Origin of the sequence: Myroides odoratus, assembly GCF_965118575.1 — a bacterium.
Lineage (GTDB): Bacteria > Bacteroidota > Bacteroidia > Flavobacteriales > Flavobacteriaceae > Flavobacterium > Flavobacterium odoratum_B.
This window is the reverse complement of the sequence record NZ_CBCPHW010000014.1, coordinates 1-56,700: the sequence shown is the minus strand read 5'-3', so window position 1 is coordinate 56,700 and position 56,700 is coordinate 1. Positions and strand designations below refer to the sequence as shown.

Here is a 56,700-nt window from a genome sequence, read left to right as displayed (position 1 = left end):
GTGAGTATTATCGCATTTCTGTCAAAAGAGAAGCGGGGAGTACACACCCAGATGGTTTGATTAGCAATCGCCTGCATCAGGTTATTCAACCTGGAGCTATTGTAGATATTTCTTCTCCTTCGGGTGTTTTTGTTCTTCAAGAAAATCTGCATAAAACCAAAGTATTTATTAGTGGTGGCGTAGGACAGACTCCTTTAATGGCTATGATGGAAACCATACTAAAACAGAATGAAACAGCCAGTATTAAGTGGATTCACGGTTGTAGAGATTCAGAGGTTCACGCGTTTAAACAACGAGTAGGAGAATTGACACAAACACATGCGAATTTAAAACAACATATCTTTTACGATGTTGTGGATAAAGGGGAAGATGCTTATAAAGGTTGGGTTGAATTGGCTCAAATTGAAGAGGACATACTCTCTCAACAAGCCGAATATTATATTTGTGGGCCAAGTGGATTTATTGAAAAGCACTATCAATATTTAATCAATCAAAAGATAGATAAGACGGCTATTTTCTTTGAAGAATTTGGCCCTGCTTCTTTGGCTATATAAAATAAAAATGAACTTTTCTTAATTTAAAAAGGGAACTACTTGAAGAAGTAGTTCCCTTTTTTGCAATGTATTTATTTCGATTGGTAAGTGATTTACAGCGTGGTTTGATCCCTCTTACCTGGTTTTCATCCACTTTGAATAAGTAACCAAGTGTTTAATCCAAGGAGAAGGGTGAGGTTAACCTTTGAATTTGTTCGAGATTTTACACCTAATAATTGGTTCATTCCCTAAGAGCGAAAAATATTAATAAGGAATAAAGTTTTTGCTTACTCTTGTGATTATTTTTTTAGTAGGCTTAGCTAGTAATACGAGTAAAATAATACCTATCAAGCCCCAAATCACCCAACTGTAATAATCCATGGAAGCGCGAGAACTCACTTGCTGCATAAGGTGATTATGATATAGCTTAGTAGCTAAATTAGCTCCTAGTGAAACATCTTTTCCATCGAGGAGTAATTGTTGTTGAAAATGCTGATTTGCTTGTTCATTGAATGGGTTCGTACTCGTGATATATTCCGCTGTTCTATTGTAATGCACACTTTTATTAAATAACTGAAAATAGTTTGTCAAGCCAATTGTTACGGAGAAACTCAAAAATCGAAAGCTAATTCCCAGAAATGATACTGCATTGGAGATAGAAGGAGGAATAGATGCAGCGGTGTAAATGATTAAAGGTACATGCAAGGTAGCAACGGATAAGCCTTGAATAAAAAAAGGAAGGATGAATCGATTTTGTTCTCCCTGATTTGAAAACAAAAAATAAACCTGAATATGATAGAGTAATAACAAACTAAATCCTCCCAAAACAATATATTTAATTGCCGTTCCTTGTAATAGCAAACGAGAAGTGATGAGGAGTCCTAGAAAAGTACCGGAGAGATTACTGATATAAATAGGGGTTAGAGAAATAGACTCAACGCCTAAAGCCGTTTGTAAATACGTATAAGCAAAGCCCGTTGTACCTTTAAAAAAATAGTAAACCATTAACAGAAGAATGCCCAAGCAAAAGTCTCTATATCGAAATACGGCAAGCGTAATAAAGGGGCGTTTAAGTTTTAATTGTCTAAAGATAAAGGCTAGCAGGGAAAGAAAAGTAAGGCAGGTGAGCCATCGAATCATAGGATGTTCTAAATAGTTTAATTTTTGTCCATAAATAAAGATATAACCAATCGAACAGATAATCACGGTAAAATAAATATAGCTCACCCAATCTACTTGATACAAGGGGAGTTTTGGTTTTAAATGAATATTATTAGTGGTAATCAACAGCAATATCGTACCAGGTATTTGAATGAGTATTAAGAGATACCATAGGAATTCAAAAGAGTAAGATTGCAAGATATAACTGCATAGAATAGCACAAAGAGGAACACAAACTAAGAGAGTACCATAAAAAAGGGTATAACCAATGACTCTGGCTCTGGCTGAGTTTAATCTGGGGAATAACAAGTTTAAGCAAATACTGCAAAAGAGGGCACAAACGGCTCCTTGAATAAAGCGACAGACGAAAAAAATGGTGAGGTCTCTTGTGAGTGCACAGATAAGGTAACTTATCGTATTTACGGTTACACCAAGGAGTAGGTATTTCCGTAAACTAAAGTATTTAACAAGTCGATCATCCAAAGGCAAAAAACAAACCAGAGCACCATACATGAGCAATACAGAGTATTGAACATCCCCAGCTTCTATACCATAATGCCCCATTGTTTCTGCCGTATTGCTATAATAAAAAGCAAAAACGGCTAAGGCAGGAAATAGAAGTGCGAATATTGTTACTCGGATTACATAATCAGGTACCCAAGTTTTGAAAGTAGGTAGTGGTGTGGGTCTCATCGTTTATCTAGGTAAACATTAGCATTCATTCCAGCCGATAGGTTGGCAATTTTAGAAAGATCATCCGTTAGTTTTATTCTAACAGGAATCCGTTGGATAATTCGAACAAAATTACCTGTAGCATTGTCAGGAGGTAAAAGCGAATAACGAGAACCTGTAGCTGGAGAGATGGATTCAATCTCACCTTTAAATTCAATATCAGGAAAAGCATCTAGGGTTATTTTAGCTACTTGACCTATGCGAAACTTGCCTATTTGAGTTTCTTTAAAATTGGCAATAATCCATTTTCCACTTTCTTCATTGACAATGTAACAAATCGTTTGCCCTGTTTGAATTAGTTGCCCTGCTTGAATCGTCATCTTGCCAATTTTACCGGTATAAGGCGCCCGAATAACTGTATAGCCTACATTGAGCTGATCTTTGGATAAGGTGGCTTCTCTTTTTTTAATCTCGGAAAGCGCAGCTAATTTCTGTGCTTTGATATCTTCCATTTTGGATAGCGCTACCTGATAGCTGTTTTGAGTGACTTGGTACTCTGAAAACGCAATATCTAGAGCTGTTTTTACGTTGTCGAATTGCTGTTGGGTTGTGGAGGCTTCGGTTAATAGATTTTGAAAGCGTTTAAACTCAAGTTGTTGCCTTGTTAATTTAGCTTGAGCCACCTTAATCTGTTCTTTGGCAACTTGGGCCTGATTGTTTAGCGTATTGATATTGGCCTCGAGAATCGGCAATTGTGCCTGGGCATTTTCAAGCGAAGCTTCTGTTTCAGCTAAAACAGCATTATAATCGCTGCGATCTAGAATTAACAGGGTATCTCCCGCTTGTACTAACTGATTTTCCTCGAAGTAAATGCGCTGAATATACCCCCCAACTTTACTGTTAATGGGATTGACATATTGTTCGACTTGAGCATCATTGGTCGATTCGTATTGGATGTATTCTATACCAGCAATTAGGCCATAGATAGTCAAACAGCCTAAGATAACTAACGCTAAAATTTGCGTGCTTTTTAGAATGAGATGATCGGTTTTGGTCGTAGATTTATTCATGATTGATTCTTATAAATTTCCAATTACTTTTTGAATTTGATAATATTCGATTTTTGCATTTATTTGAGCACTTGTTAGATCGAATTGAGCTTGTAATACTTGTGTTTCTGCATCGAGTAAATCAAGTAACAAGGCTTGTTGATTGAAATAACTATGGCGAATAATTCGCAGGGTTTCGGTGGTTTGAAGAATGTTTTTCTCCGCCAAAGCAATGCGATCTAAACTTTCTTGGTATTGGACATAATACGCTTGGAGCTCCTGTTTGATCTGATCCTTTTTATGTTCCTTTTCTACTTGTTGTTGGATAATATGGATTTGTTGACTTTTCTTTTGATGGTGGGTATGATAGAAAGAAGAAAGGGAAAGGTTTACTTTTAAACCTATCTGACCTACGCTATATAAAGTAGAAGCATAGGGATACGATTTATTCTGAGGAAAATTAAAACCATAGTCAGCAAACAAAGATACTTTGGGAAGTAAGGCTGAAGTAATTTGCTTCAGGGCTAATTCTTCTCTGAGAATCTTTTGATCTGCTAGCTGTAGACCATACGCATCCTCTAAGGCCTGATTTAAGTTTTCTTCATAGTTAGCTACCCCTGGAATCAAATCTAAATCAGAATAGAGGGGGATAAGGGAATCGGTGTCTTTTCTTCCCATGATGATATTTAACTGTTGTGTGATAAGCGTCAGCCTGTTTTCAATTTCTTTTAAAAGCATCTGATGGTTGGAACGCGTAACTTCAGATCGCAAAACGTCACTTTTGAGAATTGTTCCGTTTTGGTATAAACTCATAATATCCTTCAATTGCTTTTCATCTTGTGTGATTTCTTTTTCAACCAATTCCCTATATTGGATATTTAAAATTAAGCCATAGAATAATTGGGTACTCTCCATCTTAGCCTCTGCAATGGATTGTTGCACGAGTGTATTCAAGGAAGTGAGTTCAACTTTTTGAATTTGGATGGCTCTTTTAGTTTGATACCCCTTGTAAAGGAGAAGGTCTGCACTTAAAGCTGTACTGTATTGGGTAGATTGGATGGGAACCTCGGTGGGTTGGTGTAAGATACCTGCTTCATAAAGGGAAAGGTCGGAGCGTTTACCATAGCTACCTTCTACTTGTACATAAGGCAATTTACTATTTTGTGTATTTTTAATATCTTCTTGTTTTTCAAGGGTTTGTAATCGAAGGATCTCAACTTTTTTGTGATTTTTTTCGGTGTATTGCCATACTTTATTTAAGTCAAAAGTAGCTGTTGCTAACTCGGGCTCCTGACCAAATCCGGCTTGATAATACAGGAAGAAAAGACCTATGAAAATAAGGTTTCGGTTGTGTTTCATTTTGTATAAAGATTGTTCTATGCAAAACTAAATTAGAATCATTCTAAGAATTTTATATAACGAGCCAATATTTTACTTATTTTAGCCATTATGGAATTATTACGGCAAGCAGAAAGAGATATTGATGAATCTCCAAAGAGTATTTATATCATGCGAGAGCAATTGGAACATCGTTTTCCGCCCCATAAACACAACAAAAGTCAGATTCTTCTTGTATCGGGAGGAATTGCTTATTTGAAAACAAAAGAGAGGGAGTATTATATTCCTGCGCAACATTACGTTTGGATTCCAAAAGGGATGATCCACAATGTCAAGTCCAATACAACGGAAGTGGTTCTTTTAAATATTTATTTTCACGAGGAGGAATTAGATACCAAATATCACTTTATGAAAGAATTGGGTATCTATCCCGTCAACGATTTAATGTATGAAATGCTCGTTTATGCCAGACAGTGGAAAGGGGTTATACCGCCGAATACCTGGGCGTATGAATTTTTGACAACGATGAAGCACTTTATAAGACAAGACCCAGGTAAACCTTTTTCTATTCAGTTGCCCACTACGGAAGATCGCGCTATGGTAGCGATTGCAGATTTTATGCATAAAAATGTAGGAGAAGAATTAACCTTAACCTTTATTGCTGAGACCTTTGGTTATAGTGTGCGATCGTTAACTCGACTTTTTAAAACCCATTTGGGCATTTCCTTTTTGCAGTATTTAAAGATGCTTCGCATGATTAAAGCCATGGAATTATTAATGGAAAACAATAAAAATGTAAGTGAAGTTGCTTTTGAGGTGGGCTATTCAAGCCTAGCCGCATTTAGCAATACCTTTCAACAACTAGTAAACTTACGACCAAGTGAGTTTCAACTTGCTTTGCGCAATAAAAAATAGGGAATCTTTACGCTAATTCAATCCAAGTGCTTAGGGTTGAAGCAAAGGCTTGTAGTTCTTTTTTATCTCGATTTGGCGTTAGTGTACTTTTACCGAGATAGTGATCTTTCGCTTCAAGTACTAAACCATAAAAAGAGGGAGGTAAATAAGGAATTGCATAATCTACCGCTCGGTCCTTAGACGTAATTTTTCCTGTTTGTATCGAATACAACATTCTACACAAAGTTAATATTACGTTGGTCTGGTCTTCTTCAATCTCTTGAATCAGTTGAGGTAAACTAGCTTTAATCGCCTGACGAAAGGCTTCATCGGAAATAGTAGGTAATACTTCACGAGCTGTTTTTCCGTATAATACAAGGCTATTTTGTTTGACCTTTCGGAGGAGAATTGTCAAATCTTGATCGGGTGTTTTTTCGGGAAAATACCCTTTTAAAAACGCATCTCTTAACCATTCTCCATATTGAAATTCTCTTTGCAAAGGAAAGGTAAGCGCTGTAAATTCTTCTTGATGCATAATGGTTACTTCTAAATAACGTAAACCTACCGTATTACCAATAGCACCTGATAGTTGAAGTAAAGCTTGTATGAGAAGACTTTTTTGTTCTTCACTCAAACTTGTATGAACTACAACAAAGAAATCTAAATCACTTTGAGGTTGTAAACCGCCGTCTATGGATGAACCGTACAAATAGATTCCTTCAATTACATCCGTTAAAAGTGTAGTCAACACTTGGGTTACTTGTTGTATTTGCAAAGGAAAATCCTTGAGATTCATCGTTTATAGCGTTTTTAAAAGACGAAGATAAGATAAAACTAAGTCAATAGAGAAATTACTTAGACTGCTATGGATTCTTAATTTGAGTTAGACTAACACCTCAGTTTCCCTTTAGTTTTTTGTTTATCTAAATAATGGATGGGAAGGGACATCTTGCCTTAGCGAATTTTGTGCGTGAGAAGGTATTACCCTAAATAAAAATATGATTCCCTACGACAAGTAGCCTACGGCCCTTACTTCGGGAATTAGAATCGGTACACCAGCCATTGCGACGAGAGGGGAAGAGGAGGAGGAAATAGAAGTAATTGTAGAATTTATAGATGAGGTATTGCGAAACAAAGAGAATATGCTTAAACAACGTCAAATCAAAGGGGAGGTTCAAAAAATGATGCTAAATTATCCCATGTTTGCATACTAATTTAGCTCAAAGGAAAGGAGAAGGTTTAATTTAATCTGGACTATTGGATAGTTTAAAACTGGTATATTGCTATAACCCAAATTACGGCTACTTTTGTTGCTACAAATAGTAATCGATAAAGAAAACAGAACATGGATAATATTCAAATGGTGGATCTAAAGAGGCAGTACCAGAGCATCCAAACTGAAATAGATAGGGCTATTAAAGAAGTGATAGAAAGTACTGCATTCATCAATGGTCCAGCCGTAAAAGAGTTTGCAACCAATTTAACTTCTTACACGAAAGTGAAGCATGTTATTCCTTGTGCCAATGGAACGGATGCTTTGCAAATTGCCTTAATGGCTTTAGACCTAAAACCAGGGGATGAGGTAATTACGCCCTCATTTACGTTTATTGCAACGGTTGAGGTAGTTGCGTTATTGGGACTTACTCCCGTATTTGTCGATGTGGATCCTGATACATTTACATTGGATATCGAAAGTCTGAAACAAGCGATTACCCCAAAAACAAAGGTAATTATCCCCGTACATTTATATGGACAATGTTCCGATATGGAACCTCTTATGGAAATCGCTAAAGCTTATGATATTGCTGTGATTGAGGATAATGCACAAAGCATTGGAGGCCATTATATGAATCAAGGCAGAAGCAATAAAACGGGAACAATGGGCACAATAAGCTGTGTTTCTTTTTTCCCTTCTAAAAACTTAGGGGCTTATGGGGATGGAGGTGTTATTATGACCCAATCCGATGAATTGGCAGCTAAAATGATGAAAATCTGCAACCACGGTTCTGAAAAGCGGTATTACCATGAAATTATAGGAGTAAATAGTAGATTAGATAGCATACAAGCGGCTATCCTAAATGTAAAACTCAAGTATTTAGATGCCTATTGCGATAAACGTAGAGCAGTAGCGGCTTTTTATAATCGCGCTTTTGACAAGCATATCAACCTGATCATCCCTTTTGAACCGGCTTATAGCCACCATGTGTATCATCAATATACCCTAATTTTGGAGGGGATTGACCGCGATGCAGTACACCAAGAATTGACAAAACGGGGAGTGCCTAGTATGATTTATTATCCTGTACCTTGTCACAAACAAGAAATGTTTAAAAATTTACAAACGAAAGAATACCATTTACCCCACACCGATTACTTGGTTTCTAGAGTTCTATCTCTGCCGATTCATACCGAATTGTCTGAAGAGGAACTTCTATTTATTTCGACTCAGTTTCTCGAAGTAATAGACGTAGTAAAGAACAAAAAAGAGATTCCCGAAATCTAATCGAGGGATATAGCCAATCTAATTAGCCTTTTCATGATGCAAATAAAGAATAAAAAAACAATTGTCATTCACAGCAAAGTAGCGTATGGGTATGTAGGAAGTAATACAACCTCACTCGTATTACAGATAGCGGGACAAGATGTAATTTCGGTTCCTACAGTCATTTTATCCAATCGATATGGTTTGCCAACGGTAGGTGGAGGACTTATGCCCCTTGATTTGTTTCAGGATGTTTTAGATGGAATTTTAAAATTAAATATACGCGATGAGGTTTCCTCAATTGTTACGGGGTATATTGGGTCTGCGGAATTAGTAGCATGTACTGCGCAATTTATTCAAGAGATCAAAAAGAACAATCCCGACATACTATACGTATGTGATCCGGTTATGGGAGATCAACCGCAAGGCTTATATGTAAATGCGGAAGTCCCTCAGGCGATTATGGAATATTTACTGCCTTTGGCGGATGTAGTCACACCCAATCAATTCGAAATAGAGTGGATAATCAATCGCAAAGCTACAGCATATGATGAATTGGTAAGTGGTATACAAGAACATCCCATTCTCAAGTTTAAAGAGGTAATTGTAACAGGGTATCGATTTGGAGATACTTCCCATTCCCATTTGCATGTGATTGTGAAGCAAAATAATAGGTTTGAGCAAGTAACCATTGACTATGTTGCGGTTAATCCACCTGGTACAGGTGAACTTTTCGCCGCGCTAGTTTTAATGTTGAAATTAAATGTTTACCATTCTTATGCAACATGTGCAAAAGAAGCGGGTGAACAAATGACCAAAATACTACAGGGCATATTGGATGAAAAGAGAAGTGAATTTGAATTGAGGGATATTTTAAAGGCTTGTCAAAAGTATCGTTGGATTGAATAAGCAGAGGAGTATCGTTTGATTAAATTCTTATTTATTGATAATCAAGGTATTAATTTGTATCTTTGTTACTGTAACAAGGTTCTGTGGCTGAGTGGTTAGGCCTGATTACGCAATAATCAGTAGATTGGTTCGAGTCCAGTCAGAACCTCTATTTTTATTTTCAGTAGGTTGATTTGTAATTGTTTAGCCTTATTTTTTAAAATTTTGCACAACATTTGCACAGCAAAAACCTTTGTTACTTTGGTGTAAAAATATCTAAAAAAACATGTCATTAATTAATCATTTTGAAAATGTTGGAATTTCAACAGTAGGAGCTGATTTGATGCGAGAAGCAGTTCAACGAATAAGGCAAACGTTGTTGAAGCTTTACAAGGGAGGTGGGAAGTAGAAGACTTGCTCTAGTCTGCTGTACAAGTAAATTCAAAATCAGGTAAATAGACAGCTTCAATTTGATAGTGGTGAGGAAGTTAAACAATGCAAATATGCTATTGCAGGCGAAGATTCTCATATAATGGGAGCCAAAGAACAAAGAGACAATCAAACTATTGCTGCTTTTGGTAGTTCATATTGCGCAAGAGAACAAAAGGTATGGAAGGGTATTCATGTAGGGATGGTTGCTTCTGGTTCATTCGAAGAACCTCAATTTTAGTCATTCCCTATGCGCGCTATTTTTTTTAATTTTTCACTAAAGATTAGCGATAAGTAGAAATAAAAAAACCTTCTAAGCAATTAGAAGGTTTTTTTTTGTGGGGAGAGCAGGATTCGAACCTGCGAAGGTTACCCAACGGATTTACAGTCCGTCCTCGTTGGCCGCTTGAGTATCTCCCCTCCTTATAATCGTTAAACTAAAATAGCACACATTACTGTGTTTTGTGGGGAGAGCAGGATTCGAACCTGCGAAGGTTACCCAACGGATTTACAGTCCGTCCTCGTTGGCCGCTTGAGTATCTCCCCTTCCGGTATTTTTTGTATTTTAGTTTAGCAATTGTGTATAAGAACATAGATGTGGGGAGAGCAGGATTCGAACCTGCGAAGGTTACCCAACGGATTTACAGTCCGTCCTCGTTGGCCGCTTGAGTATCTCCCCTTTTAGCGTTAGCCTCAGTTCTATAATTAGAACGGTGCAAATATAGTGCTGTTTTGTTAATCTGCAAGTGTTTTATCGCTTTTTTTTGGCTCCATTCGTTTCTGAAAACATTAACTCTTTGGTTCTAAAAAACTAAGCGATTATTTTTTTTGATTATTTTTTTTTAAAAGAGACCGAATGTTTCAAAATGCGAACCTAAAATTCCTTTAAATGAAGTTTTTATTTAGTTCAAAGCTCTAAATTGAATCGGTGTTAATTGGGTACAACGCTTAAAATAACGGCAAAATAAAGATGTATCAGCAAAGTGAAGTTCAAGGCTAATTTCATTAATAGACAGCGTGGATGACTTTAATAGGGATTTAGCGTGTAAGATTACAACATGTTCAATCCAATGGGTCAGTGAATGTCCTGTTTCTTTTTTAACTAAGGTGGTTAAATATTGGGGTGATAGATGCAGTTTTTCAGCATAAAAAGTGACCTGTCTTTCTTTTTTATAATGTTGCGATAGATGCAGATAAAAATCATCAATCAATTGGGCTTTGCGTGTTTTGAGGATACCCCGTTGTTCAGCTATACTTTGATAGGATGCTGAAATAGCAGTTATCAAGGCAAAGATCAGATATTGAATAATAGCTTTTTTACTCTTCTCTTTTTTTCCAAAGTAGTTGTTTTCAATTAAATCCAAGAAAGGAGATAGGGCTTGCCCTTGTTGTTCTTTCGTAATAATAGGGTACCAACGTATTTCATTATTCATAATAAATTCGCGCAAAATTGGATACGCACTAATAAAATCTAAAGAGATCAAAATAGAAGTCACTTCGAAATCGGGTGAAACTGCGAGAGGATCTAAAATCAATTGCGGTAAAACAACAACCCAATCTCCCGGTTTGAGGGTATACTCCTGAAAGTTAATATTAATTTGAACACTTCCTTTGGAGCAATACGACAGCAATAAACCGTCAAACTGATGTTTATACTGGGTATAATTAGGATGTAGACGATGAATGTCTTTTAATACAGCGATACCTTCTATTCTAGTATCCTCTTCAATTTTGTGAAAATCATAAACCGTCTGAAGGGTAAGAAAGTGTTGCATTTTTTTGAGTTAAATGTAATAGAAATTACAGAATGAATAAGGGGATACTGTGTAAAGGTTTAAGTTACCTGTGATTTTTTAATCCTTTTCTTTTCAAAATATTACAATTTGAATATAAATGAAACCAAATTGTATCCGGTTATATCGTTGTTTTATCTACTTTTGTTTTTAGAAGAAATACATGTTTTGTGCAAAAGAAGCGTTATGATTTTACCATTTGAACCTTATAATTCCCAATGGAAAGAGATGTTTGGCGAGATCAAATGTCAATTAGAGGAAAGTTTACAAAGTATACAACCGAGGGTTGAACATATTGGCAGTACAGCTGTAGAAGGCTTATCAGCCAAACCTATCATCGATATTATGATTGGCGTTAAAGATGACCTTGAATTAAATCAAGTTCCCCTTTTACTAGCTGGAAAGCAGTATGTATATTACCCCAAATACAATGTAGAAATGCCTTATCGACGCTTTTTTGTACTTTTAAAAGACAGTCCTAAGGAGTTTGGACTGCCTGAAACGATTGATATAGGGGAGGAAATTCCAGAGAAAATGCACAATCACGATTTGCGTATCGCGCATATTCACGTGATTCCAGTTACTTCTGAGAACTGGACCCGTCATATTGCCTTTAGAGATTATTTGAGAACTTTTTCAGCGGTAAAAGACGAATATCAAGCGCTAAAAGAAAAATTAGTACAACAACAGTGGGAGGATGGAAATGATTACAATGCGGGGAAAGATGAGTTTTTAAAGAGAGAAGAAAAACAAGCAATCGCTTGGTATAGTAAACAAAAAGAAAACGAGATTTAGATATGAAATTAATAGATTTATCCCAAGTAGATACCCATGATATCGTTCAAGTATTGAATGAGTCTTTTTCGGATTATATCATACCCTTACAATTAACGATAGAACAATTAGAGTTAAAAATTGCAGCTGAAAATATCCAATTAAACCTTTCTATTGGTGTTTTGGACGAAGGTAAATTGGTGGGTTTTATGTTACATGCCCTCAATCCAGTAGAAGGTAAATTGACTGCTTACAATGCAGCTACAGGCGTAATTCCTTCCCATCGTGGACAAGGGTTGGTTGGGAAGATGTATGGCGTATTACTAGAGCGCTTACGCCCTTTACAAGTAGAACAACTGGTATTAGAAGTAATAGAAGGCAATCATTCGGCGATTCGAGCCTATGAAAAAATGGGGTATCACAAGGCGAGAAAATTAGTTTGTTTTGAAGGAGAGATCACGGAAATAAATCCAATTTCACACGCCGAAATAAGAGAGTTGAATACCTTTAATTGGCTTGATTTTCAGCTGTTTTGGGATATTCAGCCTTCTTGGCAAAATGCAATTCCCGCTTTGGAAAAAAGTAGTCCGCGCTGCCGTATTTTAGAAGCTTATATCGATGAAGTTCTTGTGGGATATCTCGTGTTTAATCCAACTTCAAAACGCATTTTGCAATTGGCAGTAAAGCCTGAAAACAGAAGGCAAGGAATTGGAACAAAGCTGCTTCAAAGCATGATTGCGTATACAGCATCTACGAGTGTATTTGCCTTTAATATTGATGACACATCACTAGAAACAGCTGCTTTTTTCCATTCGTTCAACTTCAAGAGCGATTTGGCTCAATTTGAAATGAAAAGAGCTTTATGATTTAAGGGAAGTGCTGGTTGATTTTACTAGGATTGTTGATATTCTCTACTCAGAATAGAAAAAATTTCAGCATCAATAAATTTTTCCTTTTCATAAAAATATTCGCGCAATATTCCTTCCGATTGCAACCCAACTTTTTCAAGTAATTTTCGGGAGGAATTATTGGTAGGATGAATCATCGCCTCAATTCGATGTAAATTAAATGCTTCAAATCCAAAAGGAATCAATGCCTTAATTGCTTCGGTCATTAAACCTTTCTGCCAAAAATCAGGATGTAATTCATACCCAATTTCGGCTCTGGAATTTTCGATTGAAAAATTGTGAAAACCACAGGTTCCAATCAACCGTTCAGGTTGTTGTTGTAAGGCGATACCCCAGCGAATGGCGTCTTGATTTTGGTAGCGATTTTGCCAATCTAAAAGCAATTCATGGGCTTCCTCTAGGGATTCAAAAGTAGATAAATCATAGAATTCTGTTACTTCATCCTTAGAAAAATAAGCAAAAAGGGCAGGAGCATCTGTAAAATGCAGTGCACGAAGTACTAAACGAGGGGTCTGGAGGGTTGGAAATTCTTTAAAAAACATCGATAAAATATAGCAGGTTAAAAAAGTAAAAGTAACAAATAAAACACAAGAAGAGAGTAGCGTATACTTACTTTTATGCGATAAAAAAGCTATTCCCTCATTTAAGCGAATCAATGAGGGAAAAAACAAAGTAATCCACAAAACCTGTATTTGCGTTTTTTGTTTCTTAAAAGGGGGAAATTGGATTAAATTTCTCTATTTCGTTTTTATCTCGCCAGATCGATATAAGTATAAAGCTTGAGCTAAAATAACTTGAATAGCAGCTAAAGGTAAATCCTGAGAAGCGTCAATATGCACTACTTTCATACGCTTTCTTGTACCTTTTTCTAGTAGGGGATGGTTAATTTGATGACCTTCTACTAGTAATAAATAGGGAGACTGCGTAGCTTTGTTAATTGCTAAAAAACAAAACATGCGATTTTTATAAGAAAAACAAGGCGTTCCCCATTTAAGTGAACTCGTGATTAGAGGATCTTGTTGAAGGATAAAATCACGTAACGCCAGTAAACAACTTTGATTGGGTTCGGGTTGTCTAGCATAAAAAGAGTATACTGTATTTAGCATCACTTTATTGCTAGGTATAAGTCGACTTCTGCATGCGTTGGATCTTGAGCCTTAGGGCCATAAACTTCAAAATCTGAAGTATAAGCTCGATCAAGAGTAGGTGAATTCCAAATTTTAATCCATTCATTTATAATAATTCCCTCCATAAGATTGCCTTTTGCAACTACCTTCGAGTAGGAACCTGCAGAAATGGTATGCGCAACCATTCCTTCTGGAACATCATCTAAAGTAGGGACCTGACAACCTATAATTGTAGTATAGGGAGCTGTATAATCACTTTCATACGCTGTATAAATGACATAAACGGTGTCATTTACTTTATGAGGAATTTGCTCTTTGATTTGTTCCGCGTAAAAAGCATCCCATAATTGAGGGATATCTTTGGCAGATTGATTGTTTTGATTGGTTGTTCGAAGGGCAATACCAATAATATATAGGGCATCTATATGGATGTGTTGCATGCGAGTAGGTTTTTATTTTTAACAAAGGTAAGTAAGCGATATGACAACTGTATGTCAAGATGAAATTAGAAGTAGAGCGCATATCGATTTCGGATAGATGCGAATTTGTGAATTTTGTTGGGATTTTTTTACAGAAAAGGGAGTCTGCTTTTGTTTTTGTCTTTATTTATGAGAATATTGTATATTCAGAAGAACTAAGAGTAATCTTTACTGAAAAAAAATGATTAATTTTGACAGATATTTAAGTGCTTCTAATTCTAACGTATATGAATTTATATAATCCCGTGTTTCTTGTAGTAGATGATCATCCAATGATTTTGACTAGTTATATTCGCTTACTACGGGAAAACTTTTTAGAAAGTACTTTCTATGCTAGTGAAAGTATTCCTAAAGCGATGGAATATATTCATACGTTGCCAAGTATTGATATGCTAATCATTGATTATAACTTGGCAAAGAATTTCGATATTCAATTGCGTATATCCGATGGACAAAAACTAGCTTTATATGCGAAAGAGCGATTCCCAAAAGCTAAAGTAATCATGATTACAGGGCATGAAGAGGCTTTGTTAATTTATAGCATCCATAAAAAATTGCATCCCGATGGTTTATTGATGAAAGCGGATGTTACGGATGAATTACTGATTGATACCATACGCCAATGTATGATTGGACAAATTTTTTACAGTGAAGGGGTTAAAAATGTCTTAAGCCTATTGGCTAAACGTCAATTGATGCAACAAGAACAGTATATAGAAATATTAATGTTATTAGATAAGGGATATAAAGTACAGGAAATTTGTGAGATTGTATTTAAAAGCCAAAGTACCATTCAGCGAATGCTAACAACAATGAAAAAAGAGTTTGAAGTTAATGATCTCTCTGAGCTATTGAAACAGGTGAAGATATAAGGATTCATCTAATTTTAAGAAATTTGGGGGGCCTAGAGCGATAAAATGACTATTGAACTTTCATTTTTGTTAAAAGAAGGGGGTGATATTTTGAATAGTAAGGACTTATAGCTACTTTAGTTCACGATAAGATCATATAAAAGGTTTGCATAGCGCTTTTTTATACTTGTAAGACAAAAGGATTGCAATAATAAGCACGCGAATTGGTTAAAAAATGAAATATCTATTGATTAATTTAGGTAAATAGGGATTGGTTGTGGGGACACCAATCCCTATTTTACTTTTGCGAGAATAACTTCTAAAATGGTCCCTTTCTTTAGAATGGAATTAATGGTTAAAATACCATTCATCTGATTGACGCGAAATTGTATATTTTTCAGTCCAATGCCTTTTTTGATCTCACTAACTTTAAACCCAATTCCATTGTCTTGAATTTTGATATGATAATTGGAAGTAGATTCTACAATCGAAATAATCGCTCTTGTCGCTTGAGCGTGTTTTATAATGTTCTGGATAGATTCCTGAATAATTCGATAGAGATTCATTTTTGTTTCATAATCGAAGCTACCCCAATCAAAATTTCGAGCAATTAGCAAGGTAAAGGTATTTTCTTCTGTAGAGTTCTTGTCAATCAGATTCTCTAAAATAGGAGTAAAACTCCCTACAGCAAGGGTTTGGTCTTGAAGATTATGAGAAATTCTTCTTATTTGTTGTTGGGCTTCTTCAATTTCGGAGGCAATTAATTGACGGTTTCCATCGGTATGTTCGTTGGAAAGCATGAGGCGGATATTAAAAAGCGTATTGATAATGCCATCGTGTAATTCAGTACTAATACGTGTTCTTTCATCCAATAATGTATTTTTAGCAATCTCTTCTTGTTGTAAAATAAGCTTATAGATTAATTCGCGATCATTTTGCTGTGTTTGTTTAAATAGCAAGCGTTTTTGGATCATTTTTTGCTTAAATACAATATAAATTAAGATAGAGAGGAGAACCCCTAGAATTGAAAGTATACTAAAAAGCGTTAAGCGTTGTGCTAATAATTCATTCTTAGCTTCTAATTGAGCAGTTTCATATTCTATTCGAGCAAATTTGGTTCTGTTTTCTATTTGTAATGCTTTTAAACTATCGTTAATTTCATAGTACCGTTGCGCGTATTCTTTTGCATTTTGTTTGTCATATAAACTGAGGTAGCGCAGATTGGTTAAAGCGGTATTTCGCGCTTTTACCTGCTCCGAAGTATGAAACCCTTCCTTCCAATAGGTCACGGCTCTTAGGGTGTCTTTTTTGGACAAATGAAGTTCACCTAAGCGACTGTAACTTGAAATTAGCCCCTGAGGAACTTGTAAGCTATCTCGAATAACTAGGGCTTCATATGCTAAACTCTCTGCTTTTTGCAATTGATTGGTTTTAATATAGGTAAGTGCTAAGTTATTGAGAAGCATGGCGTGACTAAGACTTTTTTGTAAATCATCAGTTAGTAAAGACAGCCCATCTAAAAGTGTTTTCTCCGCTTGGGAGTAGTTTTGTAACCCATTGTATAAATAACCCATGTTGTTGTAAATCGTAGCTTTTGTATAGGCAATATCTTCTTTGGAGTCTAAAGTATTTATTAATTTTAAGGCCTGTTTATAATAAAGAATAGCTTCTTCACTTTGAGAGTTTTGATCTAAGATATTGGCAATGGTAACATAGGCCTCTAATAATAGCTTGTTGTCTTTATAAAGCGTCAATTTCTTTAGGGATGCAAAGGCTTCTATTTCAGCTTGATTAAAAAGCCCTTCTTCAAATAAAATAAGTGCCATTGATTTTTGCGTGATTCCTACCTGCAGCGTATCGTGCTGTGCCTCGTAAAACTTAGCCGCATAAGAATAACAAATATAGGCACTGTCTAGTTTAACTATATCTTCATAATAATCACCAAGGTAATAGTAGGCCTTAGCGATATCTAGCGTATCTTTTGCCTTTTTAGATAGAAGTAATAAATCTTGACTGGATTGAAAATAAATATCAGTTGCATTTATATTGTAAGCAACTCCAGCAACTTTAAAAAGAAGTTTTCGATGAGGTTTTGTATTAACTTGATCCTTTAGGGTTAACAAGAGAGAATCTAATTTGTGAACTTTAACTGCTTGAGCAATAGAATTTGTTTCTAATTCAGTCACATAACGATATAAGTCGCTGTCTTTCTTATTGTTTGTATTTTTAGTACAGCATGTAAAACACAAACCGATAAGAAGGATCAAATAATAGTTTACACGCATAAAACTTTCTTAAGTGAAACAAAGAAAGTTAAAAAAGAATTAATCCCCAATTTTATCAGTAAAAATTGAGGATTAATAGAACCTAATTAAACGAATTACTTTTTCTTGTCTTTCAGGGCACCTAAATCGCCATTTTCTAAAGTTCGAGCTGTGCTGTTAAGAACTTGTATACTAGTTTGAATGGTGTCGCGCTGTATATTGCTTTCTGTTTTGATTGATGTTGAATTTTCTTTTGCTGTAAAGGTTGTGTTTTTGGATGCGCTTCCTGTGGATTCTTCTGGTATATTATCCGTTGAACAAGATGCTAAAAAGAAAAGAGAAACAATAGATACGAGGGTAAGGGTTTTTTTGGACATAGTGCTAGTTTTTATTGTTGTTTTTTTGCTTAAAATTAAAAAATAGATAAATTGATTGTATATTTAGTATTTTGTAAAAATTAAAGCCTTTTTTTAAGATAAAATTCGTAGAATGTCTAACAAAAATAATTGTTTTTTTAGCCGTTTTAGTATAGAAAACATGTATTATATGTTAATAAAAAATAAAGTATTTTGAACTTTACTGTTTTAATTATCGATGATCATCAGATGATTGTTGATTGGTATAAACAAATTTTACACAAGCAATTTAAAGAAGCTAAGGTGCTAAGTGCTACTTCTGTCCAGGAGGGAGTAAAACAGATTGATACTTGTACACGGTTGGATTTACTGTTAGTGGATTATAATTTAGGAAAGGGAAATGACAAGGATGCAATTGTGAATGGTGTTGAATTTGTCCGTTTTTCTAAAAGTAAATTTCCTGATCTAAATGTTGTTTTAATAACGGGCCACGAAGGTGTTCTTGTATTATATGACATACATAAAAAAATAGTACCACAAGCCTTATTGCTCAAGATAGATGTAACAGAAAGTTTATTACAGAAAGCCATTCAAAAGGTTTTAGGAGGGGAGCGATTTTATAGTTTTCATGCCAGTGAAGGTTTAAAAGAGATTTATAAGAAAGAAGCTTTATTACAAGAACAAAATATTCAAATTTTACTTTTGTTAGATAAAGGATTTAAAATTAAAGAAATTAGTGAAACTCTGTTTTTAAGTGAGAGTGCTGTTAATAAGCGTATTGCGGGTTTGAAGCAAACCTTTGATGTTTTGGATAACGGCGGATTGATTAAAAAAATAAAGGAAGAGGGCTTTATTTAATAACAATCTTTTGCAATAAATTTTTAACATAGGATAAAAAAAAATATATTTTATAATTCGACTTTCGCGAAAAAAAAGAAATGAATTGGATTTTTTTGATTATTGGTGGTTTTTTTGAAGTGGGATTTACCTATTGCCTAGGCAAAGCAAACGAAAGTAAAGGTACAGAAGCTATTTGGTGGTATAGCGGCTTTTTATTTGCTTTGGTTATGAGTATGGCTTTATTGATGAAAGCTACCCAAACCTTGCCTTTAGGAACAGCATATGCCGTCTGGACAGGTATTGGTGCTGTGGGAACTGTATTAGTAGGGATTTTGGTGTTTAAAGACCCAGCTACTTTTTGGCGTTTGTTTTTCATTCTAACGTTAATAGGTTCTATTATTGGTTTAAAAGTAGTTTCAGCAGCTTAAAAACAAGGTGTTTTTGCATTTTTTAGCAATTAATTCTAAATTTGTATTTATATTTGAAGAATTAATGATTTAAAATTGCAAAAATGAAGAAAATGAACGTTTTAATAGCAGCCTTATTGGTTATGACCCTAACTGCTTGTAATGAAAAAAAGAGCACAGAGCAAGCGCCAACCACTGAAACAATAGAAACTCCAGTTGTGGAAAAAGTAGTAGCAGCTCAGGAAAATTTATTTGGAAGCTGGGAACTAATCGCAATTCATACGGAAGAAACCGCAGATAAAAAAGTAGAAGAATTGTTTCCAGGAAAAAAACCAACTTTGAATTTTGAAGGAAATTTAAAGGTTCATGGTACTGATGGTTGTAATAACCTTACAGGGGAATACGAAATCAAAGCAAACAATGAGATTGTTATTGGTGATAAATTAGCTGCAACAAGAATGTTTTGTGAGGGTGTTTCAGATTTCGCTTTTACGAAAGGGTTAATTGAAGTAACCAATTACGAAATTACGGAAAGTGCTTTAATCTTTAAAAAAGGAGATAAAATCCTGATGGAGTTTAAACAAATAAAACCAGAAACAACAGAAGTAAAATAATACTCAACTGAGAGCATAAAAAAAGCGACGTTCAAAACGTCGCTTTTTTTATTGCTATGATCTATTTGGTATAACCAAAAAGTTGTTTTTCTTTAATCATTGTTGCAATACCAGCGGGTAGTTTTTCCTCCCAACCTGGTTCATTGCTTTGTAAAGAACGAAGTACATCTCTAGAAAATACGTCTAAATTACTCGGTTCATAATCGGTAATATCAATGATTTGATTGTTTTTCTTGAAGAATTTGTATAGTTCTTTAATTGGCAAATCGACTTTTAGATTTGTAGAATCAATAATACGGCCTTCCACATCGTGCATCGGATATAAATAAATTCTCATTTGATTGCGGAATAATTTACCTAGTGCTTCTAATAAACCTCCCGTTAAATTGGCATAATACTTTTCTTCAAAAATATTTAGTAAGCTACTCACTCCCATTGAAAGAGCGATTTTTTCGGAGGTGTATCTTGAGAAATAAGCCGTCAATTTATAATATTCTTGAAAATTGGAAATCATTACTGTTTGTCCCAATGAACAAAGTAAATCGGCGCGATGTAAAAAATCATTTTCATCCAAGTCACCTTCCATTAATAAGTTAGAAAGTGTAATCTCAAAAATAACAATTGTATCCTGTTTGAGTAAGCTATTTTCATGCACAAAAGACCCCAACGCTTTTTTGTACATATCCATATTTACTAAAGTAACGGGTCTAAAACTACCGCGCAAAGCAAGAATGTTTTTTCGATATAATTCATTAGCTGCAAGTCTGCTTTGACCATCAGGACCAAACATAACCGCTTCAGTCATCCCATTTTTAACGAGTAATAAACTCATTAATCGCTTGTCGATATGTTCAAATAAATGCCCCGTTAAGCTGATACTATCGATTTCAATTTGATCTCGATCTAAATGGTCATATAAACAACTAATTAGTTTTTTAGGATCATGGTGTTGGTAATAGGCTCCATAAATTAAATTTACCCCTAAAATTCCAAGGGTTTCTTGTTGTAATTTGGAGTCGGTTTCTTTAAACTGAAAATGCAAAACTATTTTGCTGTAGGCTTCTTTTGGAGCGGTTTGAAAGATAATTCCAACCCAACCATGTCCCTTGTTCTTTTTTGAATAATCTATGGTTGCAACCGTATTGGCATAGCTGAAAAAGGTTTTTGTTGGATTTTCAGAACGCGGAATACGATCTTCAATCTTTTTCGTCTCATAATCCAACATTTTGCACAACCTGCTTTCTGTTACGTAACGCCCATCATCTTCTACGCTGTAAATAGCATCACTAAAGGACTTGTCATAGGCAGACATCGCTTTTGCAACTGTTCGAGAAGAACCTCCAGCTCTAAAAAAGTGACGAACCGTTTCCTGGCCTGCACCAATTTCAGCAAATGTTCCGTAAATGTTGTGATTCAGGTTTATACGGAGCGCCTTATCCGAAATAGCAGGTTGATGTTCAATAATTCTATCTCCTTCTAAGATTAGATCTTCTGCAAAATGTTCCATTGAGTAGCTTTTGTAACAAAGTAACAAATTCTATACAACAAAAAAAAAGATAAAGTGTACTTTTGTATAAAATGGATAGATTTTGGAAATACGATTTTTAGGAACAGGAACTTCTCAAGGTGTCCCTGTCATTGCCATAGATCACCCTGTAGGACAAAGTACAGATAAACGAGATCATAGATTGCGCACTTCTGCTTTGATTACGTGGGATGATTTAACCCTTGTGATTGATTGTGGTCCTGATTTTAGACAACAGATGTTACAGGCTAAATGCGCGTATATAGATGCGATTTTATTTACTCATGAACATGCAGACCACATTGCGGGATTAGATGAAATTCGACCTTTAACTTTTCTCTATGGTCCGATGCCAATTTATGCATCTGATCGGGTTATGGACGCACTTGAAAAACGTTATGCGTATATTTTTACTACCGAAAATCGCTATCCAGGTGCGCCAAGTGTTCAACAACATATTGTTGAACCAAACCAGGCTTTTTACATTAAGAATAAACCCATTATTCCCCTGTCTATTATGCATGGGGATCTTCCAATTTACGGTTTTAAATTAGGGGATTTAGTGTATATTACGGATGCTAAATACGTAGAAGATAGCGAAATAGAAAAAATAAAAGGTTGTCGTGTTTTAGTGGTTAACGCTCTGAGAATCAAAGAGCATCCTACACATTTTAACTTGGAAGAAGCCTTGGCTTTTATTGAAAAAGTAAATCCAGATCAGGCGTATTTAATTCATATTTCTCAAGATTTAGGATTTTGCGAAGAAGTACAAAAGATATTGCCAAAAAATGTATCTTTGGCTTACGATGAACAACAAATAAAACTACCATAAGCATGAGACATAAAGTCTTCTTTTACCTTTTCGTATTTTCAATATTAATTATAGCACTGTTATACAATACAAATCGCAATATGATGCGATCTGAAGAGAAGAAAATCGAAATTGCAAACAAACGCATTGCGATTGTTCGAGATTCTTTAAAACTAGCTTCAAAGGATTTAAATGAAGCAAAGTATTTTTCCTTAGGATACAATGAAGATGCCCAAGAGTATTTTAATTTTCAAACCTTAGATCAAGATGTGGATAAAATTCGTGAGGAAATCTTAGCCTTGAATCACTTAGATACGGGGAATCCTTTGGTGCCCTACGGAGCGATGAATGGACAGAAGTGTATTATTAATAAAGTGAGTTTTATTAATCACAGATGGATCATCGCCGATTTTTATTCAGGAGCTGTACATGGTGAAGTATTAATTAAATACTTTTACGATCCTGAAAAACCGACTAATTTCTCAACAATAGAAACTGTTTTGTATTCAACTCATTAAAAAAAAGTATGCGAAAAATTGGACTAGTAATAGGTTTGTTCTTAGCTGTTAGTTTAGTTTCTTGTGATTTTATTCTTAAGGATAAAAACAGTCAATCTGCGCAAGAAAAAATAGTTGAGACGGATGGAGGAACTACGATTGTAGGTAAAGAAGATGGCTTTGGATGTGCGTATACAGCAGGGTATCGATATAGTTATTTATTGGCGGATTGTATTCGCGTTTTTGAAAAGGGTTTTCGATTAAATCCTATCGAAGAGGAAGGCGTTTTGGAAAATGAATTGGAAGATAATGAAGTAAGTTGTTTTGTGCTTTTTTCCAAAGATCGCAAAGAAGCTGAAATTTTCTTGCCTCAACAAGAAAAAAGTATCGTGTTAGAAGGTGATAGAACTTCAAAAATATATTTAAAAGACGGTTGGCAACTTCAGGTAGAAAACGGAATGGTGTTAAAATTTAAAGATGAAATTAAGTTTACAGCCGCTAAAACCATGGATGTTCAACTTATTCAATCCGATCAGGTGATTGAAGGAGAGGAAGAGCTTTAAGAAGTAAATTTTTTATACCAGATAAACCTAGGTTTAGGGCATCCAATCTTTAACAGTATCCGCTAAAGCTTGGATGTCATTTAAAAATAAAGACGTGTGATAACCATCTGCTATGGCATGGTTAACATAAACAGATAGAGGAATGAGTACTCTTTCTTGTTCTTGGTAGAATTTACCAAAACGGATAATGGGTTTGAGAAAGTCTGAGTCATGGGAAGTATCCTGACTGATACTTTCAAAACTAATCCAGGGAACACAAGAAATAGGTACAAAGTTTGCAGGGAGTCCAGATTTTATCTTGATTCCCTTTTTGTTTTTATAGTGTTCAATATCTTGTACAATATACTGATGAAAAAGTTGGAAATCATTCGTATACGCACTCCATAAATCAGAGAAGGTTTTGTCATCTTCATGAAATAGGGTAAATTGAGGTGCAAGAAAATTCCAGGTACCCAATTGCCCTTCATGAATGCAAGTGCGCAGAGCCTCGTTCTGGTTTAAGGCACGCATAATCACATAGAGAAAAGTAGGAAAGAACTTATATCCTTTGACTTTATACAAAGCCTTAATCGCTGTAATGTCAATTTTTATGCTAACCGTATATTTTGTTTTTAAAACTGTACGATAATAGTCATAATAAGGCGCTCGAATCCAAGTATCTAAGTTAATAGGTGTAAATGTAGGCAACTGATCCATGGTTTACTTGGTGTAAAAAGGTTGGTCTTGGTTGTAAAAATAATCGCTAAAATTGCCATTAACTTCTAAACGCATAATATCGATATATTCTTCTTTTTTTAAGTGGGGCTTGCATAAATTTGAAATAACATCTGCAATTTCTTTAAACTCAGCCGCATCTTTAACTTTGCATTCTACTGCAAAAATATAATGTGGTTGTTGGTCTATTTTTTCATTAAAAGTCCAACCTAAATAGACGGATGTAATGGTGGGAATAGAGGCAAAAGTGGTTTTTAAATCCAATAATAGTTCAGTAGGTTCTACTTGAGGTTTGCCAATTAATACTTGCATTTGGGTATGAGCTACTTGGTCTTTAATTCCATTAAAAATGGAACCGTTTAGCATATCAGCAATTTCATTCGGTACCAATTCTTTGTAAACTTTAGAAAATGGATTAACAAGAATCGAATGGCCCATAGCAAGCTCTAAAAAGGCTCTGCCATTTACTTTCATATAACTCATTTCATCCTGAATAGCACCTTGATCATAAATGTGTTTGGGATCAGTAAACACAGGGATTTGTTGATTCTCAAAAGTTATGATAGGAGCATTGGCATTAAAACTAGTAGCTTCGTTGTTTTCATTATAGCCTTTTTTTACCAATACAAAAATGTCTTTTTTTAGGAATTTCTCATAAAAAACAGCTCTATATGCTTCGATAGTACCTGCCTTTTCAATGATTTCTGCTAAGGGTAAGTTTTTATTTAGGGTTGTTTGAGTAGATTGAGTCATACGTTTTCTTTGTCTTTTTCCTTCAAACTTACAATTTATTATACTTTTTTTGTTTAAAATAATCTTAAAGATTTAATCGGTTTTAGAGGAATATGCGATTTAGTGGGAAAGCGATGAAATAGAATGTATTTTATTCTTGCATTTGTTTTTGGGAATTTCGGGCTTTCTTTTATCTTTGGAGCACTATGAAACCAACAGTAAAAATTATAGAATGCCCTCGCGATGCTATGCAAGGCATTAAGATGTTTATACCAACAGAAAAAAAAGTCCAATATCTACAAGCATTATTGCGTGTGGGATTTGATACGCTTGATTTTGGAAGTTTTGTATCTGCAAAGTCTATTCCTCAAATGCAAGATACGGCAGATGTTTTAGCGCAATTAGATCTGAGTAAAACACAAAGCAAGCTCTTAGCTATTATTGCTAATACAAGAGGAGCAGAAGAAGCCTCACAACATAAGGAGATAAAGTATTTGGGATTTCCTTTTTCTATTTCTGAAAATTTTCAAATGCGAAATACACATAAAACAATTGCAGAGTCACTCGTTACTTTACAAGAGATTTTGGCTATTGCTCATCAAACAGATAAAGAAGTAGTTGCTTATTTATCTATGGGCTTTGGTAATCCGTATGGAGATCCGTGGAATGTGGATATTGTAGGCGAATGGACGGAGCGATTGGCTACTATGGGGGTGAAAATTCTTTCTTTATCAGATACAGTAGGAAGCTCAACACCTGAAGTTATTGATTATCTATATAGCAATCTGATTCCCGCTTATCCAACTATTGAATTTGGCGCACATCTGCATACAACGCCTGATTTGTGGTTTGAAAAGATTGATGCGGCCTATAAAGCAGGGTGTTTGCGCTATGATGGAGCTATAAAAGGATATGGAGGATGCCCCATGGCTAAAGATGATTTAACCGGAAATATGCCAACAGAAAAAATGTTGAGTTATTTTACTGCAAATAAGGTGGATACGAATTTAAGTGCCATGTCTTTTGAGAGCGCGTACAATGAAGCCTTAAAAATTTTTAATTTTTATCACTAGGATTTTTTTTGCTGAATAAAAAAAACTAAATTTGCGTGCAATTCAACTACAATTGCACATGAAAGCACACACAACAAAAATCATCGGTCAAGGACTTACTTACGATGATGTTCTTTTAGTTCCAAATTATTCGGAAGTTTTACCTAGAGAGGTAAGTTTAAAAACAAGATTTTCTAGAAATATTACACTTAATGTTCCTGTAGTATCTGCAGCAATGGATACGGTAACAGAAAGTGAAATGGCTATTGCTATTGCTCGTGAAGGAGGAATTGGAGTAATCCATAAAAATATGACTATTGAAGAGCAAGCCAAAGAAGTTCGCAAAGTAAAAAGAGCAGAGTCAGGGATGATTATTGATCCTGTAACTTTACCTTTAACAGCAACGGTTGGAGATGCTAAAAAAGCAATGGCAGAATTTAGCATTGGCGGTATTCCAATTGTCGATGAGCAAGGAGTCCTAAAAGGAATTATTACCAATAGAGATATGCGTTTTGAAAAAGAAGATGCACGACCTATTACGGAAGTAATGACCAAAGAAAACCTGGTAACTGCGGCAGAAGGTACTACGTTAGAACAAGCAGAAGGTATTCTACAAGAAAACAAAATTGAAAAATTACCAGTAGTTAATGCAGCCTATAAGCTAGTAGGTTTAATCACATTTAGAGATATTACTAAATTAACGCTAAAACCCAATGCAAACAAAGATCAATTCGGTCGTTTGCGTGTGGCAGCTGCTTTAGGTGTTACTCATGATACAGTAGAAAGAGCGACAGCCTTAGTAAAAGCAGGTGTAGACGCCTTAATTATTGATACGGCTCATGGACATTCACAAGGGGTAGTTGTTGCCTTAAAAGCGGTTAAAAAAGCTTTTCCTGAAATTGATGTTGTCGTTGGAAATATTGCAACACCAGAAGCTGCTTTATATTTAGTAGAAGCAGGTGCGGATGCAGTAAAAGTTGGAATTGGACCTGGATCTATTTGTACAACACGCGTTGTTGCAGGGGTAGGTTTTCCTCAGTTCTCTGCCATTATGGAAGTAGCCGTTGCTTTAAAAGGGACGGGTGTTCCTGTAATTGGAGATGGAGGATTGCGTTATACTGGAGATATTCCTAAAGCAATCGGCGCAGGTGCAGACTGTGTGATGTTAGGGTCTATGTTGGCAGGTACTAAAGAATCGCCAGGAGAAACTATTATTTTTGAAGGAAGAAAATTCAAATCATACCGTGGTATGGGCTCTGTTGCAGCCATGAAACAAGGTTCTAAAGACCGCTATTTCCAAGATGTAGAAGATGATGTGAAAAAATTAGTTCCAGAAGGAATTGAAGGACGTGTTCCTTACAAAGGAGATTTAAGTGAAAGTATGCTCCAGTTTATTGGAGGATTACGTGCAGGAATGGGGTACTGTGGTGCAAAAGATATTCCTACTTTACAAGAAGTAGCTCGCTTTGTACAGTTGACTGCTTCAGGTATTGGAGAAAGTCATCCACATAATATTACCATTACTAAATCAGCTCCAAATTATTCAAGATAAGATAAAGTAAAAAAAATAAGAAGCTATAGCTCTTATAGTTATAGCTTTTTTTGTGTGCAATATAAAACGCCTTCCTGTTACAGGAAGGCGTTTTATATTTGTATGCGGTGCATAGATTGGAATCAAATCTAAAGCTTAATCCTCGTAAAGAGGGGTCGCTTGTGCCAATTCCTCATCTTCACGCATCACTCCTCACTCTTTTCTGCCTGTTGCTTCTCCGCTTCTTCAAATATTTTTAAGATTAAATCCTGTTGCTGTTGCATGCTTTCTTGCATGGATCGCATCATTTCCATGAGATCATCCTTTTTATAATCTGTTCTAGAATTCTTTTTATCTTGAAGGAAATTAGAAATAGACGGTATCGATTCCGAATTTGAAAAAAAGACTTGTTGTGGTGTATTAGCTATTTCTAAATATTTGTATCCTTCTGTGTTTTCGTGTATTTTTATAGAAAACGGACGAATGCCTTGTGAATTGTATTCACTTTTTTGCTGGGAAGATCCTTGTTCATCCTTAAATTGGGTAGTAATGCCAATGATTTCGTTTTGAGCGTTGCGTTTAATATCTGAAAAACGCAACGTAGCAATCTTTTCTGCATTGATTTCCTTTTGGATAAGCTCTAGGTCACTTGCGGTGGTTTCTTTTGTTATTTCGTAAGCTAAAGTTTTATTTTTTATTGTAACTTGTTCTTTCTCTTGAGCAAGTGTCGCTACTGGATTCAAGTACAACCCAAAGCTTAGTAAAGCAAAGGAGAAACGAGTTTGCCAGCTAGGACGGATGGACGTTAAAAAATTCATACGTTTCGTTTTAAGGTTATTTATTTTTGGTTTGTGCTAGCTAAATTAAAATTTTAATGCTTAAGGTTGTTTTAAAAAAATAAAGTTTACTTGTTAAAAATATCCATATAATGGCAGAACTAAATCACAGCTCGACGCTAATACCTACTGATACAGCACATAGTATTCTTGCAGATTGTTACTGGGAACCAAATCAAGAACCCAGACCTCTGGTTATTTTTTGTCATGGCTACAAAGGCTTTAAAGATTGGGGAACCTGGGATTTGGCCATGAAAGCTCTAGCAAAAGCTGGCTTTGTGGTGGTGAAATTTAATTTTTCATTGAATGGTACCTCTATTGATCACCCAACAGAATTTGTAGATTTAGATGCTTTTGCTCGAAATACCTATTCCCAAGAACAAAGGGATTTAGCTACTGTGATTGATTATTACGCTACCCAAACTTCTGTGGAAGGGCAGAAGATTTTTTTACTAGGACATAGCAGAGGTGGAGGAGCTGTCGTTTTACAAGCGTATTATAATGACAAGGTTGCTGGCGCTATTTCATGGGCTGGAGTTGCTGATTTTAAAAAGCGATTTCCACAGCGAAACCATTTTGAACAATGGAAAAAGCAAGGAGTATTTTATGTTATAAATGCACGAACAAAGCAGGAATTACCGCATAATTTTACATTTTGGGAAGACTTCGAGCAACACGAACAAGCCTTAACAATTCAGTATGCTGCTCAGCATTTAAAGAAACCAGTTTTAATAGTAAATGGAACAGCCGATCAGGCAGTATCTATAAAAGAAGCAGAACTATTACATCGTTGGATTAAGGGATCGCAATTGTATCTTGTAGAAGATGCGGATCATGTATTTGGTTCTAAACATCCGTATGAGAAGCAAGAATTACCCGATGATTTTCAAAAAGTAGTCGATCAAACTATTCTATTTTTGAAGCAAAATACAGCGGGTTAGGAGGAGGAGGAGGAAAATAAAAACATACCTCAAAATTAGGGAAATGAAGGTCTGATAAAAGAGAGTAGGTATCAAAGCGTATCTGTATTAATTCAATGAAATTTCATTGATATCTATGAGTTTATTTTGTACGGCATATACTATTAAGCCCACTACATTTTTAGCGCCTGTTTTTAAAAATAGACTATTTTTATGTCCTTCCACTGTTTTAAGAGAAATAAATAAACGTTCCGCGATTTCTTTTCCTGTTTTTTGTTGGCCAATGAGTTGAAGTACTTCTATCTCTCTTTCACTTAAAGCCATTTTTAAATTGGAGGTAAGGAGCTGATTTTTGATTGCCATCTGTTCCCTTAATTGTTCAAACTGTTCGGGCAATAAATAAAACCCCTTGGTATATACTTCATGTATAATTTCTACTAATACCTTAGATTTTATGTTTTTGGGTAAAAATGCTGCAAATCCAGATTTTACTATGAAACTAATCAAACTGTCATTGTAATGGGAGGATAGTAAAACAACAGGAGTACTTATTCCCATAGCACGTAAACGGGCTAAGAGTTCAAGTCCATCGGTATCTCCAATGCGGAAATCAATAATAAAAAGATCTGGAAGCTGTGTGATTTGGGCCATTTGCTCTAAAAAAAGCGCACCTGAATTATAGGTGCTAATCACCTTAATAGTTTGATTCTGTTGTAAAAAATTGGCTAGTAAATCAGTAATTAGGACCTCATCATCTACGAGGATAACTTGTATTTTCATGAAAGTTAATTTTGGGGTAATACAAATAAAAAAACGATTCCCATAGAAGAGGACTGTTTGTATTTGAATGTTGCTTTTAATAGGTCAGCTCTCAACTGAATATTTTGTAAACCAATTCCTTTGTAATCGGGTTTAGATGAAAAACCAATCCCATTGTCTTGCATGGAAAAGGCTAGCCCTTGTTTGGATAAGCGCAAATGAAAATCAATTTGACTCGCCTGAGCATGTTTGTGTATGTTGTTCATAAGCTCTTGGATAATGCGGAGCAGATGCATTTTTTGCTCTTCGGATAGTTCGATAACAACTTGTTTAGCAATGTATACCTGAATGGTGTAAAAAACATGCCACTGTTGAAATAAATCTTTTATTAAATGATCAATTGCTGCATAGGCTAGTAAAGGAGGATTCAGCCCATGCGAAATACGTCGGGTTAAAAGAATAGTTTCTTGAATGCTATCCACTAAATGGGTCTCATTTTTTTCTGCTTGCGACTGGAGAAATAAAATATTTAGAGCATTAATAACGGAATCATGCAAATCACTCCCAATTCTTTGTCTTTCTTTTTCTTGAATATTAACCGAGGATAATTGTAGCTTTTGATGATGTTGTTGGTTTAACACCTTAATTTTTTGCTGGTTGTCAATGTGTTTATTGTGATTCGCTTTTAAGAGTATAATAAAGGCAATACTTATGATTAAAACTAGAATTAAACCAATAACAAACCAGATTAAGATTGTATTTTCATTTTGCCAGGTATGTTGCATAATACTTTCGTATTTATAAGGTAAAAAAGTAAGGTTAGGATGATATTTAAAAACCAGAAAATAAACTTGTTCTCTGAACTTCCGTTGATTAATAAATTAACGGGAAGGTAATATAAACAAGAGAAGGCAGAATAAATGAGTAAGGTTGCATTTAGTAAAAAGAAGGACGAATGGTAATCTTTCCATTTGTTTCTCAGTAGGAAATAACAATAATATAGGGTCAGCAGAAACAAAGACAAAGTGGATATAAAACGAGTATACGATTGAAAGTACTCAGGAATATTAAAATTCACTGTAATTAATTCATAGATAAGACACAGAAAAGTGGGGATGATAAGAAAAAATATTTTTTTTTGTTGGATTCTTATATAATAAATAAAAATAAACCACCCGAGTTCTAAAACGCCAAAAATAGGAATTAAAATCAAGTTATTCCCTTTTAATTCTCCTAGAAGTTCTCCTCCAATATAAAAGAGTAAACAAGTTGTTAGGTAGCCAATCAAGGCAATTTTATAAGAGCTAAAAGGCATTTTTAGGGTGCTGTAAATAAGTAGCAAAACTAATGCTAGGGGAATTAAATACGTCACATACGTCACGAATTCAAAAATAGTCATGTTAATTTGTTTTGGTTATATACCCCATAATTTTACTTGTTCCAGTAAAGCAAAATCACTAGATTTAGTAGCTATTCCAAAGGGAGGAATTGGTTTACAAGTGTCTAAGTAGCTGTTTGCTTTATCCATTCGAGTCAATACCAAATCCGGTTGATCTTTGTTTATGGCAAAATTGACTTTTAAAGGGGTATTGTTTTTGAAATTTTCATTAGGCATCCAAAAAACTTGAAAAAGCTCTGGAGCATCCAACACCTGATTTCTTAATTTGTCATTGTCCCAGTTGTGAATACGCTGTTCTGCTTCTTTTTTGTCTATGGCTCCTTTATCTGGATACGAATCTTGCGTCGCTAAGCAACTATAAAGTTCATTAGGGATTGTTTTTTGATCCTGAAAGGATTTTTTGTGATCCACAGAACTTGGGATAAAATGTAAATAAATCCCCTGTTTATAGCAACCGAGATACGCATGAATATTGTCAGTAGCTAGTATACCTTTTAAAAAGTAAAAGGTGTTCAAACCCAAAGAAGTTAGTTGTTTTAACTCACTTCTATCTTTAGAGAAACTAGCCCAAGTTGTAATACTTTGATATACCCAATGTGTGTCGTTAGTCTTATTTAAATGATCTACAAAAGAAGTTTGTGCTTTCATATTGTTCAAATAAAAATTAAGATGAATATTTTTTTTCTTTAGATACAAATAAAGGTAAAATTCAGTAGTTAATCTAGTAAAAAACAAAAAATATTAAGAAAATAAAAATGGATTTAATGTTTATTGTTTGTTAATATTTTGTATTTTTTATGTTTTATTTGTGTTATTTTGTGTTTTTGTATGTTTATGGTGGTTTTGTGTTAATGGAATGGATTGTTAGGTGTTAATAAAAAAAAATCTTTATTCTATCGATGTTTTCAAAGTCGGGCAGGATTATTTTCCAAAATGAGATAGAATCCTCTTCTTTTGTAATTTTTTTACTCGCAAAAGAAGAAGATTGACTTTTTAATAGATTTTTAAGAAAAACCCTTGTTTGGTAAATCGGGTGTTTACCCTCTTTTTTATTACGTAAGAGTGCGCTAGTTTTGACCTTATAAAACACAAATAAACTTTGTGTAAAAGAAAAGAAACTCCAACTGTTTAGTTAGGGTTAGGTAGGAAATGAAAAATTAAAAAATCTGTTTCGTAAATCAGCTTCATATTAAGGGCTAAGTGTTATGAAAATTGGTGTGTTATGCATGCTAAATCTGTTTTACAACTAAACGTTTTAAATTTTTATTTCAAATACCAATGGTCCCCACAATAAGTTTTTAATATCTTAAGAAGAGAGAGGGTGCCCCAAAAGGTCACCCTTTGCTTGTTAGTTGGCGGTTGATGGTTCACGGTTAACCAGTGTACAAGATGAGGTTCAAAAGTTGAGGCTAGGTAATTTTTTTACAAGGTTACTTTTCCAATTTGCAATCTCCCTGAAAAAAAACATCAATTACTGTCCTGAACGAAAGCAAGGAAAAGAGGGCATTTTGTGCCTCTTTGATTGAATCGCTGCAACTCCGTAATTTTAGTTAGATTTTTCTCACTTCGCATTTTAGCTTAACTTTAGGGGTGAAAATAAATAAATTTTTATGCAAGTAGCAATAATTGGAGCTGGAATAGCTGGATTAACAGCGGCAATAGCGCTAAAAAAGGCCAATATTCCATTTGTGATTTATGAGGCAACTTCAAAGTTAAAACCAGTAGGAGCAGGAATTGCAATTGCGAATAATGCCATGCAAGTATATCGTTACTTGGGGGTTTCGGATGAACTTAAAGATAAGGGAGTAAGGATTTCTACAGTTAGACTTACAGATATCGCTTTGAATGTTTTAAACGAAACGAATCTTTCCTATTTTGAACAAAAGTATCAATTGGCTAATATTGCAATTCACCGCAGTGAATTACACCGTGTTTTAGTAGATAAAGTTGGCGAAGAGACAATTGAACTAAATAAGCGCTTACAAAGTATTAGCAAGAGTGAAGACAGCAGATACAAACTGTGCTTTACAGACGGCTCAACAGCATATCATACGCATGTATTAGGAACGGATGGATTGCGCTCTCAAGTTAGGCAACAACTGTTTGGTACCTATCCTTTGCGTGATGCAAAACAAGTTTGTTGGCGGGGCATATTGTCTTTCGAATTGCCTACAGCTTATAAAAATGTTGCCGTTGAGGGTTGGGGCGCAGGGAAACGTTTAGGATTCGTTCAATTAAAAGGACATCAAGTATATTGGTATTTTTTAGTGGATGAAGACCTCTACAATGGGATGTCAAACTTAGAAGCTCATTTAGCAGAATGCCCTTCATGGGTGCAAGAAATGATTCGGCAGACACCTGTAGAACGGATTCATTTGGATAAAATATACGATTTAGAACCCTTTAATGAGTGGTATAAAGACAACGTTTGTCTAATCGGTGATGCAGCACATGCAACAACACCTAATCTAGGACAGGGGGCATGTCAGGCTATTGAAGATGTGTATGTTATTAGTAAATTGTTAGAACGCTATTCCTTAGATGATGCATTGCGAAAATTTCCAGCCATTCGTCGTTCAAAAGCACATCGTATTGTACGAGATAGTTGGCGATTAGGCAAAATTGCTCAACTTCGAAATCCGGGATGGATTAAACTTCGCAATACTTCTTTCCGCCTTTTACCTACTTTTATAAAGCAACAGCAAATGAAGAAGATCTTTGAGCTACAAAAAGTTTAATTTGGTTTTTGTATATCTATACAAAACTTGTAGCGGTTAAGTTGTTGTTATACAGTTTTGATAGGGTGCCTTAAAGTACATATTCATACCTACCTAAATGAAACAGAACGCATCTATTTTTTAGATGCGTTCTGTTTCATTATATAGTATAAGTAGGGATTACCCTCTAATTTTATTGATCCAGTCTTTGGCTTTTTCAAATTGTTCTACAAAAAAAGATTCTCCTTCCTCTTTTTTTTCTGTTGCAGGAAGAATATGTTCATAATACGTTCCTTGTAAGAATTTGCGCAGTAAACCTTCTCCAACGATGGCTTTATCATCATTTAAGGCATGTGCTGCTTTGAGCAGATGTCTGATGTCATATTGTGAAGGGAAGATGTCAGGAACCTGTTTGTTTAAATTTAAAAGTTGATATACAGCTAGTCTTCCTGTTCGAACTGAACTTTCCATCGTGAAAACCACATCGTTATTGGTTTCTACAAACTGACCAATTAAACCTAAATTAAGGCAACCCTCTGGAACAATTTGTGGTCGATCCCCTTGTGCACGTGGCATAAACATAGAGGTAATATACGGCATATAGGCGGTTCTAACAATTGTGTTGGCAATGACTTGCTCCATTTGATTCTCAATTCCCAAGTGGAAACACAACTCTTCTAAAATTTCATTTCCCGTACAAGCAGGCATTGTTTTTTTGATGTAATTGCCTTCTTTATCCATGAATAAGGAATACACCCAAAGTACTAATACATCATCAGGTTGTGTAGGGTAGTGCGGTTGGCGATTACACGTAAAACTCATTAACCAATTCGAATCCGTTATGGTGATAATTCCACCCGTAACTGTTTTACCAGAATACGGATCATTCACCGAATATTCTTTTAATTTGTCAATTAACGGAGAGGGCTTACAAGTTAACGTAGCTGATTCCCATGCAGATTGATCTATGTTAGAACAGAATTTCTCAGGATGTCCAAAAATAGGAGATTTAGCTGCTAGGTTTTTCCATAACATCCATCCTGGACTTTTTCCACTAGTTGTTGCATCAATTTTTAAAATAGGTACGGTTGTATTGGTTCCATATGAAGTATCTTCTGTCATGGAGCCTGTAGTAATAAGTACAAAATCCTGCTCGTTGATTGGAATAATCGTTTCTACTCCTTGTTGGTCAGTAAGTAGCGATTGAACCGTTTTACCCGCGGTATTACTGTGGATATTTAAATCCTTAACCAAGGTATTTAATTGGATTTGTACGCCTAATTCTACAAGATGCTTGCGAAGCGGGATGACAAAAGTGTCATATTGATTATAACGCGGGAATACAAGAGCAGATAAATCTTTTAATCCGTCGATATCATGTAAGAAACGGTGCATATAGAGTTTAAATTCCAATAAACTATGCCAGTTTTCAAAAGCAAACATGGTTCTCCAAAAGGTCCAGAAATTACTTTCAAGAAAAGTAGAACTAAAGTATTGCTCAATAGTAAGATTGTCCAATTCCTCTTTCTTTTTTAGTAAGAGTTTGATAATTGCCATTTGATCTTTTTTGGAAAGACCAAATTTACTGAAATCTTGAATTTCCCCTCGGTTGTGAATCAAACGCGATTTTGAATAATTCGGGTCATTGTCGTTGATTAAACGATATTCATCCAATACACTATACGGTTTAGGAAGTTCAAAAGCAGGAATATCCTGAAAGATATCCCAGAGGTTTTCATAGGTCATATCCATTTCTCTACCTCCTCGCACGATATAGCCTTCTTTGGCATTACCTGCCCCATCCAAAGAGCCACCCTCAACGTGTAATTGTTCTAAAAAGGTGATATTAGCTGCAGGAATACGTCCATCGCGAATAAAATAATAAGCGGCTGACATTCCCGCAATTCCACTCCCTACAATATACACTTTGCTTTGAGAAAAATCTTTGGAAGGAAGTCCAATATTTCGTTGATAATTACCTGGTTCATCAGCAAAAGGCATCGAGCGTTGAGCAGTATTAATAGGTGGCTCTGTATTGCCATTTGGCGCATGGTTGACCTGCCCAAACTTAGGTGAATTTTCTAGGATTTTGTCAAACTTCGAAGTGTCTACTTTCATAATTCTATTTTTTTTGTGGTTAACAGTTGAATCGGCTATTTTTTAGTCTTTTAAAGTTAGGAAAACGATTTTGTTTTTGAACCCTAAAAAGAATAAAAATATAGTTTTATGAATAATGTTATTTTTACCTTTATAGTATTTGTTTAATGTAATATTAGGTTAAATTTATTCGTTTTTTATTTTATAACTACTAATAGTTTTGACTATTAGTAATGTTGATAAGTTGTTTTTTGCCTAGGAAGGACAAAGAAATCAAGAGAAAATGAATCGTCTACTAGGGAATAAGTAGAATGAAATAGCCAGAATAGAACAGAAGATGAATTGTTGGTAATAGGGGTAAGAATACCTTTGTTTTTTGATTTTTTCTATGTGTTTTAAAGGAACCTTCTATCTCTTTTAATAAAGAGGCTGAGTACACAAAGAGAAAATCCCCTGAAAGAGGGGATGGAGGCAAAAGGAGATGCGTTTTACTTGAGTAGATAACCGAATTGTTTAGCTTGCGCAATCCACTTCGCACGTTGGTGTTCAGTAGAATTTCTTATAATACCTATGTAGGTGACTTTTACGGGCTTTACTCCACAAAACTCTAAAGTTGACTTTTTTAATTGATTGACACTTGGTCTTCCATAAATCAGTCGATAATACCAACCCGGTTGATCCAGTGTAGTTATAATATGCGCCGTTTTCCCTTTTAATAGTTTATCCCATAAGAGACTATTATCCCTATACTGATACGCAATACCAGGCAGAAACGTGCGGTCAATAAAACCTTTAAGTAGTACAGGTAGTCCGCCCCACCATACGGGGTGAATCCACACCAAATGGTCCGCCCATTTTATATCCTCTATCGCTTGAAGTAAATCCGGTTCTAACTCCATGCGCTTTTGGTAACCATATTGCAGATTGGGGTTAAAAGATAAGTCCGCTATCGTAATGATTCGTATAGTGGCACCTTTTTCATTTGCGCCTGCGGCATAAGCCTGTACTAAACTAGCGTTCAAAGATTCTTTATTGGGGTGTCCGTTTAGGATTGTTATCTTTTTCATTATACTTTTTTTATAGTTATGGAATCGTATTGTTGCAGTTGGCTAAAAAGTTCTTGTTTCTGGTGCAATTGATGGGCAAAATAGAGACCTGGAAGAGTGTTTTTATTTAATAAAGCCTCTGTATGTAGTACAGTGGATATAGCGGTTAGTTCAGCTTGTCCTTTTTCACTTTTAAGGATAATTTTATTTGTTTTGTTAGCCGTTTTTATTAGAATCTCAAAGACAGAAAGGTCTCCATCACCACTGCCACCAAATACTTTTCTTCTGGTATTTAGCGTCATTTTTTTAAATATTCCCAATTGTTGCATCCACCCTAATAAGCGTGTTACAAGCTTAGAATTATAGGTCATCTTCACACTTACAGTTGGCACTCCATCAATTTGATTGAGAATGTATAAGTCTGGGGTATCAAAATTATAGAGCTGTCTATTTCCCAGACCAAAGGAAAAATTGTATTTCTCACTATCTAAAAAATGTTTAATTGCTAGGGGTTGGTGGTTCTCATATCTCACAAATGGGGTAGCTACATGCTCTGCCATAAAATGAGCGGAACTTTTTCCCGCTTTATCCTTAATAGAATAATATACCCAAAGCTGAACATTTTCTATCCTCTCTGTTGAATCTACGGTTGATTTGACTAAACCAGGTACAATTCCTCCCATCCACCCAGAGCTGAATACGATGCGACTTTGAAAAGTGGCAAACTCACTAGTTATTTTTAAAGCTGCAGTTAAAGCAGGTGTTGGCTTGGTAATATCGAGATAATCTATGCCATGTTGGATGGCGAAACGGAGAACATGATCATCCGGATCGTTAACCGATAAAATGATAAGCTGAATGGAATAAGCTAAAAGGGCTTCTAGTGAAGTAGGTGAATTTACATCTACCTTGATTTCTTTTGTAAGATTTTTAGGGGAACGAGTTCCCAATAGAATGTCATATGTTGGATTTCTTTCTTTTAAAAGGCGGTCTATTGTACTTCCAACTAACCCTGTTCCTCCGATAATTAAAATTTTGTGCTGCATAGTCTACTTGATTTACAGGCAAAACTAAGGCTGCACATTAACTTAAATACTAGACAAATGTCTAAAAAATAATTTCTTTTCGGATTCGACTTAAATGACGCTGGGTAATTCCTAAATAAGACGCTACATATTGCAAAGGGATATATTGGATGAAATTGGGGTAATTTACAAGTAAATTTCTATAGCGTTCTTGGGCAGTTTCTCGCTGAAACTGTATCACGCGCTGTTCTAATTCTAAATATTGTTGCTCGGCTATAATTTTTAAAAAAGTATTCCATTTGGGAAAGACATCCGCTAATTGATCTAACTCTTTTTTTTGAATCGACCATATCGTTGTTTCTAGTAAGGCTTGTATACTTTCTATGCTTGAACCTCCTGTAATAAATGCAGAATAGGCGCCTATTAAATTATCTGGAAAACGGAAGCAATAGGTAATTTCATTTCCTGTTTCAGTAGTATAAAAAGAGCGGAATACGCCAGATTCAATAAAGGCTATTGCCTCACACTTTTCGCCTTCTTGTATTAAAAAATGATTCTTATTTAAAGTATGTTTAGAAAATAAACCCAAAATAGAGTCTATCTCTTGGGGGGTAAATAAATCGAAGCGTTCAAAAAATTGGCGTAGCATAAGAAGGTTATTTTACATGTAAAAATAAGCAACTTTAGGGTAATAAGGAAGTTATTCTCGCTTGTATATTTTCCTTTTTCGTCACAAGCAACTGAAAAATAGATTCTCCTAAATCTGCAATAGTGATAAATAAAAAATCTAAAAGTTAACTTGAAGTACGTTTGGATAGAATTGCGTTGTTTTAAAGTTTTGTGAAATTATATTGCGCACAATATAATTAACCTTACCTTTGAAGTATAATTAATTGAAAAATAAAATGAACGATCCATTAGATCTTAAAAATCAGGTGTGTTTTCCGATTTATGCCTTAGCAAAAGTGGTTGTAAATCAGTATCGTCCGCTACTGGAAGCCCTTGATATTACTTATCCACAATATTTGGTTTTACTGGTTTTATGGAGTGAGAAAGAGCAAACAGTCGGGCAAATAGGCGAACAATTATCTTTGGATAGTGGAACGTTAACCCCTTTGTTAAAGCGCATGGAGCAAAAGGGTATTGTGGTGCGAAAAAGGAGTGTTGAAGATGAACGTGTAGTCAAATTATCCTTGACGGAAAAAGGTCTTTTATTAAAGGAACAAGCCAAAGAGATTCCTTGTAAGTTAATGAATTCGATGCAGGTTTCTGAAGAAGATGTATTAGAATTAAAAAGAGTAATAACCAAGATTTTAAAAAAATAAAACATGAAAGAGTTGTATTCAATTGGAGCCACGGCTACTGGAGGTAGAAATGGACATGTAAAAAGTGAAAATGGTATTCTGGATTTAGAAGTCCGCATGCCTAAAGGATTAGGAGGAAGCAATGATGCCTATGCTAATCCAGAAATGTTGTTTGCTGCAGGGTATTCTGCTTGTTTTGACAGTGCATTAAATTTGGTCAGTAAACAGAAAAAAATAAAAACAGGCGAAACAACCGTAACTGCAACTGTTACCATTGGGCAATTAGACAACGGAGGTTTTGGCTTAGCAGCTAAATTACATGCGCATATTCCAGAAGTGACGGAACAAGTTGCAAAAGAATTAATAGAAGCAGCTCATCAAGTATGCCCCTATTCGAATGCTACGCGTGGAAACATAGTAGTAACACTAAGTGTGTCTGTTGATTAATATAGGTTAGCGGTTCTTGCGAAAGATATTTTTTGTACAAGAAGTCTTAGCACTTTTAGCTATTGTATTAATACTAATTTCAAAATAAAAACAAAATGTCATTAATAGAAGATTTAAATTGGAGACATGCGGTGAAAGCCTATGATCCAACAAAAAAAGTAAGTGAAGAAAACATTGATAAAATTTTAGAAGCAGCGCGTTTAGCGCCAACTTCTTCGGGACTACAACCTTTTAAGGTAATTGTAGTGCGCAATCAAGCATTAAAAGAAAAATTAGCGGTGGGAGCTTTGAATCCAGAATGTATGAAAGACTGTTCTCATGTTTTAGTTTTTGCAGGATGGGATCGATATACGGAAGAACGCATTGATACCATTTACGATTTCACAACGGATGTAAGAGGTTTGCCTAGAGGAAGATTTGACAGTTATACAACGATGTTAAAAAGTAATTACTTGGCACAAAATCAGGAGGAGAATTTTGCACACATCGCACGTCAAACCTATATTGCTTTAGGCTTAGCTTTGGCACAGGCAGCTGAATTAAGAGTAGATTCTACGCCAGCAGAAGGGTTTAGTAACGCCGTTGTTGATTCCGTTTTAGATTTGCAACAGTATGGCTTAAAAAGTGTTTCAATTATGTATGTAGGGCACGCAAACCCTGAAAACGATTGGATTGCTCCCATGAAAAAAGTAAGAATAAGTAAAGAGGATTTTATTATAGAATTGTAAGGTTAATTTTAGTTTTAAAAAACAACAAGTAGACCCTGATGTATTGATCTCTTGGTTCTACTTGTTGTTTTGTTATATAGTCTGATATATAGATAATGAGAAAAGAACAAGCAAGATAGAAGGTTTTAGATGGTAAGGGTAGATAGCATACAATCAGCAAAAAATAAAACCAAATTAAACGATAAAAGAAATATAACTTCGATGAATAAATTTAAAAACTTACATCTAACTAGTTCAGTAGTAATGTTGAGTATAATAGCCTTGGTTTACGGTTTTTTTCCACATAAGATAATCCCTGTTTTAGGAGAATTTAATCCAGTATCGAATGACCTGAAAAATGTGTTTAAGGCTATTATGGGGTTGTATCTTTCAATTGCCATTTTTTGGACTTTTGGTATCATAAAGCCTCAATTATGGTATGGCGCCACACTTGTTAATATCTTATTTATGTTTGGGTTGGCCAGTGGAAGAATACTGAGTTTCCTCATAGATGGTTTACCGGATATCAGCATGTTAAGTGGAGTTGCTCTAGAATTTATAATTGGCGTTTGGGGAGTACTAAGTCTGAAGAGATTTTCGAAACCAGCTTAAAACCAATAAGTAACAGGGGTAAAATTAAAAATTGCAGATACAAAGTAAACCTAAATTAAACGACCAGATTTGATAAATCCGGTCGCTTGTGTATTTGCAATTTTTAACTAACTATATATTGTTGGATTTACTATAGTAGGCATGGGGTTTCCTTCCACAAAAGCAACAATATTTTCGGCTGCTAGTCTAGCCATCCCCTTGCGAGCTTGGATGGTTGCCGAGCCAATATGGGGCAAGATATTTACATGGTCCAAGCGCAGTAAAGGGGAATCTATCGGCAAAGGTTCAATTTCTGTAACATCAAGCCCAGCACCAAATAGGGTTTTAGTAACAAGGGCCTCATATAAATCTTGTTCATTAACAAAACCACCTCTCGCAGTATTAACGAGTATTGCAGTAGATTTCATTTTTTTAAAGGCCTCTTGATTAAATAGGTGATTTTCTTTTGCGGTGTAATTAGCATGTATACTGATTACATCAGCACTGGTTAAAAGCGCATCAAATGGAACATAAGTAGCATTTAATTCTTGTTCTATCTTTTCATTTCGTCTTCTATTGTGATAAATAATAGGCATATCAAAGGCATATTTGCATTTCTTTGCCATTTCATAACCAATTCTTCCTAAACCAAAAACACCTAGTGTTTTTCCCGTAAGCTCTTGTCCCAAATTATCTAAGGGACTAAAAGCAGTAGTCCAGGTGCCTTTTTTTACTTTTTCTAAATTGAAAGACGCTTTACGGGCAGTCATTTGCATTAATAAAAAGGCTGTATCTGCCGTAGCTTGACTCAGTACGTCTGGCGTATTTGAAATGGCAACTTTTCGCTTGGTAGCTTCCGCTATATCAACGTGGTCATAACCTACAGAATATAAGGCTATAGCTTGTATATTGGGACATTCATCAAAGAATTTTCGATTGAAATTTTCTTTTCCAACATTGAGAATTACCTCGCTTTTTTTACAATAAGAGAGCCATTCCGTGTGGCTTAATAACTCTTTTTTAGGAAGGATTAACTCAATGTCTTTATGGTTTAAAAGTTGCATTCCTTCCTCTGGAATACGTTTATTTAAAAATACTTTCATTGTAGTTTTTTTTAGTTTTCTATTGCTTTGCGTTAATAAGCCGTTTTATAAAAATACAAATTTTTAATTTAAAGCGGTTTTTGTAGCTCCATCATTGCTTGGGAATATTCAATGCTATACACTTAGGCTTAAAAAAACACTTTTTCACCGTAAAACAGCATGTGAGCGTTTTATATGTCTCAGCCTATGAACCCTATTTCTAAATTTTGTATCAAATTACAATAGAAGTAAAGGGAGAAATTCAAGTTTTACTTAATTATAGAGAATTAAATTCTTTAAATAATTTTCCTGTTGATTATTTTAATTAACCTCTTAAAATGAAGAAAATTACTTTTTTATTTTTAATCTGCATGCTTACTTCTAGTTCGGTTCATGCACAAAAAAACAAAGTTCCTTTTACGGTTGCAAAAAATTACTTTGTTGTTAATAATTACCCTGAAAAGGAACTCCATATGCTAAAGATTGTCGATGAGCAACAATTCGATCACATCTTTGGAAAAGCTCCTTTGGCTGGTAAAAACGGACAAGCAACACCCCTAGATTTTTCTAAAAGTTTTGTCATTGCCTTAATTGATGAGGTAAGTAATACAACAGAAGAACTTTCGGTTAAGTCCTTACCAAAAGAAGGAACAAATTTACTGCTTCAATATGAAATCAAACAGCGAAAAGAAGTAAGTTGTGCCTCTTTTCGTTTCTATGCCCTGATAGTTGTAGACAATAGATATGAAGGTACAATATCTGGTAGAAAATTCAATTTTTTTTTGACTTTATAGTGTTATTTACAAAAGGAGCTATATAAAAATAGACATAAAAAACCCTTCTAATTCATTGAATATAGGAAGCGATTTATCTCCTGTATTTAAGTTTTAGGTAATGAATTAACAAATTGAATACTAAGTTTTTAGGTGTTATTCTTGTTGTTGAATGATTTCTTAAATAAAAGATTCATTTAATTTAAGTTAAATACAGTATAATTGAGTTATTTGTAGCATATAAATATTGTTTTTAAATTTTTTTAAATTTATCTTTGTTAAATACTTATAAAACATGTGTATTTTTGAAGCTAAATTCAATATGCGATAAACGATCAAAAACTTTCTTTTTAAATATTGAGTTTTTAGTATAGCGTACAGCATTTGGCAAGCGGATAGAAAAACTATATGAAAAAAAAATTATACTATGAAAAATGCAGTTAAAACAATTATTCTAATTGGCGCACTAGTAACAACCGCTGTCCAAGTCAAGGCACAGGTTACTGTTGGAAGTGAGATTGCTCCCGTACAAGGTGCCTTATTGGATTTAAAAAGTTACGATGATGGCACTGCTACCAATGGAGGTAGAAACGCTACCAAAGGCTTATTATTACCAAGGGTAGAACTCAGTAATTTAAATAAGTTGATTATATCAGGAGAAGAAATAGTAGATTCTCAGTATGGAGGTAATCAATATAAAGCACACATCGGTTTAGTTGTTTTTAATATTTCAACTACGGCTCCCTTTGTTCCAGGATTATATGTATGGGATGGTAGTAAATGGATCAATACAGCAGAAGATTAATTGTATCCTTGCAAATTACTTGTTGTATTCTCTGTTTATACTAGACTTTATCTAATTTAAATCAGAATTTGAAACACGTATAAGAGTAAAAGGAAGTAACCAAATCGTTTAGAAAAGATAAAAAGGATTTATTCAGCAATGAATGATCCTTTTTTTATATCAAACTGAACTTCTTAATAAATATATAGTAGAAAATGTTTAAAAGGGAGAAAGGGGAATGTTATACTTTTACCTTTATATAAAAGAGGTAGGTCGTTGAAAGGGAACGCATTTGAGTAGTATATGGTTGTTCAATCGAACGTCCCAGAATAGAGTTAACTATCAGTCGTTACTATACAAAGTTTTTCTATTCAAATAAAAATTGCCTTACTTTTTTAGGGAATGCATCTTAAGAAGGGACCGTATTTCCCTTCTATAAGAGCTATAACTAAAAAAGTAAGGCAACTTTAAGTAGTATTTATTTCGTATTACGTGTGTATACGAATTACATATCTATTGTTAAATTGATCTTTAAAAAAGACTTGACAGTCTGCATTAATGTCAAACATAGGGAAACTTGTTCCAGGTTTTAGACCAATGTTTTGTATAACTGCTGGATTATTTGGCCAATGTCCGGTATAGGTTGCTCTTATGGGTTCGCCACCTACGGTTCCTTGTATGGCAAATACGATAGATCTCAATTGAAATTTTCGTACAAATATTCCATAATTGTTTCTGTCATAATAAGTTGAACCAAAAGCATATTGCATCCAATACATAACATTTTGTGGAGTTGGAATTGCCTTTTTTTCTTGACTTACTGTTATAACCCGATTTGTAGAGCTTACAGTATTTTTATTAGGTACATATCCATTTAGTGTAACGGTTACAGACCCAAATCGGACATCTCCTGTATTGGAAGTGGCACTAACAGAAGGATAGGAAGAAGTCGGGTTAATGACATTTAACCAAGAAGCATTCGCCGTTGCATTAGATGTTCTTCTTGTATTTCCAAGATTTAAACCTAACGAAGCATAGTTACCATTTGCATTAAGTAGTATACTATTTAACGAAGTGAAAACTAAGCCCAATTGATGAATTTTTACCTCTTTGGTCATTACGCCATTGGATACTCGTATAATTTCTTGGTTGCTAGCTGTTCTATTTATTGTTGGATTTACATCAATTATATTATTTGTTGCATTGGCCAAAGATGGATAGGTAATAGAAATTGGACGGGTAGAGTTTGAAGTAACGATAAAGTTCATTCTCGGACTGTTATTAATATAACCATCTGCATCCGCAACTAAATCATTCGGTACAGTAATATCCATTTTTACACCTATAATAGTAACATCCTTTACTTGGGAACCACTCGCATTTGTAAAACGCAGGACCGTTGAAAGATTTTGGGTAGTCGTAGAATTAATCGTTGTATTAAAGCTAATCGTTGTATTACCTGTTCCACTAAGTGAGGAGATAGAACTTGTATCTATTGCCCCAGAATTGCTGATTACATTAGCCGTCCAATCTCCACTAGCTTTCAAGAGAAAACTATATTGTAAACCATCCATGACATAACTACTTTGTAGGTTTTCTACCTCAAAAGGAATATGGATTGAAGGTTCTTGAGTCACAATTATATCTTGGGCAATTACTTTAGTTGCTGCACTTTGTTTGTTAGCTACATGTCCCAATAGAGATACATTGAGCTTTGTCGTTCTTGACTGATTTGTCGTATTTTCTGTTACACCTAGTTTAGGATCTCTATTTACCGTCTGATCCAAAATAAGCCAAGTAACAACTGGAAATACATCCGTTTGTATTTGTCGTCTAGAAGTGGTGTTATAACGTACACCTAAAGAGGTGATAGGAGATGCATCTGCCGTATAATTTATAGGCCCTCTTTGAGTAATTTCTAAATTTAATTGCTCTTGCTTGATTTTTAAATCGAGGATAAGTGCACCATTCGTAAGAGTTACGTCATTTTGTCTTGAATTTATCCCTTCTTCATTGCAAATATCAATATCAAAGGTACTGCCATTGGTAAACTTTACCCAAGGTTCAAATGCTCCACTAACAAGGGTAAAGGGCAAGGTTGAATTTGTGAAATCTAGGAGATTTAGCTGAGAGCGTGAGCCAAAGTAACCATCTACGTCAAAATCTAAAGTTTGAGCAATTCCTCTGTTAGCTCTAGTATTATTTGCCGGAGATTGAGTATTTAAATCATTGATTTGACGTGTAGGAACTGGGAGGTTCCAATAGATTTTTTCTCCTACAATGTCAACTCTTTCTTCTTTGCCATCTACATCACTTACAAACACAAGAACACCTGTAAGCGTAGGTGTAGGTTGGGTTATAACATTGGTTGTAATCACTTCAAGCTTAAAGGTTATTTCGATAATGTCTGCACCTCCTCTTCCTTGTGAAGGAGTAATTGAACCAGGGACAAAAATTTCGGTGTCTCCTTCTACTCGTAGCGTCCATTTTCCATCCGATTTGATTCGAATGGTATGCGTTTCGCCTTGTAATAGATAACGACCTTGCACAGAACTAGTGTCTATAAAAAAACCAGAATAGCAATTACCATATAAGCGACGCCATAAATCTCCTTCCCATATATAAATCCCTGGACATAAGTTTTTACTGGTATCAAGATACGTATTGTATAACATAAGTCCTTTGTGTTCTGCTTTAACTCCTGCAGTAACATTATTGGTGGCAACGGGAGCCAATTGTCTCTCATCTTCTAGGGCAACTCTAGGCATTAGAAGTCCTTTCGTTGAATTTATGCCAGGGTTATTGTTTTCTTTTAAATCTAAAAGAGCTCCTGCATTTGGAGGTATTGGACCACCAATGGTTACTTGAGCTTGGGCTAGTGAGAAAACAAAAAAACTAAATAAAAGAATTATTTTCTTAATTAAATTCATAATTTTATATTATAAATGATGTTTTTAAAATATTATATATACTTAATGTTAATTAATTAAATCTATTATTAACTAACTTTAATATATTTATTAGAGTTAAAAAACAAAAGTAAATATTAAATTATACAAAAAAAATATAATTGCTTAATATACTTGAAAATTCTGAAGTTTTTTTATTAAAATTGGTTAAAAAATAGTTTATTTATTTAAATGGTTGATTTTTATTGTGAAATATGTAGGGTTTAAAGTATGATTTAATTGACAAAACGTGAATTTAGTTTACTAAAAGTTGTTTTTAGGGACAAAATTGCATAGTTGTTGAAAAAAATCACAACACTAATTTTAAACGTTCATTTCTAATTTTTTATTTTTAATAAATAGTTGATAAAAAAAGGGAATTATAGTTGGTGTAATGCGTTTACACGTTTTGAATCTTTGATGTATATTTACTAAAAAAATAGATTCAAAGGGAATTAGCGCTCGTTCTGTTCTATAGAAACTGGTGCATCAGCAAAAAAAGACTATACTATGAATGAGCTAAGATTAAATGATGAGAATACCCTTCCTACTGTTGGATTTGGTACCTATAAGGCTGAAGAACAACAAGGGATAGACGCAGTTAAATTAGCTTTGCAAATGGGGTATCGTTTGCTAGATACGGCTGCAAAGTATCAAAATGAAGAAGCCGTAGGAAAGGGAATTAAAGCCAGTGGTATTGCAAGAGAGGAAATTGTTGTAACGACAAAAGTTTGGCGCGGAAATCTAGGGTATGAGCAAACCAAAAATGCCTTTGAAGAATCCTTGCGGAAGTTAGATTTAACCTATCTTGATTTGTATTTAATTCACTGGCCAGCGAATGAAAAGAATTTTGGAAAAGATTGGAAAAAAGTGAATGCCGAAACATGGCGTGCCATGGAAGAATTACAAGCTCAAGGAAAGGTTAAATCGATTGGGGTTAGCAATTTTTGGCAAGAACATTTAGAAGCTTTATTTGAAACGGCTAAAGTGATACCTGCGGTTAACCAGATTGAATTTCATCCAGGCTATTGGCAAAAAGAACTAACAGCTTATTGCAAGGCAAAAGGAATAAGAGTCCAAGGATGGTCACCTTTAGCAAGAGGAACAATTTTTGAGCAAGAACAATTAAAATCAATTGCGGAGAAACATCAAAAAACAGTTGCACAAGTGTGTTTAAGATGGTGTTTGCAACAGGATGTTATTCCAATTCCCAAATCTACTACTGCCAAGCGAATTATAGCGAATAGAGCTATTTTTGATTTTGAATTAAGTGCTGCGGAAATGGAGCAAATTAACACAATTCCAAAAATGGGATTTAGTGGAGAACTTCCCAATGAGTGGCCAGATCGCGTTTGGTAAAAAAAAGGTAATCCATAGCGAATAAATTAAATAACAAAAAGAGGGAGATTTTTATGAATCTCCCTCTTTTTGTTTACAAGACATTTTATTTCTATTGAGAATCAAGAAGAAATAGAGGGGAAATTATTAGTTACGGCTAATAAGGAAATTATTTTGATAGTAAGGTTAGCAGAGAGTAAAGAAATAGCACGCCAAAAAATAGTCTTCTATTTCACCAAAGAGTTTTAAAAAGGAGTTCTAAAATGTTTTTGACTTAAGTGTATATTTCATAAAAGTAAAGAAGCTTATCAAAAAAGAACCCCAAAGCGTTAAATAGTCCGATGTTGTATAATAATAAAGTAGGTTTGTATAAAAAGGGAAGAGGCAAGTATAATTATTTCTTTATTTGTGCGTTAATTCAGTGTACTTAAAATAGAGGAGTACTTTTTTTTTAAATTTAATAGCAACGAATTAAAATGACTAAAATTGCAGTTTTACTGTTTATGTGTGTAGGTTTTTCGCTACACAGTTTCGCTCAAGATGCGAAGGAGCTCGCTTTAAAAAAGGATAGTATAAGTATTCCTAAACAAGTAGCCGCCTATGCGACAGATAAATTTGCGATTATTAGACCGTTAAACGTAGAGTTTTCCAATGCATCCCCTTATAATTTTAGTCCTAAAGGCAACCATGCGTTTAACAAAGGAGGGCGTGTTGAAGATTTTAAGCAAATTAAAGTAAGCATGACGAGTAATTTTATCAAGCGAAAAACCTGGTTTGTAGGTGTTACGTTTGGGTATAAGTATACAAGTATAGATTCGAATTTGTTTGAGGGGATAACCCAAAAAAAACAGACCCTAAAACAAGATTTTCACCATCATTTTACCTCTCTAAATTTTGTTTATTTTTCTAGTCTTTTTGGCAAGAGAACAATTTATACCTCCAGTTTGATTGTCGATGGAAGTGAACAACATTTTGAAAGAGTAAAAGGTCTCGTATCGGGAATTGTCATTTTAAGAAGCGATGCGAAAGTAAAAATGACAGCTGGGATAGTTGGAAATATTGATCCAACATCGAAAATACCCGTACTTCCTCTTTTTACCTATGAATACCAAATGGATAATGGATTTATTTTTGATGTTACACTTCCAAAAAGTGTGTATTTGCGAAAATTTATCTTTACGACGAGTAGACTATCGCTAGGATCAGAAATGGAACAAACTTCTTTTTATGTCTATGAGGTAGAGGGAACAAAACAGCGGTATGAATATAGACAATTGGATGTCAATGCAGGTTTGATTTATGAACATGCTATTGGAGATTTTATTGTTACTGCAAAAACAGGAATTAAACTAACGCCATCGGCTCGCATGTTTGAAAAAGAAAAAAAGTTTGACGATGCTGTGTTAGAAATAAAACCAGACCCAACCTTTTATTTTAATTTGGGAGTATCCTTTAATCCTTTTACTTTGCTTAAAAAGAAACCGTAGTCATACTGCTGTCCTTGAAAGGAATAAGCTTGGAAAGGATTATTTTATAGAACAAAATCAAAATATAATACGTGGATAATAAAGATTTTAGTAGCGGATCTATTATCAAGTTCCTTACAGAGAGTCGGTACCGATATGCCAGACATGGTACTTTTTTATTAGGCTTTTCTCTGTTGTTGGGTATTGGTGATTTTTTCGGTGATTTTCCCATGCGCATAGCCTTTTGTGCTATGGGAATCGTATACTTGGTGTTTATTATACTGTTTTATTTAAACATGTATGTGTTAATCCCTTTTTTATTGTTTAAAGGCAGGTATATCGTGTATTTGATTGTCTTAATTCTTTCCGTGTTAATCGGATTGCGAGTCTTAGGATGGTTTTATGGGAACTACTTTGACGTGTATCGGTTTGTCATGGAGGAGCGGAAACAAACTTTAGGAAATTCGAAAGCTATTATTTTACTTTGCGTATCGTTAATCTCTTTGTCAACAACGCTAAAAATAGTGCAACACTGGATGAAAGACCGCGAGCGAATCGTCGAGCTCAAAGAATTAACTTATGTTATGGAACTCAATGAATTGAGAAACCAGGTGAGTCCTCATTTTTTATTTAATATGCTCAATAATGTAAAAGCGCTTATTCGCACAGAACCGGAAATGGCGACTACCGTTATCATGAAGCTGTCAGAGTTTTTGCGCTATCAGCTTTACGAGAGCAATCAAGATAAGGTTGTATTAGCTTCAGAGGTAAACTTTATTTCTAATTTTTTGAACCTTGAAAAAATTAGAAAAGATAATTTGACTATTTCTTTTGATTGTCTGCTTGATTCAAACCAACTGAGACAGATTCTTGTGCCTTCAAGTTTATTTACCGTATTTGTAGAAAATGCCATAAAATATAGTTTAGATCCCGATGAAAAAGAAACATGGATCAATATTTCGATACACGTTGAAGCTAAAAAACTCCATTTTACCTGTATAAATTCTAGGAATGAGAATTTTGCCCTATTTCAGAACAAAAGTGGCGGTTTGGGGTTAGCGAATAGCAAAAGACGCTTAGACCTTATATATAGCAATCAATACAGCTTAACGATTACAGAAAAAACAAATTCGTTTGGTGTTAACTTAATAATTCCGCTATGAACTGTATAATCGTGGATGATGAACCACTGGCAAGAAACGAAATGCACGTCTTACTCGAAGAATTAACCGATTTTAATGTAATTGGCAAATTTTCTAATGCTTTAAAAGCCAGGGATTTTTTGAAAAGTAATCAAGTAGATCTTATTTTTTTGGATATTGAAATGCCCTTCTTAAATGGGCTAGATTTTGCGGAATCAATTTCTGCTAAAACTCTACTTATTTTTACAACGGCTTATCCACAATATGCCTCTAAAAGCTATGAATTCAATGCCCTTGACTATCTTTTAAAACCCATTGATAAAATGCGGTTGCTAAAGGCTACTAAAAAAGCTACGGTATACAAAAAAATGCTTGACGCCCACGATGTCCAAACTAGTTTAGAAGAATTTAAAGAGGAATTTTTATGGATTAATTCGGATCGAAGACATTACAAAGTAAATTACAATGAAATTTTATTCGTGGAAGGACTGAAAGATTATGTGATTATACATACGCAAAATCAGAAGTTTGTCACGGCGATGAATCTGAAAACCATTCATCAAAAGTTGGTGTCTCCTGTTTTTTTAAGAGTGAGTAAATCCTATATCGTCAATCGTACTTGGATTGAATCATTTACAACCCAAACCATTTATATCAAAGACTTTGAGATACCTTTAGGAGAAGTTTATCGGAAAGATTTCTTAAATTCATATGATAAAAAAGAGGAAGACCTATAATCGAAAAGGAAAAAATATTTGACAAAAAAAGGTGTTTCAAAATAAACTAAATCTAATTTATCTATACATTTGTGCCCAATAAAATTGATTTATTCTAAATAAAAATATCGTATTTTTTATGTTAGTAACAAAGAAGGGAACAAAGGTACTTGCAAAACTGTTGGGATTTGCATTGATGTTAGTTACAACAATGCTTTTTTCTCAAAATAAAGTCATTAAAGTTACCAATCTAACTGTAAAAGGAATAGAAGGAGCGGTAGTATTTGTGAATGGAGCAGAAAGGGGGACGACAGATGTAAATGGAGAATTGACGGTTGATTGGACGACATTTAATGATGCAACAGTACTTGTAACGGCAAATGGGTATCAAGAGCAAGGGATAACGGTTCTTAAATCAGAACTGCGCGAAACTTTGCTGATAAAAATGCAAGCGGAAGAACAAGCCTTAGATGAGATCGTGATAACTGCAGGTAGACGAGCTGAAAATATAGCTACAATTCCTTCATCCGTTACTATAATTAATCAAAAGGAAATGGAGAAGCAGATGAGTGTAACAACAGATATAGCTGCGATTTTGAGTAATTTAGTACCTGGTTTGGGAAGTGCTACAAATAAGGGAACTTCTTCTGGACAAACTTTAAGAGGAAGACCTTTACTCGTCCTTATTGATGGGATACCCCAATCTACTCCCCTAATGAATGGAGCAAGAGATATCCGATCAATTGCCCCTTTTGCAATTGAAAGAGTAGAGGTAATTAAAGGTGCAACGGCTATTTATGGCAATGGCTCTACAGGAGGTATAATCAATTATATAACCAAGAAGAATAAAGGAGAAAAAAGAGTTGGCGGAACGACTGTTCTGGGGACTTCATTTAATCCTGCAAATAGTAGCGGTACGCTAGGGTATAAAGTTTCACAATCTTTGGGAGGCAAGTATGAGAAGTGGAATTATTTAGTAGGTGCTTCTATAGATTATACAGGTGTTCAACGAGATGGAGAAGGCTTAATCGTTGGGCAAATAGATGGTTTGTCTAATACCTATCAAAAGAATTTATTTGCCCAAATTACCTATGATATCAATGACAATTCTGCTATTCGCGCTTTTTATAATGGGTATTCGAGTACACAACATGCAAGATATAGTAGTAAAACGGGAAAATATGCAAGTCAACCTACAGTAGGTGTTGCGGGAGCAGATCCTGGAGAACATGCAGGAACTCCTTATAACCACAATATCATGTTGGGATATACGCATAAAAATTTATTTCTTGATACGCAGTTGGATGTGTCTTTATATATGAATTCATTTCGTTCAATGAATCGCTATGTAGAGAGCGGAACCGCTTGGTATGGTCCTGGACAAACTCGAATTAATTCTGAGAAAAAAGGAATCCGTCTTAATTTAAATACACCCTTTATCGTATTTAATAGACCCAGTGAAATAACGTATGGAATGGATTTGTTACGAGATAAAACAGACCAAGATTTAACAGATGGAAGGGTTTATATTCCTACCATGGATATGGTAAATATTGCACCTTATGCACAGGTAAAAGTAGACGTATTAGATCACTTAATTTTCAAGACAGGAATCAGATATGAAAATGCAAATGTAGAAGTGAAAGACTTTTATACCCTTGCCTCTGGACCTAATGATGAAGGAAGTATTTTTGTACAAGGTGGTAAAATACCCTATAAAACAACCTTATTTAATGTAGGACTCCGTTATAACAAATATCAAATGTTTAATCCATTTGTGAGTTTTTCGCAAGGATTTGCGATCAATGAATTAGGACGCATCTTGCGAAGAGCTACAGAAAGCACTTTAGATCAGTTGGAAACAGAACCTATTATTACTAATAATTATGAAATAGGATTTTCGAGTAGATTTTCAATTTTCAATTTTACAGGTGCCTATTATATAAGTACATCTAAATTAGGTGCTAATTTAGTTGATGTAGGGGGCTATTTAGTTGCTCAAAGAGAACCTGAACGCGTACAAGGTTTTGAAATCACAGGAGAAGCTTTGCTAGCTCCGCAGTGGACCATAGGTGGGTCTTATTCCTATGTAGAAGGAAAAGCTAAATTTGATGATGGAAGTAAAGTATACTTAAATGGGGGGCGTATTTCTCCTCCTAAAGCCATGGCTTTTGTTTATTTTACACCAACAGATACATGGAGTATGCAGTTGTATTGGTTATACACTGGAAGTAGAGATCGCTTTGAACCCAATGCACAAGGTAAATATAAAAATAGTGAAGGTGTAGTTAAAAACATTAATTTGTTTAACCTCGCTTCTACTTATGCAATTAGCAAATCTTGGAGCGCCACAATCGGTATTGAGAATTTATTCAATAAAACCTACTATCCAGTTGTAAGTCAGTATCGTGCTTTAGATGCTGATTACGTTAGAGGCAATGGTATGCAAGCTAATTTGAGTGTTCAATACAATTTTTGATGCATGAAGAAATTTCTTTTGTGGTTGCATAAATGGCTGGGATTGATTACCGGTAGTATCGTTGTTCTTGTTAGCCTAACTGGTTGTATATATGTTTTCCATGATGATTTAAAAAAAATAGTTTATCCTCATCATTTTTACATCTTAGATTACAAGGAGGAATCGGATTTACAAGCTTTGCCATATACAACGGTGGAACGTTTAGCCCAAGAGGCTGTAGGGGTAGAATACCCTATTAATCGAGTTGATATTTATCCAGCTAAAAATAGAACATGGGTATTTCGATCCTTAAAAACGGATAAAGAAGCCTTTGGGATAGCGAATGAAATCACGTATTTTAAAAGAGTATTTATCAATCCTTATACCGGAGAAGTTCAAAAGGTAGAAGATACCAAATACGAGTTTTTCTATCAAGTATTGCAACTGCATCGCAATCTCTGGCTAGGGAGTAAATATGGGGGGTTGTTTGTAGGAGGAAGCACCGTTTTATTTCTTTTTATTAACTTAACAGGAATCGTATTGTGGTGGCCAAAAAAATGGAAAGGAAAGGCATTTAAAAGAAGTCTTACTTTTGATTTTTCAGTCAATTGGAAGCGCTTGAATTACGATTTTCATAACTTATTGGGATTGTACAGTTTTCTACTAGTTATACTAATCGGAATGACTGGAATTCTTTTTGCTTTTCCGAAATTTAATACAACCGTAGAAAACACCTTGAATAAAGTAGATAAAGCTAAGTTTCAGCGTATGGAGCCAACTTCCTATGATGAGGTTCATCAGGTGTATGCCAATACTTTAGATAACGCAGTATTATATGTACTTCAAACTTTTCCAGAAGCAGACATGGTATCTCTTCGTCTAGGCGATGCAAAGGGTACAGAACACAATCTTCAAGTGCGATTGGAACAAGATAAAACCAGTAAATTTGAATGGATTTATTTTGATAAACTTACAGGGCAGATCCGTGCTTTAAAAAATCATACCTATTAGACTATTGCACTGGGAACTAAAGTAAATTCCCTGAAGTATGATTTACATGTGGGTACAATTGGAGGGTATACTACCAAAATTATGGCCTTCATTGGATCGCTTATTTGTGCTTCCTTACCAATTACAGGATTTATTATTTGGTACAATAAAACCAAAAAGAAGAAAAAGAAAAAAATAAAAGACGCGAGAAGAAGTAAAAGGTAAATTGGATTTATCCAAGGGATATAGAATTCACTTGTTTTTAAATTAAATGTAGCATTGGACAAAAGGTCCTTTTAAATAAATATACGATACAAAGATTAAAATGGGTTTTTAACAAATCTATTACATAAAGAGGATTCCCTATTGGGCATCCTCTTTTCTTTTTCTATTGTTTTGTTATTTCGATTCTAGTACAAGAAGCTATTCAAAGAGAGGATGAATCTCCTTTTTGGAGAGCTTCTTATTTTTTGTAGTTGTACGTTTTTCAAAAATAAATACAAAATTCAGGAGAGTTAGATGGATTTTGAAAAAAAGACCTGATTTATTTCCTTCTAGAACATTTTTACTTATTTTTTTAACTAAAAAATAAGATAATAAGCAATAAAATGGGGTTATATTCTTTTTTTTGATACTAACTAAATAGGTTAACGAGTAGGTAAAAGAGCAAGTAAAAGCGTAGTTTATTTCATATAATTAACAGAAAATCATTGTATGCGATTTTCTGGCAAGGTAATTGTTATGTCAAACGTAGAATTGAAAATATACAAATAAATGATAGTAAAAAGTAAAGAGAGTAAATGTCTTTTCTTTTAGGAATGAAGGGTTAGGAACAAATAAATCAAAAAAAGAAAGAAAGAAAGCTAAATAGAATTCAATAGTAAAGAAGAGTTTTTGTTGAATGACTGGGAAGGAAAAGACTTTTTAACTCACATATTTTATGATTTTCTTATTTTTTACTTGAAAAATTAAAAAATTGAGATAAATAAAATGAAATTTTATTAACGTATCAACGTCCCTTCTTTTTGCGATTATTTACTTTGAACAAAGCTAAAATATTTTAGTGTTCTAATAAATAGATTTTTCACTTTTTTTAAGTGAAATTTTGAGAATATTGTAGTCAATGTTTGATTTGTATTAAAAACATTGTTTTATTGTAATTTGTAAATTTAATAGTATTTTTTATGTTATTGATTTGAATTATTCGCTAATCTTTTATTAGGTTATTGTATAATATGTAATTGAACTAATTTTACACTCAAATTAAGACTGTATAATTTTTAAAAATAAATAGTTTATGATTAAAAAAGTAATTCCAATGGCCGCACTTTTATTAAGTGGGTCAGTAATGGCACAGATTGGTATAGGAACCGAAAAACCAGCAACTTCTGCACAATTAGATATTGTATCTACCAATAAAGGTGTCCTTTTGCCTAGAATAGAATTGGTTGCAATTAATGATCGTTCTAAGATTACGGGAGAAATGGTTGAAAGTTTATTAGTATACCATACTGGAAATATCAATTTAGAAGCGGGATTCTATTATTGGAAAGCCAATGCATGGAATCGATTAATTTCAGGTGATACGTATATAGACAGAAAAAATAATGTATTTACAATAGGAGCTAATCCAACTAAAAATAACGAGGAATCTTTAATTATTACAGATACTCAAAACTACAGTGTATATTTAGCAGTTGCAGACATAGCAAATAACGAAACGTTTGTAACGAATTTAGTAGAGAATAAAGAGTTTACTAATCAGTTAGGAGATGACGTTTACTTTATTGAGCAAATCACGAACAATACTAAGTTTATTGAAGAAATTATCAACAAGCTAACAGGAACGTATGGAAATGTTGGTTATGATT

54 protein-coding genes, 4 tRNA genes and 2 pseudogenes (1 of these 60 only partly in view) are annotated in these 56,700 nt (G+C 34.6%); 33 read left to right on the top strand and 27 right to left on the bottom strand.

Annotation, left to right across the window (positions count from 1 at the left end; translation table 11 throughout):
* Window positions 1–554 carry the end of an NO-inducible flavohemoprotein gene (hmpA, locus tag ACMHJ2_RS12395; protein WP_413513170.1) on the top strand. The gene continues 643 nt to the left of window position 1, outside the view, so 554 of the gene's 1,197 nt are visible here — the last part of the coding sequence; its start codon lies beyond the left edge, outside the window; its stop codon occupies window positions 552–554.
* A 243-nt stretch (window positions 555–797) separates the two neighbouring features.
* On the opposite strand, the gene ACMHJ2_RS12390 is transcribed toward hmpA, so the two are convergent.
* Genes ACMHJ2_RS12390 through ACMHJ2_RS12380 form a run of 3 tightly spaced genes read right to left on the bottom strand, consistent with a single transcriptional unit; the run spans window position 798 to window position 4,774 of the window.
* Window positions 798–2,387: an MFS transporter gene (locus tag ACMHJ2_RS12390; RefSeq protein ID WP_413513169.1), complete on the bottom strand. Its 1,590-nt coding sequence runs from the start codon at window positions 2,385–2,387 to the stop codon at window positions 798–800.
* Complete coding sequence (locus tag ACMHJ2_RS12385) at window positions 2,384–3,436, bottom strand: HlyD family secretion protein (RefSeq protein ID WP_413513168.1); 1,053 nt, start codon at window positions 3,434–3,436, stop codon at window positions 2,384–2,386. Before ACMHJ2_RS12385 ends, ACMHJ2_RS12390 begins: the two co-directional genes overlap by 4 nt.
* 9 nt (window positions 3,437–3,445) lie before the next feature.
* Window positions 3,446–4,774: a TolC family protein gene (locus ACMHJ2_RS12380; RefSeq protein ID WP_413513167.1), complete on the bottom strand. Its 1,329-nt coding sequence runs from the start codon at window positions 4,772–4,774 to the stop codon at window positions 3,446–3,448.
* A 90-nt stretch (window positions 4,775–4,864) separates the two neighbouring features.
* Here ACMHJ2_RS12380 and ACMHJ2_RS12375 point away from each other — a divergent pair, with 90 nt between their 5' ends.
* Window positions 4,865–5,668 (top strand): AraC family transcriptional regulator, encoded by an 804-nt coding sequence (locus tag ACMHJ2_RS12375; RefSeq protein ID WP_413513166.1) that lies wholly within the window; start codon window positions 4,865–4,867, stop codon window positions 5,666–5,668.
* Window positions 5,669–5,675: 7 nt separating this feature from the next.
* Here ACMHJ2_RS12375 and ACMHJ2_RS12370 read toward each other — a convergent pair whose 3' ends face one another.
* Window positions 5,676–6,443, bottom strand: a complete 768-nt coding sequence (locus ACMHJ2_RS12370) for an aminoglycoside adenylyltransferase family protein (RefSeq protein WP_413513165.1) — start codon at window positions 6,441–6,443, stop codon at window positions 5,676–5,678.
* 549 nt (window positions 6,444–6,992) lie between these two features.
* Between ACMHJ2_RS12370 and ACMHJ2_RS12365 the strand changes: the two genes are divergently transcribed.
* The 5 genes from ACMHJ2_RS12365 to ACMHJ2_RS12345 all read left to right on the top strand — a co-directional run bounded on the left by ACMHJ2_RS12365 (window position 6,993) and on the right by ACMHJ2_RS12345 (window position 9,687).
* Window positions 6,993–8,150, top strand: coding sequence for a DegT/DnrJ/EryC1/StrS family aminotransferase (locus ACMHJ2_RS12365; RefSeq protein ID WP_413513164.1), 1,158 nt, complete (start codon window positions 6,993–6,995; stop codon window positions 8,148–8,150).
* A gap of 33 nt (window positions 8,151–8,183) precedes the next feature.
* On the top strand, window positions 8,184–9,038 hold the full coding sequence (gene pdxY / locus ACMHJ2_RS12360) for a pyridoxal kinase (RefSeq protein ID WP_413513163.1): 855 nt from the start codon (window positions 8,184–8,186) through the stop codon (window positions 9,036–9,038).
* Between the two features lie 77 nt (window positions 9,039–9,115).
* A tRNA-OTHER gene (locus tag ACMHJ2_RS12355) sits at window positions 9,116–9,186 on the top strand.
* Window positions 9,187–9,303: 117 nt separating this feature from the next.
* Window positions 9,304–9,426, top strand: a complete 123-nt coding sequence (locus ACMHJ2_RS12350) for a hypothetical protein (RefSeq protein WP_413513162.1) — start codon at window positions 9,304–9,306, stop codon at window positions 9,424–9,426.
* A 123-nt stretch (window positions 9,427–9,549) separates the two neighbouring features.
* Window positions 9,550–9,687 carry a hypothetical protein gene (locus ACMHJ2_RS12345; protein WP_413513161.1) on the top strand — a complete coding sequence of 46 codons (138 nt, stop codon included), beginning with the start codon at window positions 9,550–9,552 and terminating at the stop codon, window positions 9,685–9,687.
* Window positions 9,688–9,785: 98 nt separating this feature from the next.
* On the opposite strand, the gene ACMHJ2_RS12340 is transcribed toward ACMHJ2_RS12345, so the two are convergent.
* The 4 genes from ACMHJ2_RS12340 to ACMHJ2_RS12325 all read right to left on the bottom strand — a co-directional run bounded on the left by ACMHJ2_RS12340 (window position 9,786) and on the right by ACMHJ2_RS12325 (window position 11,221).
* Window positions 9,786–9,866 (bottom strand) — tRNA-Tyr (locus tag ACMHJ2_RS12340).
* A 45-nt stretch (window positions 9,867–9,911) separates the two neighbouring features.
* Window positions 9,912–9,992 (bottom strand) — tRNA-Tyr (locus ACMHJ2_RS12335).
* Window positions 9,993–10,044: 52 nt separating this feature from the next.
* Window positions 10,045–10,125 (bottom strand) — tRNA-Tyr (locus tag ACMHJ2_RS12330).
* Window positions 10,126–10,348: 223 nt separating this feature from the next.
* Complete coding sequence (locus tag ACMHJ2_RS12325) at window positions 10,349–11,221, bottom strand: helix-turn-helix transcriptional regulator (RefSeq protein WP_413513160.1); 873 nt, start codon at window positions 11,219–11,221, stop codon at window positions 10,349–10,351.
* Window positions 11,222–11,425: 204 nt separating this feature from the next.
* Here ACMHJ2_RS12325 and ACMHJ2_RS12320 point away from each other — a divergent pair, with 204 nt between their 5' ends.
* Window positions 11,426–12,034: a GrpB family protein gene (locus ACMHJ2_RS12320; RefSeq protein ID WP_413513159.1), complete on the top strand. Its 609-nt coding sequence runs from the start codon at window positions 11,426–11,428 to the stop codon at window positions 12,032–12,034.
* Between the two features lie 2 nt (window positions 12,035–12,036).
* On the top strand, window positions 12,037–12,879 hold the full coding sequence (locus ACMHJ2_RS12315; protein ID WP_413513158.1) for a GNAT family N-acetyltransferase: 843 nt from the start codon (window positions 12,037–12,039) through the stop codon (window positions 12,877–12,879).
* 26 nt (window positions 12,880–12,905) lie between these two features.
* On the opposite strand, the gene ACMHJ2_RS12310 is transcribed toward ACMHJ2_RS12315, so the two are convergent.
* From ACMHJ2_RS12310 to ACMHJ2_RS12300, 3 genes are all read right to left on the bottom strand, one after another.
* Complete coding sequence (locus tag ACMHJ2_RS12310; RefSeq protein WP_413513157.1) at window positions 12,906–13,463, bottom strand: GNAT family N-acetyltransferase; 558 nt, start codon at window positions 13,461–13,463, stop codon at window positions 12,906–12,908.
* 195 nt (window positions 13,464–13,658) lie between these two features.
* Window positions 13,659–14,027, bottom strand: a complete 369-nt coding sequence (locus ACMHJ2_RS12305) for a DUF1801 domain-containing protein (protein ID WP_413513156.1) — start codon at window positions 14,025–14,027, stop codon at window positions 13,659–13,661.
* Entirely contained in the window at window positions 14,027–14,488 is a 462-nt protein-coding gene (locus ACMHJ2_RS12300) for a GyrI-like domain-containing protein (RefSeq protein ID WP_413513155.1), read from the bottom strand. The genes ACMHJ2_RS12305 and ACMHJ2_RS12300 overlap by 1 nt, the downstream gene beginning before the upstream one ends.
* 266 nt (window positions 14,489–14,754) lie before the next feature.
* On the opposite strand from ACMHJ2_RS12300, the gene ACMHJ2_RS12295 reads away from it, so the two are divergent.
* Window positions 14,755–15,399 (top strand): DNA-binding response regulator, encoded by a 645-nt coding sequence (locus ACMHJ2_RS12295; RefSeq protein WP_413513154.1) that lies wholly within the window; start codon window positions 14,755–14,757, stop codon window positions 15,397–15,399.
* A gap of 272 nt (window positions 15,400–15,671) precedes the next feature.
* Here the strand turns inward: ACMHJ2_RS12295 and ACMHJ2_RS12290 are convergent, their stop codons facing one another.
* On the bottom strand, window positions 15,672–17,663 hold the full coding sequence (locus tag ACMHJ2_RS12290; RefSeq protein WP_413513153.1) for an ATP-binding protein: 1,992 nt from the start codon (window positions 17,661–17,663) through the stop codon (window positions 15,672–15,674).
* Between the two features lie 95 nt (window positions 17,664–17,758).
* On the bottom strand, window positions 17,759–18,019 hold the full coding sequence (locus tag ACMHJ2_RS12285; RefSeq protein ID WP_413513152.1) for a hypothetical protein: 261 nt from the start codon (window positions 18,017–18,019) through the stop codon (window positions 17,759–17,761).
* Window positions 18,020–18,211: 192 nt separating this feature from the next.
* On the opposite strand from ACMHJ2_RS12285, the gene ACMHJ2_RS12280 reads away from it, so the two are divergent.
* The 3 genes from ACMHJ2_RS12280 to ACMHJ2_RS12270 all read left to right on the top strand — a co-directional run bounded on the left by ACMHJ2_RS12280 (window position 18,212) and on the right by ACMHJ2_RS12270 (window position 19,859).
* Complete coding sequence (locus ACMHJ2_RS12280) at window positions 18,212–18,856, top strand: response regulator transcription factor (RefSeq protein ID WP_413513151.1); 645 nt, start codon at window positions 18,212–18,214, stop codon at window positions 18,854–18,856.
* A gap of 80 nt (window positions 18,857–18,936) precedes the next feature.
* A complete protein-coding gene (locus ACMHJ2_RS12275; protein WP_413513150.1) occupies window positions 18,937–19,266 on the top strand; it encodes a DMT family transporter in 330 nt (109 codons plus the stop codon).
* A 92-nt stretch (window positions 19,267–19,358) separates the two neighbouring features.
* Window positions 19,359–19,859, top strand: coding sequence for an META domain-containing protein (locus ACMHJ2_RS12270; protein ID WP_413513149.1), 501 nt, complete (start codon window positions 19,359–19,361; stop codon window positions 19,857–19,859).
* A 61-nt stretch (window positions 19,860–19,920) separates the two neighbouring features.
* Here the strand turns inward: ACMHJ2_RS12270 and ACMHJ2_RS12265 are convergent, their stop codons facing one another.
* Window positions 19,921–21,366, bottom strand: coding sequence for a TonB-dependent receptor (locus ACMHJ2_RS12265; protein ID WP_413513148.1), 1,446 nt, complete (start codon window positions 21,364–21,366; stop codon window positions 19,921–19,923).
* A gap of 82 nt (window positions 21,367–21,448) precedes the next feature.
* Here ACMHJ2_RS12265 and ACMHJ2_RS12260 point away from each other — a divergent pair, with 82 nt between their 5' ends.
* The 3 genes from ACMHJ2_RS12260 to ACMHJ2_RS12250 are packed head-to-tail and all read left to right on the top strand — an operon-like array spanning window position 21,449 to window position 23,255.
* Window positions 21,449–22,216, top strand: coding sequence for an MBL fold metallo-hydrolase (locus ACMHJ2_RS12260; protein WP_413513147.1), 768 nt, complete (start codon window positions 21,449–21,451; stop codon window positions 22,214–22,216).
* Window positions 22,217–22,218: 2 nt separating this feature from the next.
* The gene (locus ACMHJ2_RS12255) at window positions 22,219–22,713 is read left to right on the top strand and encodes a hydrolase (RefSeq protein ID WP_413513146.1); all 495 of its coding nucleotides are present in this window, start codon (window positions 22,219–22,221) and stop codon (window positions 22,711–22,713) included.
* 8 nt (window positions 22,714–22,721) lie between these two features.
* Window positions 22,722–23,255 (top strand): hypothetical protein, encoded by a 534-nt coding sequence (locus ACMHJ2_RS12250; RefSeq protein ID WP_413513145.1) that lies wholly within the window; start codon window positions 22,722–22,724, stop codon window positions 23,253–23,255.
* Window positions 23,256–23,288: 33 nt separating this feature from the next.
* Here the strand turns inward: ACMHJ2_RS12250 and ACMHJ2_RS12245 are convergent, their stop codons facing one another.
* Window positions 23,289–23,951 (bottom strand): CatA-like O-acetyltransferase, encoded by a 663-nt coding sequence (locus ACMHJ2_RS12245; protein ID WP_413513144.1) that lies wholly within the window; start codon window positions 23,949–23,951, stop codon window positions 23,289–23,291.
* Between the two features lie 3 nt (window positions 23,952–23,954).
* The gene (locus ACMHJ2_RS12240; RefSeq protein WP_413513143.1) at window positions 23,955–24,722 is read right to left on the bottom strand and encodes an enhanced serine sensitivity protein SseB; all 768 of its coding nucleotides are present in this window, start codon (window positions 24,720–24,722) and stop codon (window positions 23,955–23,957) included.
* A 185-nt stretch (window positions 24,723–24,907) separates the two neighbouring features.
* On the opposite strand from ACMHJ2_RS12240, the gene ACMHJ2_RS12235 reads away from it, so the two are divergent.
* Together ACMHJ2_RS12235 and guaB are read left to right on the top strand one after the other, a co-directional pair.
* Window positions 24,908–25,774: a hydroxymethylglutaryl-CoA lyase gene (locus ACMHJ2_RS12235; protein ID WP_413513142.1), complete on the top strand. Its 867-nt coding sequence runs from the start codon at window positions 24,908–24,910 to the stop codon at window positions 25,772–25,774.
* A gap of 58 nt (window positions 25,775–25,832) precedes the next feature.
* Window positions 25,833–27,305 (top strand): IMP dehydrogenase, encoded by a 1,473-nt coding sequence (gene guaB, locus ACMHJ2_RS12230; RefSeq protein WP_413513141.1) that lies wholly within the window; start codon window positions 25,833–25,835, stop codon window positions 27,303–27,305.
* A gap of 185 nt (window positions 27,306–27,490) precedes the next feature.
* Here guaB and ACMHJ2_RS12225 read toward each other — a convergent pair whose 3' ends face one another.
* Window positions 27,491–28,102: a hypothetical protein gene (locus ACMHJ2_RS12225; RefSeq protein WP_413513140.1), complete on the bottom strand. Its 612-nt coding sequence runs from the start codon at window positions 28,100–28,102 to the stop codon at window positions 27,491–27,493.
* 110 nt (window positions 28,103–28,212) lie between these two features.
* Here ACMHJ2_RS12225 and ACMHJ2_RS12220 point away from each other — a divergent pair, with 110 nt between their 5' ends.
* Window positions 28,213–29,061, top strand: coding sequence for an alpha/beta hydrolase family protein (locus ACMHJ2_RS12220; protein WP_413513139.1), 849 nt, complete (start codon window positions 28,213–28,215; stop codon window positions 29,059–29,061).
* Between the two features lie 87 nt (window positions 29,062–29,148).
* Here the strand turns inward: ACMHJ2_RS12220 and ACMHJ2_RS12215 are convergent, their stop codons facing one another.
* From ACMHJ2_RS12215 to ACMHJ2_RS12200, 4 genes are read right to left on the bottom strand one after another with little or no spacing between them, the layout of a single operon-like run.
* A complete protein-coding gene (locus tag ACMHJ2_RS12215) occupies window positions 29,149–29,820 on the bottom strand; it encodes a response regulator transcription factor (RefSeq protein ID WP_413513138.1) in 672 nt (223 codons plus the stop codon).
* A gap of 5 nt (window positions 29,821–29,825) precedes the next feature.
* Window positions 29,826–30,584, bottom strand: coding sequence for a sensor histidine kinase (locus ACMHJ2_RS12210; RefSeq protein ID WP_413513137.1), 759 nt, complete (start codon window positions 30,582–30,584; stop codon window positions 29,826–29,828).
* Window positions 30,548–31,198: a hypothetical protein gene (locus ACMHJ2_RS12205; protein ID WP_413513136.1), complete on the bottom strand. Its 651-nt coding sequence runs from the start codon at window positions 31,196–31,198 to the stop codon at window positions 30,548–30,550. The genes ACMHJ2_RS12210 and ACMHJ2_RS12205 overlap by 37 nt, the downstream gene beginning before the upstream one ends.
* Window positions 31,199–31,213: 15 nt before the next feature.
* A complete protein-coding gene (locus ACMHJ2_RS12200) occupies window positions 31,214–31,846 on the bottom strand; it encodes a hypothetical protein (RefSeq protein WP_413513135.1) in 633 nt (210 codons plus the stop codon).
* 962 nt (window positions 31,847–32,808) lie between these two features.
* Here ACMHJ2_RS12200 and ACMHJ2_RS12195 point away from each other — a divergent pair.
* Complete coding sequence (locus ACMHJ2_RS12195) at window positions 32,809–33,936, top strand: FAD-dependent monooxygenase (RefSeq protein ID WP_413513134.1); 1,128 nt, start codon at window positions 32,809–32,811, stop codon at window positions 33,934–33,936.
* A gap of 159 nt (window positions 33,937–34,095) precedes the next feature.
* Here the strand turns inward: ACMHJ2_RS12195 and ACMHJ2_RS12190 are convergent, their stop codons facing one another.
* From ACMHJ2_RS12190 to ACMHJ2_RS12175, 4 genes are all read right to left on the bottom strand, one after another.
* Window positions 34,096–36,033, bottom strand: a complete 1,938-nt coding sequence (locus ACMHJ2_RS12190) for an oleate hydratase (RefSeq protein WP_413513133.1) — start codon at window positions 36,031–36,033, stop codon at window positions 34,096–34,098.
* Between the two features lie 467 nt (window positions 36,034–36,500).
* Entirely contained in the window at window positions 36,501–37,079 is a 579-nt protein-coding gene (locus ACMHJ2_RS12185; protein ID WP_413513132.1) for an NAD(P)H-dependent oxidoreductase, read from the bottom strand.
* Window positions 37,079–38,104 (bottom strand): saccharopine dehydrogenase NADP-binding domain-containing protein, encoded by a 1,026-nt coding sequence (locus ACMHJ2_RS12180; RefSeq protein ID WP_413513131.1) that lies wholly within the window; start codon window positions 38,102–38,104, stop codon window positions 37,079–37,081. Before ACMHJ2_RS12180 ends, ACMHJ2_RS12185 begins: the two co-directional genes overlap by 1 nt.
* A 61-nt stretch (window positions 38,105–38,165) precedes the next feature.
* Window positions 38,166–38,732 carry a Crp/Fnr family transcriptional regulator gene (locus ACMHJ2_RS12175; RefSeq protein ID WP_413513130.1) on the bottom strand — a complete coding sequence of 189 codons (567 nt, stop codon included), beginning with the start codon at window positions 38,730–38,732 and terminating at the stop codon, window positions 38,166–38,168.
* A 256-nt stretch (window positions 38,733–38,988) separates the two neighbouring features.
* On the opposite strand from ACMHJ2_RS12175, the gene ACMHJ2_RS12170 reads away from it, so the two are divergent.
* The 4 genes from ACMHJ2_RS12170 to ACMHJ2_RS12155 all read left to right on the top strand — a co-directional run bounded on the left by ACMHJ2_RS12170 (window position 38,989) and on the right by ACMHJ2_RS12155 (window position 41,153).
* Window positions 38,989–39,408, top strand: coding sequence for a MarR family winged helix-turn-helix transcriptional regulator (locus ACMHJ2_RS12170; RefSeq protein WP_413513129.1), 420 nt, complete (start codon window positions 38,989–38,991; stop codon window positions 39,406–39,408).
* Between the two features lie 3 nt (window positions 39,409–39,411).
* Complete coding sequence (locus tag ACMHJ2_RS12165; RefSeq protein WP_413513128.1) at window positions 39,412–39,834, top strand: organic hydroperoxide resistance protein; 423 nt, start codon at window positions 39,412–39,414, stop codon at window positions 39,832–39,834.
* Between the two features lie 95 nt (window positions 39,835–39,929).
* Window positions 39,930–40,562, top strand: a complete 633-nt coding sequence (locus ACMHJ2_RS12160; RefSeq protein WP_413513127.1) for a nitroreductase family protein — start codon at window positions 39,930–39,932, stop codon at window positions 40,560–40,562.
* Between the two features lie 129 nt (window positions 40,563–40,691).
* Window positions 40,692–41,153 carry a DUF4345 domain-containing protein gene (locus tag ACMHJ2_RS12155; RefSeq protein WP_413513126.1) on the top strand — a complete coding sequence of 154 codons (462 nt, stop codon included), beginning with the start codon at window positions 40,692–40,694 and terminating at the stop codon, window positions 41,151–41,153.
* A gap of 107 nt (window positions 41,154–41,260) precedes the next feature.
* On the opposite strand, the gene ACMHJ2_RS12150 is transcribed toward ACMHJ2_RS12155, so the two are convergent.
* The gene (locus tag ACMHJ2_RS12150; RefSeq protein WP_413513125.1) at window positions 41,261–42,235 is read right to left on the bottom strand and encodes a 2-hydroxyacid dehydrogenase; all 975 of its coding nucleotides are present in this window, start codon (window positions 42,233–42,235) and stop codon (window positions 41,261–41,263) included.
* 317 nt (window positions 42,236–42,552) lie between these two features.
* On the opposite strand from ACMHJ2_RS12150, the gene ACMHJ2_RS12145 reads away from it, so the two are divergent.
* Window positions 42,553–43,008 carry a hypothetical protein gene (locus ACMHJ2_RS12145; RefSeq protein ID WP_413513124.1) on the top strand — a complete coding sequence of 152 codons (456 nt, stop codon included), beginning with the start codon at window positions 42,553–42,555 and terminating at the stop codon, window positions 43,006–43,008.
* A gap of 406 nt (window positions 43,009–43,414) precedes the next feature.
* Window positions 43,415–43,792 (top strand): hypothetical protein, encoded by a 378-nt coding sequence (locus ACMHJ2_RS12140; RefSeq protein WP_413513123.1) that lies wholly within the window; start codon window positions 43,415–43,417, stop codon window positions 43,790–43,792.
* 467 nt (window positions 43,793–44,259) lie between these two features.
* Here the strand turns inward: ACMHJ2_RS12140 and ACMHJ2_RS12135 are convergent, their stop codons facing one another.
* Window positions 44,260–46,701, bottom strand: coding sequence for a hypothetical protein (locus ACMHJ2_RS12135; RefSeq protein WP_413513122.1), 2,442 nt, complete (start codon window positions 46,699–46,701; stop codon window positions 44,260–44,262).
* 528 nt (window positions 46,702–47,229) lie between these two features.
* Between ACMHJ2_RS12135 and ACMHJ2_RS12130 the strand changes: the two genes are divergently transcribed.
* The 7 genes and pseudogenes from ACMHJ2_RS12130 to ACMHJ2_RS12100 all read left to right on the top strand — a co-directional run.
* Complete coding sequence (locus ACMHJ2_RS12130; protein ID WP_413513121.1) at window positions 47,230–48,078, top strand: aldo/keto reductase; 849 nt, start codon at window positions 47,230–47,232, stop codon at window positions 48,076–48,078.
* A gap of 455 nt (window positions 48,079–48,533) precedes the next feature.
* A complete protein-coding gene (locus tag ACMHJ2_RS12125) occupies window positions 48,534–49,544 on the top strand; it encodes a DUF6268 family outer membrane beta-barrel protein (RefSeq protein WP_413513120.1) in 1,011 nt (336 codons plus the stop codon).
* 71 nt (window positions 49,545–49,615) lie between these two features.
* On the top strand, window positions 49,616–50,686 hold the full coding sequence (locus ACMHJ2_RS12120; RefSeq protein WP_413513119.1) for a sensor histidine kinase: 1,071 nt from the start codon (window positions 49,616–49,618) through the stop codon (window positions 50,684–50,686).
* Window positions 50,683–51,402 carry a LytR/AlgR family response regulator transcription factor gene (locus ACMHJ2_RS12115; RefSeq protein WP_413513118.1) on the top strand — a complete coding sequence of 240 codons (720 nt, stop codon included), beginning with the start codon at window positions 50,683–50,685 and terminating at the stop codon, window positions 51,400–51,402. Before ACMHJ2_RS12120 ends, ACMHJ2_RS12115 begins: the two co-directional genes overlap by 4 nt.
* Window positions 51,403–51,520: 118 nt before the next feature.
* On the top strand, window positions 51,521–53,860 hold the full coding sequence (locus ACMHJ2_RS12110) for a TonB-dependent receptor (RefSeq protein ID WP_413513117.1): 2,340 nt from the start codon (window positions 51,521–51,523) through the stop codon (window positions 53,858–53,860).
* 3 nt (window positions 53,861–53,863) lie between these two features.
* Window positions 53,864–55,054 (top strand): annotated as a pseudogene (locus ACMHJ2_RS12105) (PepSY-associated TM helix domain-containing protein).
* A 1,072-nt stretch (window positions 55,055–56,126) separates the two neighbouring features.
* A pseudogene (locus ACMHJ2_RS12100) lies at window positions 56,127–56,700 on the top strand (hypothetical protein); the annotation flags it as partial.

Excerpts from the sequence above, each read along its gene's own strand:
- pdxY (WP_413513163.1), top strand. The coding sequence starts at position 8,184 with ATGATGCAAATAAAGAATAAAAAAACAATTGTCATTCACAGCAAAGTA.
- ACMHJ2_RS12145 (WP_413513124.1), top strand. The coding sequence starts at position 42,553 with ATGAAGAAAATTACTTTTTTATTTTTAATCTGCATGCTTACTTCTAGT.
- ACMHJ2_RS12215 (WP_413513138.1), bottom strand. The coding sequence starts at position 29,820 with ATGAAAATACAAGTTATCCTCGTAGATGATGAGGTCCTAATTACTGAT.
- ACMHJ2_RS12235 (WP_413513142.1), top strand. The coding sequence starts at position 24,908 with ATGAAACCAACAGTAAAAATTATAGAATGCCCTCGCGATGCTATGCAA.
- ACMHJ2_RS12160 (WP_413513127.1), top strand. The coding sequence starts at position 39,930 with ATGTCATTAATAGAAGATTTAAATTGGAGACATGCGGTGAAAGCCTAT.
- ACMHJ2_RS12200 (WP_413513135.1), bottom strand. The coding sequence starts at position 31,846 with ATGAAAGCACAAACTTCTTTTGTAGATCATTTAAATAAGACTAACGAC.
- ACMHJ2_RS12195 (WP_413513134.1), top strand. The coding sequence starts at position 32,809 with ATGCAAGTAGCAATAATTGGAGCTGGAATAGCTGGATTAACAGCGGCA.
- ACMHJ2_RS12315 (WP_413513158.1), top strand. The coding sequence starts at position 12,037 with ATGAAATTAATAGATTTATCCCAAGTAGATACCCATGATATCGTTCAA.
- ACMHJ2_RS12305 (WP_413513156.1), bottom strand. The coding sequence starts at position 14,027 with ATGCTAAATACAGTATACTCTTTTTATGCTAGACAACCCGAACCCAAT.
- ACMHJ2_RS12180 (WP_413513131.1), bottom strand. The coding sequence starts at position 38,104 with ATGCAGCACAAAATTTTAATTATCGGAGGAACAGGGTTAGTTGGAAGT.
- ACMHJ2_RS12115 (WP_413513118.1), top strand. The coding sequence starts at position 50,683 with ATGAACTGTATAATCGTGGATGATGAACCACTGGCAAGAAACGAAATG.
- guaB (WP_413513141.1), top strand. The coding sequence starts at position 25,833 with ATGAAAGCACACACAACAAAAATCATCGGTCAAGGACTTACTTACGAT.
- ACMHJ2_RS12135 (WP_413513122.1), bottom strand. The coding sequence starts at position 46,701 with ATGAATTTAATTAAGAAAATAATTCTTTTATTTAGTTTTTTTGTTTTC.
- ACMHJ2_RS12240 (WP_413513143.1), bottom strand. The coding sequence starts at position 24,722 with ATGACTCAATCTACTCAAACAACCCTAAATAAAAACTTACCCTTAGCA.
- ACMHJ2_RS12220 (WP_413513139.1), top strand. The coding sequence starts at position 28,213 with ATGGCAGAACTAAATCACAGCTCGACGCTAATACCTACTGATACAGCA.
- ACMHJ2_RS12285 (WP_413513152.1), bottom strand. The coding sequence starts at position 18,019 with ATGTCCAAAAAAACCCTTACCCTCGTATCTATTGTTTCTCTTTTCTTT.
- ACMHJ2_RS12365 (WP_413513164.1), top strand. The coding sequence starts at position 6,993 with ATGGATAATATTCAAATGGTGGATCTAAAGAGGCAGTACCAGAGCATC.
- ACMHJ2_RS12385 (WP_413513168.1), bottom strand. The coding sequence starts at position 3,436 with ATGAATAAATCTACGACCAAAACCGATCATCTCATTCTAAAAAGCACG.
- ACMHJ2_RS12325 (WP_413513160.1), bottom strand. The coding sequence starts at position 11,221 with ATGCAACACTTTCTTACCCTTCAGACGGTTTATGATTTTCACAAAATT.
- ACMHJ2_RS12190 (WP_413513133.1), bottom strand. The coding sequence starts at position 36,033 with ATGAAAGTAGACACTTCGAAGTTTGACAAAATCCTAGAAAATTCACCT.
- ACMHJ2_RS12210 (WP_413513137.1), bottom strand. The coding sequence starts at position 30,584 with ATGCAACATACCTGGCAAAATGAAAATACAATCTTAATCTGGTTTGTT.
- ACMHJ2_RS12165 (WP_413513128.1), top strand. The coding sequence starts at position 39,412 with ATGAAAGAGTTGTATTCAATTGGAGCCACGGCTACTGGAGGTAGAAAT.
- ACMHJ2_RS12250 (WP_413513145.1), top strand. The coding sequence starts at position 22,722 with ATGCGAAAAATTGGACTAGTAATAGGTTTGTTCTTAGCTGTTAGTTTA.
- ACMHJ2_RS12270 (WP_413513149.1), top strand. The coding sequence starts at position 19,359 with ATGAACGTTTTAATAGCAGCCTTATTGGTTATGACCCTAACTGCTTGT.
- ACMHJ2_RS12130 (WP_413513121.1), top strand. The coding sequence starts at position 47,230 with ATGAATGAGCTAAGATTAAATGATGAGAATACCCTTCCTACTGTTGGA.
- ACMHJ2_RS12295 (WP_413513154.1), top strand. The coding sequence starts at position 14,755 with ATGAATTTATATAATCCCGTGTTTCTTGTAGTAGATGATCATCCAATG.
- ACMHJ2_RS12275 (WP_413513150.1), top strand. The coding sequence starts at position 18,937 with ATGAATTGGATTTTTTTGATTATTGGTGGTTTTTTTGAAGTGGGATTT.
- ACMHJ2_RS12185 (WP_413513132.1), bottom strand. The coding sequence starts at position 37,079 with ATGAAAAAGATAACAATCCTAAACGGACACCCCAATAAAGAATCTTTG.
- ACMHJ2_RS12265 (WP_413513148.1), bottom strand. The coding sequence starts at position 21,366 with ATGGAACATTTTGCAGAAGATCTAATCTTAGAAGGAGATAGAATTATT.
- ACMHJ2_RS12345 (WP_413513161.1), top strand. The coding sequence starts at position 9,550 with ATGGGAGCCAAAGAACAAAGAGACAATCAAACTATTGCTGCTTTTGGT.
- ACMHJ2_RS12170 (WP_413513129.1), top strand. The coding sequence starts at position 38,989 with ATGAACGATCCATTAGATCTTAAAAATCAGGTGTGTTTTCCGATTTAT.
- ACMHJ2_RS12150 (WP_413513125.1), bottom strand. The coding sequence starts at position 42,235 with ATGAAAGTATTTTTAAATAAACGTATTCCAGAGGAAGGAATGCAACTT.
- ACMHJ2_RS12390 (WP_413513169.1), bottom strand. The coding sequence starts at position 2,387 with ATGAGACCCACACCACTACCTACTTTCAAAACTTGGGTACCTGATTAT.
- ACMHJ2_RS12320 (WP_413513159.1), top strand. The coding sequence starts at position 11,426 with ATGATTTTACCATTTGAACCTTATAATTCCCAATGGAAAGAGATGTTT.
- ACMHJ2_RS12375 (WP_413513166.1), top strand. The coding sequence starts at position 4,865 with ATGGAATTATTACGGCAAGCAGAAAGAGATATTGATGAATCTCCAAAG.
- ACMHJ2_RS12245 (WP_413513144.1), bottom strand. The coding sequence starts at position 23,951 with ATGGATCAGTTGCCTACATTTACACCTATTAACTTAGATACTTGGATT.
- ACMHJ2_RS12140 (WP_413513123.1), top strand. The coding sequence starts at position 43,415 with ATGAAAAATGCAGTTAAAACAATTATTCTAATTGGCGCACTAGTAACA.
- ACMHJ2_RS12175 (WP_413513130.1), bottom strand. The coding sequence starts at position 38,732 with ATGCTACGCCAATTTTTTGAACGCTTCGATTTATTTACCCCCCAAGAG.
- ACMHJ2_RS12255 (WP_413513146.1), top strand. The coding sequence starts at position 22,219 with ATGAGACATAAAGTCTTCTTTTACCTTTTCGTATTTTCAATATTAATT.
- ACMHJ2_RS12350 (WP_413513162.1), top strand. The coding sequence starts at position 9,304 with ATGTCATTAATTAATCATTTTGAAAATGTTGGAATTTCAACAGTAGGA.
- ACMHJ2_RS12155 (WP_413513126.1), top strand. The coding sequence starts at position 40,692 with ATGGTAAGGGTAGATAGCATACAATCAGCAAAAAATAAAACCAAATTA.
- ACMHJ2_RS12225 (WP_413513140.1), bottom strand. The coding sequence starts at position 28,102 with ATGAATTTTTTAACGTCCATCCGTCCTAGCTGGCAAACTCGTTTCTCC.
- ACMHJ2_RS12205 (WP_413513136.1), bottom strand. The coding sequence starts at position 31,198 with ATGACTATTTTTGAATTCGTGACGTATGTGACGTATTTAATTCCCCTA.
- ACMHJ2_RS12310 (WP_413513157.1), bottom strand. The coding sequence starts at position 13,463 with ATGTTTTTTAAAGAATTTCCAACCCTCCAGACCCCTCGTTTAGTACTT.
- ACMHJ2_RS12300 (WP_413513155.1), bottom strand. The coding sequence starts at position 14,488 with ATGCAACACATCCATATAGATGCCCTATATATTATTGGTATTGCCCTT.
- ACMHJ2_RS12125 (WP_413513120.1), top strand. The coding sequence starts at position 48,534 with ATGACTAAAATTGCAGTTTTACTGTTTATGTGTGTAGGTTTTTCGCTA.
- ACMHJ2_RS12380 (WP_413513167.1), bottom strand. The coding sequence starts at position 4,774 with ATGAAACACAACCGAAACCTTATTTTCATAGGTCTTTTCTTCCTGTAT.
- ACMHJ2_RS12290 (WP_413513153.1), bottom strand. The coding sequence starts at position 17,663 with ATGCGTGTAAACTATTATTTGATCCTTCTTATCGGTTTGTGTTTTACA.
- ACMHJ2_RS12110 (WP_413513117.1), top strand. The coding sequence starts at position 51,521 with ATGTTAGTAACAAAGAAGGGAACAAAGGTACTTGCAAAACTGTTGGGA.
- ACMHJ2_RS12370 (WP_413513165.1), bottom strand. The coding sequence starts at position 6,443 with ATGAATCTCAAGGATTTTCCTTTGCAAATACAACAAGTAACCCAAGTG.